Source organism: Stenotrophomonas sp. YJH_SMC_40 (genome assembly GCF_059368615.1).
The window spans coordinates 56,362-114,032 of the sequence record NZ_JCAFRX010000011.1 but is presented as its reverse complement, the minus strand read 5'-3'; the positions used below and the strand labels follow the sequence as shown (position 1 = coordinate 114,032).

Genomic DNA, 57,671 nt, shown 5'->3' with positions numbered 1-57,671 from the left:
GGACAGCGATTCCTTGAACTTCAGCTTGCCGCCGAGGGTCATCATCGAGATGTCGGCCATCAGCGCCAGGTTGGCCGAGTAACGGTCCAGCTTGCGGAAGTAGCGGCGGGTGTAGGCGTCACCCGGGGCGGCACCGAAGCGTGCCCCGGTCAGGCCGAACCAGAACGAGCGCACGGCATTGGAGATGCCGAAGCGGATGTGGCCGAACAGGCTGCGGTCGAAGTCCTGCAGGCCGGCACGGGTATCCGGATCCTGCGCGGCCTTCATTTCCTTCAGTACCCACGGGTGGCAGAGGATCGCACCCTGGCCGAAGATCAGCAGGCTGCGGGTCATGATGTTGGCGCCTTCCACGGTGATCGCGATTGGCGCGGCCTGCCAGCTGCGGCCGGCGAAGTTGCGCGGCCCCAGGATGATGCCCTTGCCGCCGATCACGTCCATCATGTCCGAGATCACTTCGCGGCTCATGGTGGTGCAGTGGTACTTGGCGATCGCCGACGGTACCGACGGCACGTCACCACGGTCGACTGCAGCAGCGGTGGCCTGCGACAGCGCGCTGATCTTGTACGCCTTGCCGCCGATGCGGGCCAGCGCTTCTTCCACGCCTTCGAAGCGGCCGACCGACAGGCCGAACTGCTTGCGGATGCGTGCATAGGCGCCGGTCACGGCGGCACCGGCCTTGGCTCCGCCACTGGCGGTGGACGGCAGGGTGATCGAGCGGCCCACGGCCAGGCACTCGTTGAGCATGTTCCAGCCCTTGCCGGCCATGGCCGCGCCACCGATCAGCTGGGTCAGCGGAATGAACACGTCCTTGCCGCGGATCGGGCCGTTCTGGAACGTCGAGTTCAGCGGGAAGTGGCGACGGCCGATTTCAACGCCGGCGGTGTCGCGCGGCAGCAGGCCCAGGGTGATGCCGATGTCGCGGGTGTCGCCGATCAGGCCATCCGGGTCGTACATGCGGAAGGCCAGGCCGATCAGCGAAGCGACCGGGGCCAGGGTGATGTAACGCTTGTCGAAGGTCAGCTTGACGCCGAGCACCTGCTCGCCGTTCCACTCGCCCCTGCAGACGATGCCGTAGTCCGGAATCGAGGTGGCGTCGGAGCCGGCGAACGGACCGGTCAGGCCGAAGCAGGGCACTTCGCGGCCATCGGCCAGGCGCGGCAGGTACTGGTCCTTCTGTTCTTGGGTGCCGTAATGCACCAGCAGTTCACCCGGGCCCAGCGAGTTGGGCACACCGACGGTGGAGCTGACCACCGAGGACACCGAGGCCAGCTTCTGGATCACCTTGTGGTGGGCCAGCGCAGAGAAGCCCAGGCCGCCATATTCCTTCGGGATGATCATGCCGAAGAACTTGTTCTTCTTGATGAAGGCCCACAGCTCCGGCGGCAGGTCAGCGTGGACGTGGGTGATTTCCCAGTCGTTGACCATCGTGCACAGCTCTTCGACCGGGCCATCGAGGAAGGCCTGTTCTTCGGCGGTCAGCTGCGGCTTGGGGTAATTGAGCAGGATGTTCCAGTCCGGATCACCGGTGAACAGTTCGCCCTCGAAGCCAACCGAGCCGGTTTCCAGCGCGATGCGCTCGGTCTGCGACAGCGGCGGCAGCACCTTGCGGAACACCTTCATCATCGGGCCGGTCAGCAGCGGCTTGCGGATGAACGGCAGCAGCAGCGGCACGGCGATGACGGCCAATACGGCGGCAGCCACGATCGTGGCGGTCTGGTTGACGTAGGGAATGAACCAGCAGGCGACCAGCAGGGCCACGCTGATCAGCGTCCAGGTAACCAGCCGCATGCGGTGGTAGGCGACGAACGCGCCTGCCAGCAGCAGGGCGAGGAAGGGAAGAACGATGCTCATGAGCGTGCTCCGGTGACGTGCTCGTTTGTGGCGGACGAAGCTGCAGCATCCGCTGCGGGCAACACGTCCAGATAGTCCAACACAGTAGCGGTAAAGGCGTCGTTGTCATCGCCGGCGACCATGTGCGTGGCCTGCGGCAGCTGTACATGACGCGCGTGCGGCGCCAACGCCAGGAATTCGGCCACGGTCTGTGGCGTGACCAGGTCGCTTCGGCCGCCGCTGACCAGCAGCAGCGGGCACTTCACCTGGCGTGCGGCCTCGGCCAGCGCATCCTGGTGCTGCTCGCTGTCGCGCGCCAGTTCAGCCACCAGGCGCGGGTCCCAGTGCCAACGCCAGCGGCCGTGGCCGTCCTCGCGCAGCAGTGCGCGCAGCGACTGCTCGGATTTGCGCGGACGGTGCGGCATGTAGGCCGAGATCACGTCGGCGGCCTGGGTGAGCGAGGCAAAGCCGTCGGGATGGGCGGTCATGAAGGCCAGGATGCGTTCAACACCGGCGGTATCCCAACGCGGGGTGATGTCCACCAGCACCATCGCCGAGAACAGGCCCGGCCAGCGCGATTCGGCCAGCAGGCCGAACAGGCCGCCCATCGAGGCTGCGACCAGCACCGGCGGGCGTGGCTGTTCCCCGGCCAGCACGATCAGGTCATCAGCGAACTGCTCGCCGTGATAGGGCAGTTCGGCAGAATTCCAGTCCGAATCGCCGTGGCCACGGGCGTCGTAGGCCAGCGTCTGCAGCCCCGCCGCAGACAGGGCCCGCGCGGTGGCGTTCCATGCGTGCCGGGTCTGGCCGAAGCCATGCGCGAACAACACGCGGCCACGGCGGCCGTGGTCGCTGGCGGTTGCGGCCAGGCGTGTGCCATGGGCGGCCTCCAGGCGAAGATCATGGAACGCAGCGGGAGTAGGGGACGTAACCATACTTTCTAGTATGGATCGCTTGCGAGGGAAGTCAATACTGCACGGTATGGTGCGCTGCGGCAGGTGCCCAGGCGGGCGTCGCGACGGTTTCGGCCGCAACCGCGTACTGCAACGAACCCCGGCGTATGGTTAAATCAGCCCATGAATCAACCTGACGCTTCCGCCGGCGAACCGCGCGCCGGCCGCAACAGCCGCCTGAGTGCCGAAGACTGGGCCCAGGCCGCTCTCGATCTGATTGCTGAACAAGGTGTGGGTGCCGTCGCGGTGGAACCGTTGGCGCGGCGCCTGGGTGTGACCAAGGGCAGTTTCTACTGGCACTTCCCCTCGCGTGATGCACTGCTGCAGGCGGCGCTGGAACGCTGGGAACTGTTCGAACAGGAACAGGTGTTTGGCAGCCTGGAGGACGTGCCGGATCCGCGCGTGCGCCTGCGCCAGCTGTTCCAGATGGTCGCGCACGAAGTGCAGCCGCACATCATCTACAGCGAACTGCTGAAGGCGCTGGACCACCCGATGGTGCGCCCGGTGATCGACCGCGTTTCGCAGCGCCGGCTCGACTACCTGGTTGCTTCGTTCCGCCAGGCCGGGCTCAGCTCCACCGATGCACGGCATCGCGCGCGCCTGGCCTATGCCGCCTACGTCGGCTTCCTGCAGCTGTCGCTGCAGCTGCAGCAACCCAAGCAGGCCCGCGAGGATTTCGAGGCCTATGTCGAGCATCTGATCGAGACGCTCATTCCCAGCTGAATGGGAGAATGGCGCCCTGCAAGTGCCGAATGCGCCTTGCAGGCGACCTCAATGCGCCAACGTATGTCGTGGTGAGGCTGGTTTCACGCGATTTGGGCATTTTCTTAACGACTCTTTAATTCCAGATCAAGTGTGGCTACTATCGGGTCACCAGCCGTTTTTTGTGCCTCCCTTTTGGGGCACGTCGGTTGGACTCAGCACACAACCCAAGATCCATGGAGAGAGAGCCCATGAAGTTGAACAGCAACAAGCTGCGCGATGCAGTGTGCGTTGCGCTGGCCGCCAGCGCCGCATCCGTTGCCGGTACCGGGGTGGCGTCTGCCCAGACCGCCACCAACCTGGACCGCATCGAAGTCACCGGTTCGCGCATCCGTACCGTCGACGTCGAAACCGCCCAGCCGGTCCTGACCCTCAACCGCGCTGACATCGAGAAGCAGGGCTTCTCGTCGGTCGCTGACATCCTGCAGAACATCAGCGCCGTGGGTACGCCGCCGATCAGCCGTGCCCAGCCGCTGTCCTCGGGCGAAGCCGTCGGCGGCACCTACATCAGCCTGCGTGACCTGGGCGCCACCCGCACCCTGGTGCTGCTCAACGGCAAGCGCCTGGGCATCACCACCGGTGGCCTGCAGGACATCTCGACCGTGCCGGTCTCGGCCATCGAGCGCATCGAAGTGCTGAAGGACGGCGCTTCGTCGATCTACGGTTCCGATGCCATCGCCGGCGTCATCAACATCATCACCCGTACCAACTTCGAAGGCGCCACCGGCAGCGTCTACTACGGCCAGTACAGTGAAGGCGACGGTGCCACCCGCACCATGGACTTCACCATGGGCGTGAAGGGTGAGCGCGGTTCGCTGACCATCGGTGCCGAGTACGCCAAGGAAGACAAGGTGCGGGCGGCCGATCGTCCGTACGGTGCGTTCCCGCGCAGCTCCAACCACCCGGACTTCGGTTGGACCACCGTGGGTGAGTTCGGCGGTTTCGTCAGCCGTCCGGCCGATGGCCTGCCGGGCGTCACCTATCCGGCCGCCAGCGCATCCAACCCGAACCGCGAAGTGCGCGTGATCCTGCGTGAGGGTGGCAACGCGAACAACAAGGCCGACTACGTCGCGCAGAACGTCAACAGCTTCTCCACCAAGGACAAGACCAACACCAACCTGCAGACCGACCTGCGTACCCCGCAGGAACGCCGTGCAGTGTTCGTCGATGGCATCTACGACCTGACCGACAACGTGCGCCTGCGCACCAACATGCTGTACAGCTTCCGCGATTCGAACCGCCAGATCGCCGGCTACCCGTACGGCGCACTGGCCTTCGGTTCGCCGATTTCGGCCAGCAGTGTGTTCAATCCGCTGGGTGCTGACATCGCCAACTGGTGGCGTCGTACTTCGGAAGTGCCGCGCAACACCCGCGCCGAGCTGACCACCTTCCGCTTCAGCGGCGGCCTGGAAGGCAGCTTCGAGTTCTCCGACCGCCTGTTCGACTGGGATGTCGGCTACCTGTACAACAACAACAAGCTGGTCCAGACCAGCACCGGCGACCTCAACCTGACCGCGCTGCGTGCGGCGGTGGGTCCGTCCTTCATCAACAGCAGCGGCGTGGCGCAGTGCGGTACCGTGGCCAACCCGATCGGGCTGAACCAGTGCGTGCCGTACAACCCGTTCCTGCACGCCGGCATCCAGAGCAACGGTGCCAACGGCGCATTGACCGGCAACACCGCCCTGCAGAACCTGCTGTTCCCGTCCGCGCACTCCACCGCCGAGACCACCACCAAGGTCATCACCGCCAACCTGGCCGGCAGCCTGTTCACCCTGCCTGCCGGCGACCTGGGCTTCGCCGTGGGTGTCGAGCACCGCAAGGAAACCGGCAGCTTCAGCCCGGACGCGCTGGTGCAGTCGGGCAACACCTCCGGCCTGGCCAACTTCCCCACCGGTGGTGGCTACAAGGTTGACGAAGTCTATGCCGAGTTCAACGTGCCGATCCTGGCCGACCTGCCGGGCGCCCGCGAGCTGAGCCTCAACGCGGCCACCCGCCATTCGGACTACGACACCTTCGGCACCACGCTGAACAGCAAGTTCGGCTTCAAGTGGAAGCCGATCGACTCGCTGCTCATCCGCGGTACCTGGGCGGAAGGCTTCCGTGCCCCGACCATCGCCGACCTGTACAGCGGCGGTTCGCAGTCGTTCGACTTCTTCACCGATCCGTGCGATTCGGTCTACGGTGCGGCGCGCACCAATCCTGCGGTGCGTGCCCGTTGCGCCGCCGCACTGCCGGCCGGCGTAAATGCAGCCAACTTCCGCCAGCAGCAGCAGGGCTTCACCCCGACCACCGCTGCATCGTCGCAGACCCCGCTGGCCTTCGTCTCCGGCTCCAACGACCAGCTGACCCCGGAAACCTCGACGTCCAAGACCCTGGGCTTCGTCTGGAGCCCGGGTTTCATCCAGAACTTCAACATGTCGCTGGACTGGTGGGAAATCCGCGTCGAGAACACCATCATCTCGGACACGGCCAACCTGATCCTCAACGACTGCTACATCAACGACATCGCGGCACGCTGCTCGGCGTTCACGCGTGACCCGGTGACCGGCATCGTCAACAACCTCAAGCGCACCGGCATCAACGCCGGTTACCGCGAGGTGGAAGGCTTCGACCTGGATGTCAGCTACCGCCTGCCGACCGATCGTTTCGGCAACTTCAGCGCGCAGTGGACCAGCACCTACACCTCGCGTGATGACCTGGTCACCACCAAGAACCCGGTCACCCACCCGAATCCCCGCACCGGCGTGGGCTGGGCGGGCGGCGCCTTCCGCGTGCGTTCGAACCTGAACCTGGGTTGGGAAATGGGTGACTTCGGCGCCAGCTGGACCGTCCGTTACTTCTCCGGCATGAAGGAATCGTGCCTGAGCGCCGTGACGTTCCCGGAAGAGTGCAACCTGCCGAACTACGCTTCGCCGAACAACCAGGGCGTGGCGGTGGGCAGCGCGACCAACCAGCGTGGCGCGACCGTGTTCAACGACGTCCAGCTGCGCTGGAACGCACCGTGGAATGCGACCGTGGCCGTGGGTGCCAACAACGTGTTCGGCCGCGTGGGCCCGACCATGTACAGCCAGCCGAGCGCGAACGTCTCCTACTACGGTGGCTTCGACATCGGTCGCTTCCTGTACATGAAGTACACCCAGCGCTTCTGATCGCGGCGTAATATGTACGTGTGACATGGCCACGCCCCGAAAGGGGCGTGGCTTTTTTCATGGGGCAGCCAGGCTTGATGGCGCAGGCCTTTGCGCAGCCGTGCTGGACCAGGCCGCGCACAGGCGCTTGCGCATCGCCGCGTGGTGGCGGCGAGGTGTCATTACGGGGATGGGCGAAGGGAGCGCGCGCGGAAACGTCGCGGTGAGGCAGCAGGGAGCTTACAGGTCCTGCTCGTAGCGCACGTACGGCACGGTGCCGTCGTCGTTGCTTTCGTTGCGTGGCGAGAACGGATTCTTACCGCGGCTGATCACGTTCTCGGCGCCCACGGTGAGCTGGCCGGACCATGGCGTGCGCCAGGTCAGGCCGATACCCAGGCCTTCCCACTTGCCGGGCTTGCCGGGCACGTCGATGACGCGGCCGATGATGCTGCCGGTGAAATTGCCGTAGCCGGCGCCGATGCTCAGGCTCTTGCTGTCCCAGCGGTCGGCAATGGCCGGCGAGGCGTCGGCCAGCGGTACCAGGCGGGCCTTGGCGTAGGTGCCGGCGATGGACACGAAGCCTTCGCGGCCGATGTTCTTCTGCGCGAACACGGTCAGGTCATTCTGCTCGGCGCGCAGCGAAGGGGTCTTGTTCGGGCCTGCCAGCCATGCCGGCAGGGTTTCACGGCCGGTGCCGGCGGTGATGCCGAGGCGGCTGCTGCCACGGTTCAATGCGGCGGTGCCGGTGAAACGCCGGCTGTTGAGGTCGTCCTCGTCGCCGAGGCTGGCCAGCATGCAGTGGCTGGCCAGACCGCTCATGCTGGTCCCGCTGCTGCTGCAGAGCAGGCCCAGCGAATCGCCGGAGGACAGGCCAAAGGCCGCATCCAGCGAGTTGCGGCCGAAATGCCAACGCGCCCCGGCCGCCTGCTCACCGGTCGGCTCCAGGTACAGCAGGGCCTCGACCTTGCCGCTGCCCTTGTTCCATACCGGCAGCACGGTGCGGGTGTCCTTGCTCTGCGCATGCACGCCCGTGATCGCGCCAAGGGCGATCATCATGGCCAGCGGTAGACGCAGGAAGGTACGCATCGGACCAGTTCAGACAGGGACGGACAACGGAAGTTCCCGTGGGGACGGGAACTTGATCCTAGGGTGTTTATGAATTCTTAACAAGCCTTGATCCTCCCCAGGTACAAGACTGCCGTTCATTGAAGCCGTTCAGGCGCCGGTACAGCCCCCTGGGCGCCGTGGAACAGTATGCCGAACTCCGTCAATGGAAAGTGATACTCACGCCCGCAGAATTCGCAACGGACCTCGACGGCGCCGGTGTCTGCAGCCGCTGCACAGGCCTCTTCCTCACCCAGCGACTGCAGCATCGCCGCCACCCGCTCGCGGGAACAGGAGCAGGCAAAGGACAGCGGCTTTTCGCCCATCAACGCCGGCTTCTCTTCGTGGAACAGGCGGTGCAGCAGCTGCTCGGCCGGGGTGGCCAGCAGTTCGGCCTTGCCCAGGGTCTCGAACAGGGCGCTGGCGCGCGCCCAGCCGTCCTCGTCGCCCTCGTCGCCCGGCAGCTTCTGCAGCAGCAGGCCGGCGGCACCATTGCGGTCGGCCGCCAGCAGCAGGCGGGTCGGCAGCTGCTCGGACTGGCGGAAGTAGTCCTCGAAGGCCTCGTCCAGTTCCGGTGCGGTCAGTCCGACCAGGCTCTGGTAGCGCTGGGGTTCACGCGGGTCCAGGCCGGGGTTCTCGATGGTGATGGCGAGGATCGCGTCATCGCCCAGGCTGGACAGGTCGCGCGGCGCGTCGCCGCCTTCGCTGAGCTGGGCGATGCCGCGCAGGGTGCCGGCGGCGGTGCATTCGGCGAACAGGGTGCGCAGGGCAGTGCTGCTGCGCAGCTGGATCGACAGGCGTCCATCGATCTTGGTATGGCCGGTGAACAGCGCCGAGGCCACGCAGGCCTCGCCGAGCAGTTCGGCGGCGGTATCCGGGTACTCGGCGTGGGACAGGATTTCCTGCCAGGTGGCCTGCAGGTGCACGTGGACGCCGCGGACGCCGGCGTCGGGGAGCAGGAAGCGGATCAGGGAATCGGAGTTGGCGGTCATCGGCTCACATCGCGCGTAAACGGGGGCAGTTGCCGGATAATGCGCCGACAACCAGATATAAGAAGGATGCACCAGTAATGGGGGCAGGGGGAGAGCAGCACAAGGTGGAAGCTGTCGTAGAAGGCCCACGCCGCAGGCGCTGGCGCTGGAAACGGCTGCTGTGGCTGCCGGTGCTGCTGGCTGCTTTCAGCTGCCTGCAGGTCCTGGTGCTGCGGTTCATCGACCCGCCCGTGTCCATGGTGATGCTGTGGCGCTATGGCGAGGCGCTGGGCGAGGCCGATTGGTCCTATCGCCTGCATTACCAGTGGCGCGACCTTGACCAGATGGCGCCGAGCCTGCCGATTTCGCTGGTGGCCGCCGAGGACCAGCGTTTCCCCGACCACAACGGCTTCGACCTGCAGGCCATCGAGAAGGCCCGCGACCACAATGCCAAGGGCGGGCGACTGCGTGGCGCCAGCACGATCAGCCAGCAGGTGGCCAAGAACCTGTTCCTCTGGCAGGGCCGCAGCTGGATCCGCAAGGGGCTGGAGGTCTGGTACACCGTGCTGATCGAAGCGCTGTGGCCAAAGGAGCGCATCCTGGAGATGTACGCCAACATCGCCGAGTTCGGTGATGGCGTGTACGGAGCTCAGGCGGCGGCGCAGAAGTTCTGGGGCAAGGACGCGGCCAGGTTGAGCCCGGCCGATAGCGCGCGGTTGGCGGCGGTGCTGCCGGCACCGCGGCGCTACAACGCCGCAAAGCCAGGGCCGTACGTGCAGCGGCGCGCCGCCTGGATCCAGCGCCAGGCACGGCAGCTGGGCGGGGCCGCGTACCTTTCGGAAGAGTGAGCGCGCGCCGCCTGATCTACGGCCGGCGGCAACGTACAATCCGGGCATGACCCGCGAACGGCTCACTTTCGTCATCGCCGCCTACAACGAGGCCCTGGCACTGCCGTTGCTGCATCCGCGGTTGTGCGCGGTGCTCGACGCGCTGCCCGACATCGACGGCCACATTCTGTACGTGGACGACGGCAGCCATGACGGGACCTGGGAGGTGATCGCCCGCCTGGCCCAATCCGACGCGCGGGTCTCCGCGCTGAAGCTGTCGCGCAATTTCGGCAAGGAAGCCGCACTGACCGCTGGCCTGGATCTGGTGCGCGAAGGGGCGGCGATGATCCTGGATGCCGATGGCCAGGACCCGCCGGAGCTTGTGCCGCAGTTCGTCGCGCGCTGGCGCGAGGGCCATGACAACGTCTATGGCACGCGCCTGGCGCGCGATGGCGAGGCCTGGATCAAGCGTGCCACGGCGGCGATCTTCTACCGCGTGATGGGGCGCCTTTCGCGTACGCCGATCCCGGCCGACACCGGGGATTTCCGCCTGCTGTCACCACGCGCGCTGAGTGCGCTGCGCGAGATGCGTGAGCGCCATCGTTTCATGAAGGGGCTTTTCAGCTGGGTGGGTTTCAAGCGCGTGGCGGTGCCCTACCACCGCCACGCACGCGTGGCCGGCACCAGCAAGTTCAGCCTGTGGCGGCTGTGGAACTTCGCCCTGGAAGGCATCACCGGGTTCTCGACCGTGCCCCTGCGCGCGGCGACCTACTTGGGGCTGGCAACCGCGGCGGTGGCCTTCGTGTTCGGCATGTGGGTGATCGTCAAGGCCGCGCTGTACGGCGACCGGGTGGCGGGCTGGCCGACGATGATGGCGGTGATCCTGTTCCTGGGCGGGGTGCAGTTGATTGCGCTGGGCCTGATCGGTGAGTACCTGGGGCGCCTGTACGAAGAGTCCAAGCAGCGGCCGTTGTACCTGGTTGACGCGTGGCTAGCATCCGCCGTGGCAGACTCGGCCCTGCAACCCACCCTCGGAGGGCAGGCAGATGACCACGGTACGGCAACTGTTGGACGGCAAGTCTCCTGAAGTACATGCGGTCGCGCCGGATGCGGCGGTGATCGATGCGATCCGGTTGATGGCGGAAAAGGGCATTGGCGCGGTCCTGGTGATGGACGGGCCGCGGTTGGTCGGGATCCTTTCGGAGCGCGATTACGCGCGCAAGATCGTGTTGCGTGATCGTTCTTCGCGCGATACGGCGGTGGCCGAGATCATGACGACGCAGGTGGTGACGGTGTCGCCGGGCGAACAGGTGGAGCATTGCCTGCAGCTGGTGACCGACTACCGCATCCGCCACCTGCCGGTGGTGGAGGGCGTGCAGGTGCTGGGGGTGATTTCCATTGGCGACCTGGTGAAGTCGGTGATCGATGCGCAGCGGCGCGAGCTGGATCAGCTGCAGCAGTACATCGTCGCCGGGTGAGGGTGTCGCTGGCGGGCCTGCGGCCCGCCGGCCCGCTTTTCGAAGCTCAAAGCCAAAGCCAAAGCAGCGCCTTCCTGATACGTTGGGAGGCGGAGGGTGCGGCTGGGCAGGGCCCTCAGCCTCTGGACACGTTCCCGCGAGCGCGGTGCGTTTCAGTGCCGGTCCCCCGCTCCTGGTAGATGCCAACCTTGGTTGGCATTGGCTTTTGATTCCGCTCCTTCTTTTGACTTTGAACTTCGCTCTCGTTCTGCGCGCGCAGGAAACTGTCGGGAGCCGGAGCAAGGCGGCAGGCAGGACCGTGATGCGCATGGATGCGCCGACCAAGCCTACAGGAACGTATTTACGGCGTGTCCAGCCTGTCGCCTTGCTCCGGCTTTACGCGCGGAAAAAGAGGCGCCGCGAACAACGCTGTAATCCTACTTCGCATACTGCCCACCGCAGTTGGCATCCTTGCCCGGCCCCAGTTCAATCGTAGCCAGCAGCGCTGCCGGCGGGGCAATGCTGCCCAGTGCCAGGGCCACCGCGCCACGAATACCCAACGCCTTGAAGTCAGGGCGGAACGACGGGTCCTTGAACGTGCCGCTGATATGCAACGGTGACCGCAGTACCAGGATGCTCTTGTCCTTCGGGCGCGGTTTCAGCAGCAGGTCCAGGGTCTCGTCGCGCAGGCTGACCGTGCCTTCGCCGATGAGGATGGTATCAGTGGTGTCCACCGCCAGTGCCTGGCTGGTCATCAGACCGTCCTGCACACCGAAGTCGGCGAAGGCGCAGCGCAGCGGAATCTGCTTGTCACCGGTCACCAGGAACTTCAGTGATTCGGTGATATCCAGCCCGGCCAGTTCCATCACCAGGTTGCCGACATGGCCACGGCCCATCGCCAGCCCGACCTTGCCGCTGCTGCTGCCGAGCATGGCGGCGATCGAGTTGCCGCGCCCGCTCAGGTCCACTTCGCCGCCGATGCCGCCCTTGGCCTGCTCGGCCAGCTTCGCATCCGGGAAAAGCTGGCCCAGCTGCACGCCGCGTACGCTGGCCCTCAACGCAGTGCGAATCTGCGCCTGGCGTGCATCCATGCGGATCGTGCTGCGGATATCGCCGCCGGCCACGCCGAAGTTCAGCGGGTCCAGCCGCAGCACGCCGTCATCCAGCAGCAGGTGCGCGTCCATGTCGTCCAGTGGCAACGAGGGCGCGTTGATACGGTGGGCCTTCCAGCGCACGTCGGCATCCATCGCACGCAGTTTGCCCAGATTGTAGGGCGTGTCGGGCAATACCCGGCTGCTGGCGGCGATGCGGGCGGCCTGTGCCTTTTGTTCCGCATTCGCGGTTTCGCCGCCGCCGGTCTTCGGTGGCGCTCCCACGAAGCCGGCCAGGTCATCGAAGTCCAGGCGCCTGGATTCCAGTGTCGCGGTCAGCCGTGGACGGTCGCGTCCCACCTCGAACTGCAGGTTGCCAGCGAGGTCGCTGTCACCGACCTTTCCGGTGAAGCTGTCGTAGCGCCAGACGTTGTGGTCGCGCTTCAGCCGTCCGTCCAAGGCGTAGGGCGGTGAGGGCGGGATGGCAATGCCGAGCAGCGGGTACAGGTCCGACAGGTCCTGCCCGCTGAGTGCGAACTGCAGGTCGAACACCCGCAGCTGGAACGGATTGGTCAGCGTGCCACTGGCCACCGCGTGGGTAGCGCCGGCGCGACCGTCGAGGTGGATGCGGAACGGGTGGTCGCTGTCGGTCAGTTCCAGCGGAGATTCGGTGCCACCGCGCAGGGTGAACGGGTTGCCCTGCCAGTGGCCTTTGCCCTGCACCAGCAGCGGCGGCGAGGCATCGGCCTGTTTCGGCTGACCGCTGCGCACGCCCACGCGGATGTCGGTGCGGCCCAGTGCATCGATGAACTGCAGCCGACCATCGTCGATGCGCAGGCGTTTGAGCTGCGGGCTTGTGCCGCCGGCGCTGTCACCGAGGAAGTCCCAGTTGCCCGGCTCGCCCTTGCGCGGGGCGGTTTCCAGCAGCACGTCCGGCCGGGTCAGGCGCACCTCGGGCAGCTGCACGCTGCCGCGCAGCAGGGGCCAGACCCGCACGTCGATCTCGACGCGGTCTGCGCTGGCCATCTCAGGTTGTTTCGCCCAGCTGGCATTGGCGAAGGTGATCGCATCGGCGCGGATCGTGCTGGTGCGGCCGAGGTCGACATCAAGGTTCCCGATGCGCAGCACTCGGCCGGTGCGTGCCTGTACCGCGCGCTCCACCGGTCCCTTGAACCAGTTCCAGTCCCACAACGCGAGCAGTATCAGGATCGCCGCCAGCAGGAAGACCAGGATCGTGAGCCAGCGCCGGCCTCGTGGGCCGGGGCGGCGGAGGCGCCAACGGGACGTGCGCTTTGCGGCAGGGGAGGCGGCAGCATTCACGCTGCCATGGTTGCCCCCTGTTCGTGGACAGGGCGCGAAGCGACCATGTGCATGGCGTGCACACGCCGCCGTCGAGCGGCCGTTTACAGCACCTGCATGGTGACCGCGACGAAGTGGCAGACGCTGCCGCCGATCACGAACAGGTGCCAGATGGCATGCGAGTACGGGATCGATTCACGGTGGTAGAAGTAGGTCCCCAGCGTATACGACAGGCCGCCGGCGAACAGCCAGGTGAGGGTGCCGCCATCGATCGAGGCCCACATCGGCTTGATCGCCACGACCACCAGCCAGCCCATGGCGATGTAGATCACCGTTGAGAGCACCTTGAAACGGCCGGTGTAGAACAGCTTGAACACCACGCCGCCCAGCGCCAGCGCCCAGATCGCGGTGAACAGGCCCCAGCCCCACGGACCGCGCAGGCCGATCAGCGTGAACGGGGTATAGGTGCCCGCGATCAGCACATAGATCGCGCAGTGGTCGAATACCTTCAACCGGCCCTTGGCGACCGGATGCTGGATGGCGTGGTACAGCGTGGAGGCGGTGTACAGCAGCAACAGCGCGATGCCGAACACGATCGCGCTGGCCAGCTGCCAGCCGTCGCCGTAGATCGCAGCCAGGGTGATCAACACCGCGCTGGCGGCCAGGGCGAATACCGCGCCCAGGCCATGGGTCAGGGCGCTGGCGATTTCTTCACGGATCGAAGCAATGGACGTCGTGGACATGGCGTAGGCATTGTTCGCGGGGAGGGGGACCCGCACCCCCTTATCATCGCCGCGATGGGCGATACGTGCACGCCTGTCACCGTATGGTGGGTGAATGCCTGCCTTGCGTTGGCTGGGGTCAGAGCCCTTTCCTGCCGGAAAGGGATCCGACCCCGTGGCATCAGCCCACCGAAACGGTATGCGCCGCTTCGCGGGTGGCCGAGAAACGCACGTCCGGCGAGCGTTCCTGCGCCAGCTGCAGGTTGACCCGGGTCGGTGCCAGGTAGACCAGGTGGCCGGCTGCATCCAGTGCCAGGTTCAGCGCATTCTTCTCGCGGAACTCTTCCAGCTTCTTCTCGTTGCTGCAGTGGACCCAACGCGCGGTGGTCACGCTGACCGGCTCGAAGGTGGCTTCCACGCCGTACTCGTCCTTCAGGCGATAGGCCGCCACGTCGAACTGCAGCACACCCACCGCACCCAGGATCAGGTCGTTGCTGGTGAGAGGGCGGAAGAACTGGGTCGCGCCTTCTTCGGACAGCTGGGCCAGTCCCTTCTGCAGCTGCTTGAGCTTGAGCGGATCGCGCAGGCGCGCGCGGCGGAACAGTTCCGGGGCGAAGTTGGGGATGCCGGTGAAGGTGACCGCTTCGCCTTCGGTAAAGGTATCGCCGATGGAAATGGTGCCGTGGTTGTGGATGCCGATCACATCGCCCGGCCAGGCTTCGGCGGCGATCTCACGGTCGCTGGCCATGAAGGTCAGTGCGTTGGCCAGCTTCATTTCCTTGCCGGTGCGCACGTGGAAGGTCTTCATGCCAGCGCTGAAGCGGCCCGAGCAGACGCGCATGAACGCGACGCGGTCGCGGTGCTGCGGGTCCATGTTGGCCTGGATCTTGAACACGAAGCCGGTCAGCTTGTTCTCTTCCGGGGCGATCTCGCGGCCGGTGGTGGACCGTGCCTGCGGCGACGGCGCATGCTCGACGAAGAAGTCCAGCAGCGGCTGCACGCCGAAGTTGTTCACGCCCGAGCCGAAGAACACCGGGGTCTGCTTGCCGGCGCGGTAGGCCTCCAGGTCGAACGGGTGGCTGGCACCCTGCACCAGTTCCAGTTCGTCGCGCAGGTCGGCCAGCATCTGTGCACCGATCTTCTCGGCCAGGCCGGGGGCATCGATGGACGGGAAGATGGTCGAATCCTGGCGGGTGAAGTTGCGGCCCGGCTCGTACAGGTGCACTTCGCCGGTGAGCAGGTGGACCACGCCCTTCAGGCGCTGGCCCATGCCGATCGGCCAGGTGACCGGCGCGCACTGGATGCCCAGCACGGTTTCCACTTCATCCAGCAGCTCGATCGGGTCCTTGCCCTCGCGGTCGAGCTTGTTGATGAAGGTCATGATCGGGGTATCGCGCAGGCGGCACACTTCCATCAGCTTGATGGTGCGCTCTTCCACGCCCTTGGCCACGTCGATCACCATCAGCGCCGAGTCCACCGCAGTCAGCACGCGGTAGGTGTCCTCGCCGAAGTCGGCGTGGCCGGGGGTGTCGAGCAGGTTGACGATCTTGTCTTCATACGGGAACTGCATCACCGAAGAGGTGACGGAGATGCCGCGTTCCTTTTCCAATGCCATCCAGTCGGAGGTGGCGTGGCGGGCGGCCTTGCGGCCCTTGACCGAACCGGCCATCTGGATCGCGCCTCCGAACAGCAGCAGCTTTTCGGTCAGCGTGGTCTTGCCGGCGTCAGGGTGGGAAATGATGGCGAAGGTGCGGCGACGCGACGCTTCGTTGGCGACTTCGGACATGGCATTGGCGCCCGCCCGGGGCGCTTTTCAAAGAGATAAGCGCCCGATTATACCGGCCGGGGCCGTTCAGCGCCCGATGCCGCCCTCGGCCTCGCCCTGGCGGGCGAACTGCAGCTGGCCCTGCTCGGCGAAGATGCGTGCCGGCACCGAACGCAGGCCCATGCCGCGGTTGACCTGCACCACGAAGTGCAGGTGCGGTGCGCTGCTGAAGCCGCTGTTGCCGGACAGGCCGATGGGCTGCCCGGCGCCCACCGCCTGGCCGCGACGCACGCGCATGCCGCCGGCCTGCAGGTGGCCGTACAGGGCCATGCTGCCGTCGCTGTGCAGCACGCGGATGAAGTTGGCGCGGGCACCATCACGTTCGCGGTCCTGGCCGTTGCCTCGGAAGCCATCCTGGATCTGCATCACCGTGCCCTCGCGCGCGGCCAGCACCAGTGTGCCCTCCGGCAGTGCGAAGTCGACCGCGTCGCGGTTTTCCTCGTCGTCGTGGCTGAACCGGCCCTGCGGCGCCTGGTCCACGCGCGGGCGTGCATCATCGAAGGGCAGGCGGTAGGCCACATCCTCGGCCTGTGCGGCGGGGTTGCCTGGTACCGACTGCAGGCGCAGGTCCAGCATCCGGCCGTTGACCGGCGCGGGGAGGTGGCCGACGACCAGGCTGCTGTCGCCCTGTATCAGTGACTGCACCGGCAAGCCGTCGACCGGGTGTCCAGGGGCGGCGCGCAGTTCGATCTGCAACGGCCCGGCCAGGGTGTTGTCGATCCGGGCCTGCCACTGTTCGCCGATCGACTGCAGGCGCAGCTGGGCCATCGGAAGGGGGGGCCTTTGCGTCGGCGCTGGCGGGGGCAGGCGCCTTCGGCAGCATCCCCCAGCCCTGGCGCCAGTCGCTGGCGCCGGCAGAGGCGCTGGCCAGCAGCGGCAGGAGCAGGCAGGTCAAGGGCAGGCGTGGCATCAGCGGATTCAGGAAAACGGACCGTCCGGACTGTACCCGATCCTGAACGGAGCGACCGCGACGCCCCTCGCATACCTGTCGCGAGAATATTCATCGCTTTATCCGCATGAAGGGATTGACAGCGCCCGGAAGCGCTGGCATCGTGGCCTCACCATCGAGACCGGCAGAGGGACAGGCCCTTTGAAGCCGGGGCAGCCCGCGGATGCGAAAGCGTTCGCGTAGGTGCCAAATCCTGCGGGGACCGTGGCGTCCACCGAAAGATGGTTCGATCCATGCACCGCACGTGCATCTCGAACGCGAGCCCCGCGAAGGCTCGATGGCCGATTCCCCAACCGGATCCCGCCATGAGCTTCGCTGCCAGTACCGCCGTTCGCCCCGAACCCTTTGTCCCCGTCAGCGTGCCGGTCGAAGACCGCGTGCATGCCGAGCGCGGTGAGTTCGCTGCGGTGCTGTCGATGCGTCACGCTGGCCCCAGCCCGGTGCGCCTGCGCTATGAGTGGGTCGGCCCGGCCAATGCGCCGGCGGTGGTGCTGGCCGGCGGCATTTCCGCCCATCGCCATGTGGCGTCCAACGCACAGTTCAGCGAGAAGGGCTGGGCCGAAGACCTGGTCGGCAGTGGTCGCACGCTGGATCCGCAGCAGTTGCGCGTACTGGCGTTCGACTTCATCGGGGCCGACGGTGCGTTGGACGTGCCGATCGATACCGCTGACCAGGCCGATGCGCTGGCACTGCTGCTGGATCATCTGGGTATCCGCACGCTGAAGGCCTTCGTCGGCTACTCGTATGGCGCGCTGGTCGGCCAGCAGTTCGCAATCCGTCATCGAGCCCGGGTGCGCCAGCTGGTGCTGGCCAGCGGCGCGCATCGTCCGCACCCGTATGCCGCGGCCTGGCGCGCACTGCAGCGCCGCGCCGTCGCCCTCGGCCAACTGCAGTGCGGCGAAGACCACGGCCTGGCGCTGGCCCGGCAGTTCGCCATGCTCAGCTACCGCACCCCGGAAGAGTTCGGCGAGCGCTTCGACGCCGCGCCGGAAGTGATCAACGGCCGCGTGCGGGTCGCCGCCGAGGACTATCTGGACGCCGCCGGCGCGCAGTACGTCGCGCGCACGCCGGTGACCGCCTACCTGCGCCTGTCCGAATCGATCGACCTGCACCGCGTGGACCCCGCCGCCATCCTGCCGCCGACCGTGGTGGTCGCGGTGGAGGGTGACCGCCTGGTGCCGCTGGCCGACCTGGTCGGCCTGGTCGAGGGGCTGGGGCCGCGCGGAAGCCTGCGCGTGCTGCGCTCGCCCTATGGCCACGACGCCTTCCTCAAAGAAACCGATCGCATCGACGCGATCCTCGCCACCGCCTTCCGCACCTCTGGAGAGTCCGCATGAGCCTGCACGCCAACGAGCCGTCCTGTAGCCGCACCACTGCCGCCGTCCGTGCCGGCATCGATCGGGACACCGCGCATGGCGCGGTCACGCCGCCGATCGTGCTGTCGTCGAACTTCAGTTTTGAAGGCTTCGGCAACAAGCGCCAGTACGACTACACGCGCAGTGGCAACCCGACCCGCGACCTGTTGGGTGAAGCGCTGGCCGAGCTGGAAGGCGGTGCGGGCGGCGTGATCACCGCCACCGGCATGGGCGCGATCAACCTGGTGCTGAACGCGCTGCTTCAGCCGGGCGATACCCTGGTCGTGCCGCACGACGCGTACGGTGGCAGCTGGCGTCTGTTCAATGCGCTGGCGAAGAAGGGCCATTTCGAACTGGTCACCGCCGACCTGACCGATCCGCGCGCGCTGTCGCAGGCGCTGGCCACCCAGCCGAAGCTGGTGCTGGTGGAAACGCCGTCCAATCCGCTGCTGCGCATCACCGACCTGCGCTTCGTCATCGATGCCGCGCACAAGGCAGGTGCTCTGGTTGTGGTCGACAACACCTTCCTGTCGCCGGCCCTGCAGCAACCACTGTCATTCGGCGCGGATCTGGTGCTGCATTCCACCACCAAGTACATCAACGGCCACAGCGACGTGGTGGGCGGTGCGGTCGTCGCGCGCGATCCGGCACTGCATGAGCAGCTGGTGTGGTGGGGCAACGCGCTGGGCCTGACGGGTTCGCCGTTCGATGCCTTCCTGACCCTGCGCGGCCTGCGCACGCTGGATGCGCGCCTGCGCGTGCATCAGGAGAACACCACGTCGATCGTTGCGCTGCTGGACCAGCATCCGGCGGTCGGCCGCGTCTATTATCCGGGTCTGGCTGATCACCCGGGCCACTCCATCGCTGCTCGCCAGCAGAGTGGCTTCGGCGCGATGCTGTCGTTCGAACTGGCGCACTGCGCGGGTGATGATCCGCACGCGGCGGTGCGCGCGTTCGTCGATGGCCTGCGCTGTTTCACGCTGGCCGAATCGCTGGGCGGCGTCGAAAGCCTGATCGCGCATCCCGCCACCATGACCCATGCGGCGATGACCGCCGAAGCGCGTGCCGCGGCCGGCATCAGCGAAGGCCTGCTGCGCCTGTCGGTTGGCATCGAGGCCGAGCGTGACCTGTTGGCCGATCTCGGCGCCGCGCTGCAGCGTGCCGAAGCGGTGATTGATGCGGCTGCGCGCCGCAAACAGGTGGTGGATGCATGAGCGCGCTCGCCGCAGAAATTCCTGCTCTGGGCGTGGGACGCCTGGCGCTGCTGGGCACCGGCACGGTCGGCTCGGCCTTCGTACAGCGTTACCAGGCATTGCGGGCGCGTGGGCTGGAACTGCCCAGCGTGCAGTGGCTGGCCAATTCACGCACTGCGCTGGAGATCGATCGTGACCTGGCCTTGCCGCTGGAACTGGCACGGCGTGCACCGCGCGATGGCCAGAGTTCGCCACCGTGGGCGAGTGCCGAAGGACTGGAGCGTGGCGACGTGGTGGTCGACGCCACCGCCAGTGAAGACGTGGCCGCGCGCCACGTGCAGTGGCTGGCGCGGGGCGTGCATGTGGTGACCGCCAACAAGCTGGGGCGTGGTGCGCAGCTGGCCCGCGCGCAGGCCATTGCGGAAAGCTGTGCCGACAGTGGCGCACGCTATGGCGACAGCGCGACGGTGGGCGCGGGCCTGCCGCTGTTGAGCAGCCTGCGTGCACTGGTAGCCGGTGGCGATCACATCCATGCCATCGAAGGCGTGCTGTCCGGTTCGCTGGCGTGGCTGTTCCATCGTTATGACGGCCAGTCGCCGTTCTCGGTGGCGGTGCGCGAGGCGCTGGCTGCCGGCTACACCGAGCCGGATCCGCGCCTGGACCTTTCCGGTGAAGACGTGCGTCGCAAGCTGCTGATTCTGGCCCGCAGCAGCGGGTTGGCGCTGGATGCGTCGCAGGTAGAGGTGGATTCACTGGTGCCTGAAGCGCTGGCAGCGCTGCCGCTGGAGGATGCGGTGGCGGCGCTCGAGCAGCTGGATGCGCCGTTGCAGGCGCGCTGGCAGCAGGCGCATGACAATGGCCGCGTGCTGCGTTTCGTTGGCCGTGTCGATGGCGAGGGTGCGCAGGTGGGCCTGCGTGAGTTGCCTGCCGATCACCCGTTGGCGCAGGGCGCGGGCACCGACAACCGCGTGGCCATCCACAGCGATCGCTATCACCGCCAGCCGTTGTTGATCCAGGGCCCGGGCGCGGGCGCGGAAGTCACTGCCGCCGCGTTGCTGGATGACGTGCTGCGGATCGTCGGCTGATCGCACTGCTTCTGTAGAGCCGAGCCCATGCTCGGCTGCTACTGGCGAGATCCCTCTTGCTGGATAAGCCGAGCATGGCTCGACTCTACAGGGGAGGGCTGCCGTTCAATGCGCCTTCAATGCCTTCAGCAACGCCGCGTTGAACTGCTTCGGGTCCTGCACCTGCGGCGAATGGCCCAGTTCGGCGAACTCGATCAGCGTCGCGCCGGGAATCGCCGCGGCTGCCGCCTTCCCGAGCACCGGATAGTTGCCCAGCGTCGCCTTCACCGCTGGTGGCGCCAGGTCGCGACCGATCGCGGTGCGGTCCTTCTGGCCGATGAACAGCGTGGTCGGCACCTGAACATTCTTGAGTTCGTAGACCACCGGCTGGTTGAACACCATGTCCGAGGCCAGTGCCTGGCTCCATGCAACGGCCTGCTTGCCGGGCCCTTCGTACATGCCCGACTGCATCCGTGCCCACGGTTCATACGCCGGCTTCCATTTGCCGTCGTAGTACACATCCAGCTGGTAGCGGCGGATGCTGTCATAGCTGATGTTCATTTCGCCGGCGTACCACGTGTCCACGCTGCGCCAGGGAACACCCAGCGCCTTCCAGTCTTCCAGCCCGATCGGGTTGACCAGTGACAGGCTGCGCAGGTCCTGCGGGAACATCAGCGCATAGCGCACCGCCAGCATGCCGCCCATCGAATGACCGACCAGGTGTACCGGGACATCACCCAGTTGCAGCTGTTGCAGCAGGGCATGGGTGTTGGCGGCCAGCTGCGCGAACGAATACTGGTACCGCTCGGGCTTGCTGGATTTGCAGAAGCCCACCTGGTCCGGGGCGATCACCCGGTAGCCGGCGGCAACCAGTGGCTTGATCGATTCCTTCCAGGTGGCGGCACAGAAGTTCTTGCCGTGCAGCAGCACCACCACGCCGATGGGTGCCTTCTTCGGCGCGATGTCGAGGTAGGCCATTTCCAGCGGCTGCCGCTGCGATTCCAGCGCGAAGGTCTTCACCGGATAGCCGTAGTCGAAACCCTCCAGCCGCGGCCCGTAAGTGGGCGCGGCCAGCGCAGGCAGTGGAAGGCAGGCAAGCAGGGCGGCAGCGATCACGCGCATGGGGCGGTCCTGGATAGGGGAGCCCCGAGCCTAACCGGAACGTAGTGACGGTGTCGTCCGACCCGGCAAGGGCGACGAGGTAGAGTCGACTGGGTAGAGTCGACTGTTAGTCGACTACCTTCACCACAACGAGCGAAAATCCCGCGCTGCGCGCGATAGTCGACCAACGGTCGACTCTACCTGTGGCCCGGCGCCATCGCGCCGGGACCGGTCGACCTCAACACTCGATGACGTTCACCGCCAGGCCGCCACGGCTGGTTTCCTTGTACTTGTCCTGCATGTCGCGGCCGGTATCGCGCATGGTCTTGATCACCTTGTCCAGCGACACCTTGTGCTTGCCGTCGCCGCGCATCGCCATGCGCGAGGCATTGATCGCCTTCACCGCGCCCATCGCATTGCGCTCGATGCAGGGGATCTGCACCAGCCCGCCGATCGGATCACAGGTCAGGCCGAGGTTGTGTTCCATGCCGATTTCCGCGGCATTCTCGATCTGGCTCGGGTTGCCACCCAGCGCTGCGACCAGGCCACCGGCCGCCATCGAGCAGGCCACGCCCACTTCGCCCTGGCAGCCCACTTCGGCGCCGGAGATCGAGGCGTTTTCCTTGTACAGGATGCCGATCGCTGCCGAGGTCAGCAGGAAGTCGAATACGCGCTGTTCGTTGGCGCCGGGGCAGAAACGGTCGAAGTAATGCAGCACCGCCGGCAGCACGCCGGCAGCGCCGTTGGTGGGCGCAGTCACCACACGACCACCGGCGGCGTTCTCTTCGTTCACCGCCAGCGCGTACAGGTTGACCCAGTCCAGCGTGGTCAGCGGATCGCGCATCGCTGCTTCCGGCTTCGACGACAGCTCGCGGTACAGCGCCGGTGCACGACGGCCGACCTTCAGGCCACCCGGCAGCACGCCTTCCTCGCGGATGCCGCGCGCCACGCACGACTGCATCGCACTCCAGATCTCGCGCAGGTTGGCGCGGATCTCGTCTTCGCTGCGCCAGCACTTCTCGTTCTCGAACATCAGCTGGGCAATGCTCAGGCCGCTGCGCGCGGTCTGCGCCAGCAGCTCGTCGCCGCTCTTGAACGGGTAGGGCAGCGGGGTCTCGTCGGGCACGATGCGGTCATCGGCCGCATCATCCTGGTTGACCACGAAGCCGCCACCGACCGAGTAATAGTCGCGGGTGGCGATCACCTCGTCCTCCGCGTTGTACGCGGTGAAGCGCATGCCGTTGGTGTGGTACGGCAGCTTCTGGCGCTTGTTCATGCCGAGGTCGCGCTTCTCGTCGAAGGCGATCTCGTGCTGGCCCATCAGCTGGATGCGCTTGCTGCTGCGGATGCGCTCCAGGGTGGCCGGAATGATGTCCGGATCGATCAGGTTCGGCCGCTGGCCTTCCAGGCCCAGCAGGATCGCCTTGTCGGTGCCATGGCCGCGGCCGGTCAGCGCCAGCGAGCCATAGACATCGGCGCGGATGCGCGCGACCTCGTGCAGGCGGCCCGGGTCAAGCAGCCAGCGATGGATGAATCGCTCGGCGGCCTTCATCGGCCCGACGGTGTGCGAGGAGCTCGGGCCAATGCCGATCTTGAAAACGTCGAACGTGCTGACAGCCATGGTTGCCGTACTGCGGGTGCCGGAGGAGACCGCTATTCTAGCGGTTCATGCCGCACTTCCATGGCTGCGGCGCAGCATTTCGGCAGAGGGAGCAAAACCGGTGTTGACCCTGTTCCAGCGCGATGACTGCCACCTGTGCGACATGGCCCTGGCCGAGCTGGCCAAGGCGCGGGCACCGGAGTTCGAATCGGTGTTCCTGGATGACCAGCCTGCGCTGGAAGCGCGCTACGGCGCGCGGGTGCCGGTGCTGCGTGACGAGACTGGCGGTCGTGAGCTGGACTGGCCGTTCGACGCGGCCACGGTCCAGGCCTGGCTGGCCGACGTTCGGTAGTGCCGGCCGCTGGCCGGCAACCCCGCGATGCCCGGTGATGCCGGCCAGCTGCCGGCACTACCAGACGCGGTTTATTTCGCGTCGAACTTCACGATCGTGCTGATCGCGGTTTCGTCCGGGATGGTCTTGGTGTCGGCCCAGTCGCCGCCGCCGACGCCGAAGTCCAGGCGCTTGACCGTGGCCTTGCCGGTCAGCACCGGCTGGGTGCCCGGCTTCCAGGTGAAGGTGAGGGTGACCGGCTTGCTGACGCCTCGCAGCTCCAGTGTGCCATCGGCGGCGAACTGGTCATTGCCCACCGCGCGGAAGCCCTTGGCGGTGTAGCGTGCGGTTGCGAACTTGCCAACATTGAAGAAGTCGGCGGTCTGCAGGGTCGAGTCACGGTCGCTGTTGCCGCTCTTGGCGCCGGCCAGCGGGATCACCACGTCCAGCGAACCGGCGGCCGGATTGGCCGGGTCGAAACTGAGCTTGGTGGCAAAGCCCGGGAAGCTGCCGGTGAACACTTCGCCGTCGTACTTGGTGGCGAACACCAGGATCGAGCCGGCGCCGGGCGCCTGTGCGTAGTCGGCGGCGAACACCGGGGTGGTGGCCAGCATGCCGGCCAGGGCGGCGGCCACGGCGGCCGGAGTGGTCAGTTTCAGGTTCATCGGTCAGTCCTTCTGAGGGGAGGCGAGCCAGCCGCGCGGCAACATGCGGGACAAGGTCGCATCGCGCTGGAACAGGTGGTGGTAGAAGGCAGCGCCGGCATGGGCCAGCACCACCGCGATCAACAGCCAGAAGCCGTACTCGTGGATGGCATGCGATACCGCGACCACCTGCGGGTCGGGACCGCTCAGCTTGGGCACGTCGACCAGGCCGAACCAGCGGAACGGGCGCAGGCCGCTGGCCGAGTCGTACAGCCAGCCCGACAGCGGGATGGCGAACATCAGCACATACAGCAGCACGTGGGTGGCACTGGCGATGCGTTCCTGCCAGCTGGGCACGCCCGGCACCGGCTTGGGGGCACCGGCATACAGGCGCCAGCCGAGGCGGAAGAGCACGAGCGCCAGCACGGTGATGCCGATCGACTTGTGCGCGGTATAGACCCAGAAATACTTGGGGGTCTTGGGCAGTTCGCCCATGGTCAGGCCGACCACGCCCAGGGCGAGGATCAGCAATGCGATCAACCAATGCAGGATCTGGCTGACACTCCCCCAGGCGGCGGGGGTGTTCTTGGCGGTCATGAAGGGTCCTCTAGGGGGCCGTCTTGGGGTCGGAGTGTGGAACGGGAGCGGGAGTTCCCGGGGCGTCGCTGCGGTCGAGGGTGGCTTCAGCCTCGATCCTCAGCTGTACTGCATCACCGATGACGCCCGGCCAGGCGGTGATGCCGAACGCGCGCCGGCTCAGCGTGGTGCTGGCGGAAAAACCGGCGGTGCGTCGGAACGGGGGGAGGGGGTAGCGCTTGATGGCGTTGAGGGTCACGTCCAGCGTGATCTCCTGGCTGACCCCGCGCAGGGTCAGGGTGCCGATCACGCGGGCGCGCCTGGCATCGATCGGTTCGACCCGGCTGGAGACGAAATGTGCCTTCGGGAAACGCTCGCCATCCAGAAGGCTGCGGGCCAGCGTGGCCTGGTTCCATTTGGCATCGCCAAGGTCCAATCGCGACACGGGGACCTCGACATCCAGTGTGGCCTCGCGCCAGTTGTCGGGATCGAACTGCAGGCGGCCCTCACTGCCGGAGACCGTGCCCATCGCCTGCGAGTAGCCCGCGTGGTCGATGCTGAACAGCACACGCGTGTGCACCGGATCGAGGCGATAGGTATCTGCATCCGCCCAGGCGGGAGCGGTGGCGAGCAGCATCGGCAGCAGGGCCAGGCAGGGACGCATCGATGGCGGGCTCCGGAAGGGGGACGCTGTGATCATACGCACAGGCCCCTGCCAAGGATGCGTGCATGGCTGCAACAGTTCGTGGTGGTCCTGCCCCGGCAACAGGCTGTTGCAGCCATGACCCCGGCCCTGTGTGACAATCGGGACAGGACAGGGGGTTCAGGATGACGAGCAGCTGGCGCCTGTGGTGCCTGGGCATCGCGGCAACGGGGCTGCTGCTGTTGGCGTCTGCCACGGCGGCTGCAGCCCTGGACATGGCAGAAACACCACGCCTGCGGCGCTTCGGTGCCGCCGAAGGCATGCCTTCACGCATGGTGCTGGCGCTGGCCGAGGACCGCCAGGGCCATGTCTGGGCCGCAACCGATGGCGGTCTGGTGCGCTACGACGGCAGCTCGCTGCGGGTCTGGGAACATGACCCGGAACAGCCCGGCTCGTTGCCCGGCAACGAGATCGAGACCCTGCTGGTCGATCCGCTGGACCGTGTGTGGGTGGGCATCAATGGCAAGGGCGTGGCCCGCCTGGATGCCGACCGCGAGCGGTTCAAGACCTTCGATGCGGTCAATGGTCCGTGCCTGGGCCAGTTCTGGACGCTGGCCTATGCCGGGGATGCGTTGTGGATCGGCACCAGCAGCCAGGGTATCTGCCGGTTCGGGGAGGACGGCAGCCTGCGCTTCTTCAAGCACGACCCGGCCCGTGCCGACGGCCTGCCCAGCAACACCATCTACAGCAGTCTGGTCGATGCGCGCGGGCGCCTGTGGATCGGTACCGAGGCCGGCGTCGCACGCTGGAATGGCCGTGACTTCGAGCCCGTGGCACCGCACGCGCTGGGCGCATTGAGCGTGCTGCGGATGAGCCGCGATCCGGATGGCTCGATCTGGGTCGGCAGCCAGAACGATGGCCTGTACCGCATCGATGCGCAGGACCGGGTCAGTCGTCCGCGCTGGAGCGACAGCGCCGGCCTGCGCTCGGCGCTGGTGCTGGCCGATCGCCAGGGCGGCTACTGGGCGGGCACGTCCGATGGCCTGCTGCGTGGCGACGCAAGTGCGCTATGGCGGCTCGACGGCGACCGCGGCAGTGGGTTCCTCACTGCACAGAGCGGTGTGCTCGATCTGCTGCAGGACCATGAGGGCGGATTGTGGGTCGCCCTGCTGACCCAGGGACTGGCCTACCTCCCGCCGGACTGGCGCCGCTTCTCGATCTGGAACCAGCTCGATGGCAAGCCGCTGGACAGCCAGTACCTGCTGGGCGCGGCCAGTGATGGCCAGAACTACTACGTGGGTTCGGCGCACGGCGTGTATCAGCTGGACGCGCATGGCACGTTGCGCCTGCTGGCCAGCGACCGCGAGATCGGCAGCGGTGCGGTGTGGTCGGTACTGCCGCGGTCGGACGGGCGCCTGTGGCTGGGGCGTGCCGGCCGCATCAGCGTGTATGACCCGGCCACCCGCGCGCTGCACGACTGGCACATCGGTGGAGGCGCCGATCTGCGCCAGCGCATCGACCTGATGCGGCAGGCACCCGATGGCACGGTCTGGCTTTCGGTGATGAACCTGGGCCTGCAGCAGCGCAGTGCGGAGGGCCGGGTGCTGCGCAGCTATCCTCTCGACGATTTCCGCAAGGCGGCCGACTCACCCATCGAGCAGATCCGCTTCGATGCCCATGGCAAGGCGTGGGTGATGGGCGACATGGGCATCTGGCGTGAGCAGGCTGGTCGCTTCGAAGCAGTGCCGGGAGTCTCGCGCGGGCTGATCTACGACCTGGTGTGGGTTGATCCGCAGCAGTTGTGGCTGGCCCGCCAGGGCGCGCTGGAGCGCTACCAGTGGGATGGCATGAGCCTGCGCCTGATCCAGCGCATTGATGGAAGCGCCGGTGTGCCGCCGGTCAGCATGGGGGGCCTGGCATTGGCCGACAATGGCCGGGTGTGGGCGACCACGCCGCGCGGCCTGCTGCGCTGGGACCCGAAAGCACGACGCCTGCAGTTGTTCAATGAACGCGATGGCCTGTCCGATGCCGAGTTCACCAGCCGGCCGCCAGCGGTGAATGCCGATGGTCGCGTTCTGGCCGTTGCCCAGACCGGCCTGGTTGCATTCGACGTGAATGCCGACGACGTGGTGCTGCCCGGGTCGTCGCTGGTGATTGCCGAGGTGCGCGTGCGCCGCGACGATGCACGCGGCTGGCAGCCGCTGCCGAATACCGGCACCCTGCTGCTGGGACCGGATGATCGCGACCTGCAGATCGATGCACGGTTGTTGTCGTATGCCAATCCCCAGGGCAACCGCTACCGCTTCCGGGTACGCGGGTATGACCAGAACTGGGTGGAGCAGGGCGGCGACGGCCAGCGCACGCTGTCGCGACTGCCGACCGGCAGCTACGTCATCGAAGTGCAGGCGGCCACCGCCAATGGTGCATGGACGCCTTCGCAGCAGCTGCAGGTGAAGGTGCTGCCACCCTGGTGGCGCAGCGGCATGGCGATCTTCGGCTACATCCTGATCGGTTCGCTGCTGCTGCTCGTCCTGGTCTGGTCGATCCGTGCGCGCCTGCGCCGTCGCCAGCAATGGCAGCTGACCGTGCACAAGCAGGAGCTGGCCGAACAGGCCTCGCAGGCCAAGAGCCGGTTCCTGGCCACGCTGGGGCATGAAGTGCGCACGCCGATGACCGGCGTGCTTGGCATGAGCGAGTTGCTGCTGGCCACACCGCTGGACCCGGTGCAGCGCAGCTATGCCGGCTCCATCCAGCAGGCCGGCAGCCATCTGCTGCGGTTGGTCAACGATGCGCTGGACCTCGCGCGCATCGAAGCCGGTCGACTGGAGCTGGATCTGCGTCCGTTCGACCTGGCCGGACTGCTCGACCAGGTGCAGGCGCTGATGCAGCCCATGGCGAAACAGCGCAAGCTGGATTTCCAGCGTGGCGACGATCCGCCCGGCCCGATCAGCGTCAGTGGCGACGAGATGCGCGTGCGGCAGATCCTGCTCAACCTGCTGGGCAATGCCATCAAGTTCACCGAGCGCGGTCATGTCGGCCTGGCCGTGCACCTGGAAGAGAACGGCGGCGGTCTCTGCTTCGAAGTGCACGACAGTGGTCCGGGTATCAATGCCGAGCAGCAGGAGCGGCTGTTCCACCGATTCGAACAGGCGGAGGGGCCGCGCACGGCCTCGCGCTATGGTGGAAGCGGGCTGGGCCTGGCGATCTGCCAGGAGCTGGCCGTGGCGATGGGCGGGCGCATCGAAGTGGACAGCCAGCCAGGCAAGGGCGCGCGTTTCCGGGTGCGGTTGCCGCTGCCCTGGACCCGGCAGGCAGCCGCCACGGGCGAAGCGCCGGCACTGCCGATGCTGGCGCCACTGCGCATCCTGCTGGTGGAGGACGATGCCACCGTGGCCGAGGTCATCGCCGGCCTGCTGCGCAGCCGCGGCCATGAGGTGGTGCATGTGCTGCATGGCCTGGGGGCTTTGTCGGAGATCGCTACCGACGGCTTCGATGTCGGCCTGCTCGATCTCGACCTGCCTGCGCTGGACGGCACTGCGATCGCCCGCCAGCTGCGCACCCTGGGCTACGAACTGCCACTGGTGGCGGTGACCGCCCGCTCCGATGCGTATGCCGAATCGCAGGTGCTCGCTGCCGGTTTCGATGGTTTCCTGCGCAAGCCGGTGACCGGCGACATGCTGGTGGCAGCGATCATCCAGGCTCGCGCCAAACGACAGACCACAACTTGAAAACGTCGACGCGGGGCGTGAACGGCGCGACTTTCGGTTTACCATGCCGACGCCCGCGGCGCGGGAATCATCAGGCAGCGTGAGGAGGCAATCGGTGGTGTATCTGCGGGCGGCAATGCTGCTGCTGATCCTCCTGTGCGGCCTGTCACCCGCTGCCGCGCAGCCGGTGCCACCGAGCCCGCGCCAGGTGACGGTATTCGACGGCCTGCCGTCCAATACCGTCAACCGCATGGCCGAAGACCGCTATGGCTACCTGTGGATCGCCACCAACGACGGCCTGGCCCGTTACGACGGGCGCAACTACCGGATCTGGCGTTCTGAGGATGGCCTGCGCGACAACCGCATCTGGACGGTCCTGGTCGATGCGCGCAACCAGCTCTGGATCGGGACCGAGAACGCGGGCCTGGTACGGATGTCGGCCGACCGCCGCCAGCTGCATTTCTACGACCGCAGCAGCCAGCCGTTGATGGGGACCAACACGGTCTGGAGCCTGGCGACCACGCCGGACGGTGCGATCTGGTTCGGGACCCACGAAGGTGGGCTGTACCGGCTGGACAGCCAGGACCGCCTGCAGCGTTTCCTGCCCGAGGCCAACAATCCGCGCAGCCTGCCTGCCGCCTCGGTGCCGTACCTGGCTACGCTGGCCGATGGCAGCCTGTGGGTCGGCACCAAGCATGGCGTGGCGCGCTGGACCGGCACCGACTTCGAGCGGGTCGGCACCGACGTCATTCCCAGCCTGCTGATCAATGGGTTGACCAGCGAACCCGATGGCAGCCTGTGGATCAGTACGATGGCCGGCGCCACGGTGCGTCGCCCCGACGGGCGTTTTGAATCGCCGCCCTGGAAACTGCCGCCGGGCGAGCAGGTGCTCGGCATGATGCTGCGCGATGAACAGGGCGGGCATTGGTTGGATACCCGTACCGGGCTTGGTCGGGCCGTGGATGGGCAGTACCAGACCGTTCCGCTGTACAGCGCCGTTGCGCGCGGGCCGGTGCGGCCGAACTGGACGGGCGCTTACGAGGACCGCGAAGGCGGCATCTGGTTGGCCAGTACCAATGCCGGCCTGTGGCATCTGCTGCCGCGCTGGTGGCAGTTCTCGGTGCTGTCGCGATTGGAGGACGACACCGGTTCGCTGCGCAATGCCTTCGTGCTCGGCACCAGCCCTTCCAGCAATGGCGGCATCTGGACGGTCGGCAGCCACGGCGCGCTGGACCGGTTCGATCCCAGGACCGGCAAGATCGAGCAGCACCGCACCTGGGTCAATGGCATGTACTGGCTGTCCTCGGTACGCGAGGATCGCCGTGGCCAGGTCTGGATCGGCTCGACCGATGCGTTGCTGCGCTATGACCCGAAGCGACGTGAGCTACGTCGCTGGGGCCGTGATGCCGGGGCCGACGCGACCATGGAAGGGGTCATCGAGTCGATGATGACCTGTGACGGCGACAGCCTGTGGTTGATGTTGCCTGCAGGCCTGCAGCAGCGTGACCTCGACGGTCGCCTGCGCCGCCAGTTGGAAAACGGCCAGCGCGGCCTGCAGCAGGGCCAGCTCAACCTGGATGTGGAATGCGGGCCGCAGGACCACATCTGGCTGGCCAGTAGCCGTGGCCTGCTGCAGTGGCTGCCGGAAAGCGAGCGCTTCCAGCCGGTGCCGGGCGCGCCGGCGACCGCGATCCATGCGTTGCACGTGGGCCGCGATGGCCAGGTCTGGCTGTCGGAGGATGGCCGCCTGTCGCGCTACCGCTGGAGCCAGGGCCGGCTTGAACGGCAGGCCGTTGTCGGCGCGGAGCAGGGCTACCCGGCAATCTCCGCCTCCGGGCTGGTGGTCGATGCACAGGGCGTGGCCTGGGCCACCAGTGCGCGCGGCCTGGTCCGGGTTGGCGCCGACGGGCAGAGCGTGCGCCTGTACGGCGTGCACGACGGCCTGCCCAGCCAGGAGTTCCGCGAGCACACGTTGACGATGTCCGGCGATGGCCATCTGGTGGCCGGTACCCCGGCCGGCGTGGTGGTGTTCGACCCGGAACAGGTGCGGCCGTCGGTGCGGCGGGCGCCGTTGGTGATCGAACGGGTCGAAGTCCGCCGCAACGAGCAGGTACTCGACCTGACCCACGACACGCCCTTGCAGATTGCCGATGGTGACCGTGACCTGCGCATCGTCGCGCGACTGTTGTCATTCGCCGATTCGGCCTCCAACAGCTACCGCTACCGCCTGGCCGGCTACGACCCCGATTGGGTGGAAGTGGGGCCGGCCGGTGAGCGCCTGTTCTCGCGCCTGCCGCCGGGCAGCTACCGCCTGGAGGTACAGGCGCGCTCGGCCGACCATGTCTGGTCCCGGGTGCAGAGCCTGGAATTCCGTGTACAGCCACCGTGGTGGCGCAGCCTGTCCGGGCTGCTGGTGCTGGCCTCGATCGCGCTTCTGCTGACCAGTTGGTTTGCCTGGTTGTATCGCCGTCGCCTGCAGCGGCGCCATGCCTATCAGCTGGCACTGCATAAACAGGAACTGGCCGAACAGGCCTCGGCGGCCAAGACCCGCTTCCTGGCCAATCTCGGCCACGAAATCCGCACGCCGATGACCGGTGTGCTCGGCATGAGCGAACTGCTGCTGGCCTCGCCGCTGGACCCGCAGCAGCGCGGTTACACGCAGTCGATCCGGCACGCCGGCGAACACCTGCTTCACCTGGTCAACGATGCACTGGACCTGGCACGGATCGAATCCGGACGGCTGGAGCTGCAGTCCAAGCCGTTCGCGCTGAGCTGCCTGCTGCAGGACCTGGCCGCGCTGATGGGACCGCTGGCAGCGCAGAAGGGCCTGCGCTTCACCCTCGACAACCAGTTGCCGCCGGGCCTGCAGGCGACCGGCGATGCGATGCGGGTAAGGCAGATCCTGCTCAACCTGCTCTCCAACGCGGTCAAGTTCACCAGCCGCGGAACCATCACCCTGCATGCGCGCAGCGACGGCGAGCTGCGCGCGTTGCATTTCGAAGTGCGCGACACCGGGCCAGGCATCAGCCAGGAACAGCAGCAGCGCCTGTTCCGCCGCTTCGAGCAGGCCGATGGCGCCCGCACCGCGGCGCAGTACGGCGGCAGCGGCCTGGGCCTGGCGATCTGCCGCGAACTGGCGCAGGCGATGCAGGGGCGTATCCAGGTCGAGAGCCAGCTCGGCCGCGGCACGTGTTTTGGCGTGACCCTGCCGTTGCCGCTGGTGGTCGATGCCAATGCAGAGTCCGAGGGCGAAGTGCACCGCGAGGATGCGGCCAACATGCCGCCATTGCGCGTGCTGCTGGTCGAGGATGATGCAACCGTGGCTGATGTGGTGCGCGGGCTGTTGAGTGCGCGCGGCCATGAAGTGGTGCATGCGGGCCATGCGCTGGCGGCACTGCGCGAGATCAGCGCAGGGGATTTCGACGTCGGCCTGCTGGATCTGGACCTGCCGGGCCTGAGCGGCTTCGAGCTGGCCCAGCACCTGCGCAACCAGGGCTACATGCTGCCACTGCTCGCCGTGACGGCACGGACCGATCCAGACCTTCAGCAGCAGGTGGAAGCGGCCGGCATCGGTGGTTTCCTGCGCAAGCCGGTGACCGGTGAGCTGCTGGTGGAAGCGATCGCCAAGGCGATGGGCAGGTAGGGTTTGTTGCAGGGCTTGCAGCCCTGCACCTGCAGAGGCTTCAAGCCAAGGCAACAGCAACGGCAAAAGCAGGCATTCCGTGGGTGGTGGGGCGGTGTGGGCTTGCAGGACACGCCGTAAACCCGTCCATGGGGGCTCGATGGCGCCATCCATGGCGCCAACGGTCCTGCAAGCCCACACCGCCCCACCTCTGACAGATTTTCGCGATCGGGTAGATCCACGCCATGCGTGGATGCTTTTCGATCTCAATTCGACATATTCGATCTCGATAGAGATTCATCCACGCATGGCGTGGATCTACTGCAGATCGCAGAATTCTGTCGAAGGCGGGGTGGGTCCGGTTGCGGGCGTGTCCGCGGCATGGATGCCGCGGCCAAGCCCCCAGGGATGGGTTTACGGCGTCTCCCGCAAACGGATCCACCCCGCCATCCCGCAGGACGCCAGCTTTTGCTTCGGCTGTTGCCTTGGCTTGAAGCCTCTGCAGGTGCAGGGCCGCAGGCCCTGCCGAACCACCCTCACTCCGCAACGTGTTCGACCTGCCGTGGCTCCGGCTTGGTATCGGGCAGCTGCCAGAAGATCATCGTCGAGGTCAGGGTGATCGCGCCCACGCACAGGAACGTGGCATGCAGCGCGGCGGTGGCGCTGTTGCTGTCCAGGTGGTTGCCGAACGCGGCCAGCAGGCTGCCGGCCGCAGCAGCACCAAAGCCGGCGGCGAGCATCATCACCATCGACAGCAGGCTGTTGCCGGAACTGGCGAACTCACGGTCCAGATCGCGCAGGGTCACGGTGTTCATCACGGTGAACTGCAGCGAATTGACCGCGCCGAAGAACGCCAGCTGCAGCAGGCGCCAGGCCAGGTGCTGGCCAGGTGTCATCAGGATGAAGCTGGCCATCGCCAGGCCCACCAGCACGGTGTTGACCATCAGCACGCGGCGGTAGCCGTAGCGCTCCACCAGCTTCACCGCCAGCTTCTTTGAGACCATGCCGGCGGCTGCCACCGGCACCATCATCAGGCCGGCGTTCATCGGGCCCAGGCCCAGGCCGACCTGCAGCAGCAACGGGATCAGCATCGGCATGGCGCTGCTGCCGATGCGCGAGAAAAGATTGCCGAGAATGCCGATGCGGTAGCTGGGTACGCGGAACAGCGCCAGCGAGAACAACGGCGCCGTCGAATTGGCAGCGTGCAGCCAGTAACCCACCAGCGCCGCCAGCCCTGCAACGGTCATCAGCATCACCAGCGCGTGTGGCGTGCCCAGTCCGGAGATGCCGTCCAGCGCCAGTGACAGCACCACCATCGCGAAGGCCAGCATGATGTAGCCACGCAGGTCGAAACGGGTGCGATGGCTGGCGTAGTGGTCGGGCATGATCTTCATCGCGGCGATGAATCCGATCACGCCGATCGGCAGGTTGATCAGGAACACCCAGTGCCACGAGGCGATCTCCACCAGCCAGCCGCCCAGCGTGGGGCCGATCAGCGGGCCGACCAGGGCCGGGATGGCGATGAAGCTCATCGCGCGCAGGAAATCCTCGCGCGGCACTGATCGCATCACTGCCAGCCGGCCGACCGGCAACAGCATTGCGCCGCCGATGCCCTGCAGCACGCGCGCACCGACCAGCTGGTGCAGGTGCTGGGCCAGCGCGCAGGCCAGCGAGCCGAGGGTGAACAGAATGATCGCCACCAGGAAGGTGCGACGGGTGCCGTAGCGGTCAGCGATCCAGCCCGAGGCGGGAATGAAGGTGGCCACCGCCAGCGCGTAGCTGAACACCACCGACTGCATCTGCAGCGGGCTTTCGCCCAGGCTGGCCGCCATCGCCGGCAATGCCGTGTTGACGATGGTCGAGTCCAGCATCTGCATGAAGATCGCCAAGGACACCAGCCACAGCAGGGGGCGCTGGCGGTTGTAGGTCGATGGCGATGTGGACATGGGGTGCGGCCGGTGCAGCGTGGGGGATGCCATGATCGCGCACTGTGGGTCACGGCGCGATCAACATCGCGCCGCAACCGTATGCCGAATGCTCAGCGCTGGCTGTGCGCGTGCACCGCGTCGACCAGCACCTGCACGTGGGCCGGGTCCATGTCCGGCGACATGCCGTGGCCGAGGTTGAACACGTGGCCCTCGCGCGAACCGCCATTGCCGGCGGCGTAGGTGTCGAGCACCCGCGCTGCGGCTGCGGCGATCGCATCCGGCGAGGCGTACAGCGTGGTCGGGTCGAGGTTGCCCTGCAGCGCGACGCGGCCACCGGTGCGGCGCATCGCCTCGTCCAGGTCCAGCGTCCAGTCCAGGCCCAGTGCATCGGCGCCGGTCTGCGACAGCGCTTCCAGGTGCAGGCCGGTACCCTTGCCGAACAGGATCAGCGGCGTGCGCTCGCTGCCTTCGCCGCGCTCCAGGTCCTCGGCGATGCGCTGCAGGTAGCGCAGCGAGAACTCGCGGTACATGGCCGGCGACAGCACGCCGCCCCAGGTGTCGAACACCTGCAGCGCCTGCGCACCGGCCGCGCGCTGCGCGCCCAGGTACGCAATCACCGCGTCGGTGGTGACCTCCAGCAGGCGGTGCAGGGCCTGCGGATGGTTCAGCGCCATTGCCTTGATGCGCGCGAAATCCTTGCTGCCGCCGCCTTCCACCATGTAGCAGGCCAGTGTCCAGGGGCTGCCGGAGAAGCCGATCAACGGTACCTGGCCGTCCAGCTCCCGACGGATCAGGCGCACTGCGTCCATCACATAGCCCAGGTCCTGCTCCATGTCCGGTACCGCCAGCCGGGCGATGGCCGCTTCGTCACGCACCGGATGACGGAACTTCGGGCCTTCGCCTTCAACAAAGTAGAGCTCCAGGCCCATCGCATCGGGAATGGTGAGGATGTCCGAGAACAGGATGGCTGCGTCCAGCGGGAATCGGCGCAGCGGCTGCAGCGTGACTTCGCAGGCGATCTCCGGGTTCTTGGCCATGGCCAGGAAGCTGCCGGCCTTGGCCCGGGTTGCGCGGTACTCCGGCAGGTAACGGCCGGCCTGGCGCATCAGCCAGACGGGGGTGCAGTCCACCGGTTCGCGGCGCAGGGCGCGCAGCAGGCGATCGTTGCGGAGAGGGCTGGTCACGATGGGCATTCCTTGGACGAAAGTTGGCAGCGGCGTCAGTCGCCGTGCGAGAGGATCTGGAAGCCGCGATGCAGTTCGGCATCGCGGGCCTTCTCGAAGGCATGACGGGCTTCGTCAGCCTGCAGGAACAGCTCGCGCCGCAGCTGCGAGCGGTTGCCGACGCGGCCGCTCTCGCGCAGCAGCTCCCAGCCGCCGAACAGGTCCGGCTGCAGGCTCAGGCGCAGGAAGCGCGGTGCCTGCGCACCGGCGTCGGGATGTTGCAGGTAGACGTGCATGGGCCGATTGTAGCGGGGCCAGGGTGACCCCGGCCGCAACGCGGTCGTGCCGGCCGCTGGCCGGCAATCCTGCCGCGCAGCCCGGTAGTGCCGGCTGCTGGCCGGCTTCCTCGTTGATGACGTTGCCGGCCAGCGGCCGGCACTACCGGGCCGACAGCACCTTCAGCACCGCCGCTTCATCCACGTCCGGCACCACTTCGGCGCGGCCCATGCCGCGCCACAGCACCAGGCGCAGGCGGCCGGCCACATTCTTCTTGTCCAGCCGCATGCGGCCGAGCAGGGCCTGCGGGTCCAGCCCGGCCGGGATCGACACCGGCAGGCCGAGCCGTTCCAGCAGCGCCTGCAGGCGTGCGCGATCGGCATCGTCGGCCAGGCCCAGGTGAGTGGACAGCTTCGCGGCCAGTACCATGCCCACCGCGACCGCTTCGCCGTGGTTCAGTGCATCGCGGCCCGGGGCCGAGTAGCCCTGCTCGGTCTCGATGGCATGGCCGAAGGTATGGCCGAGGTTGAGCAGGGCGCGCTCGCCCTTCTCGAACGGATCACGCTCGACGATGGCAGCCTTGTGCCGGCAGCTGCGCGCGATGGCTTCGGCCAGTACCGCATCCTCGCCGGCCAGCAGCGCATCGGCATGCTGCTGCAGCCATTCGAAGAACACGGCATCACCCAGCGCGCCGTACTTCACCACTTCGGCCAGGCCGGCACGCAGCTCGCGCGGCGGCAGGGTGGCCAGCACACGGGTATCGGCGATCACCGCGCGCGGCGGATGGAACGCGCCGACCAGGTTCTTGCCGGCCGGGATGTCGACCGCAGTCTTGCCGCCCACCGACGAATCGACCATCGCCAACAGGGTGGTCGGCAGCTGCACGCAGTCCACGCCGCGCATCCAGCAGGCCGCGGCGAAGCCGGCGAGATCACCGACCACGCCGCCGCCGAGGGCGAACACGCAGGCGTCGCGGGTGGCGCCAAGCGCGGCCAGCGCTTCGATGGCACGGCCGAATTCGGCCAGCGTCTTGGAGGCTTCGCCCGCGGCCAGCACATGCTCGCCGACGATCAGGTCGGGGCGTGCGGTCAGAAGGGTCTGCTTCACGGCATCCAGATAGCGCGGGGCCACTTCGCTGTCGCTGAGCAAAAGCACGTGGCGGCCACGCACATGCGAGGCCAGCGCGATGCCGTCTGCCTGCGCACCGGCGCCGATGGTGATGGAGTAAGGGCGGTCGCCGCCGACGGCGACCTGCAGCAGGGCGGGGGAAGTCATGGGGTCAGGTCCTGGCGCTGCCATTGCGTGGCCAGCTTGACCACCAGGTGGGCGGTCGCGTCGGCAGCGGTGTACGGGTCGGTATCAAGGGTGATGTCGGCCAGTTCGCGGTACAGCGGGTCGCGGTGCGCGGCCAGATCGTGCAGCACCTGCTCACGGTCCGGGCGCTGCAGCAGCGGCCTGCCTTTGTCGCGGGCCAGGCGTTCCAGCTGCGCGTTCACGCTGACCCGCAGGTAGACCACGAAGCCGCGCTGGGCGATCAACGCACGGTTGCCAGGATCCAGCACCGCGCCGCCGCCGGTGGAGACCAGCTGGCCGCGACCTTCCAGCACGCGGGCAAGCGCCTCGCGTTCATGGCTGCGGAAGCCGGCTTCGCCGGAGTGCTCGAAAATGGTCGGGATGCTGGCGCCGGCGGCATCGACGATGGCCTGGTCGACATCGACGAAGTCCAGCGTGAAGCGCTCGGCCAGGCGGCGGCCGATGCAGGTTTTGCCGGCGCCCATCGGGCCGATCAGGATCAGGTTCGGAGCAGGATTCATGCCCTGTGATGCTAACACCTCCGTGCCCTGGCCTTTACGTCCTTCACGTCAGGGTAGGCGTTCCTGCGGGGTTTCCCGCGCCAACCGGAGTACAGGCCATGACGGTCGCGAAGGTCATCGAAATCACCGCCTCCTCGCCGAAGAGCGTGGAGGACGCCGTGCGCAGCGGTCTGAAGAAGGTCTCCGAGACGGTCAAGGGCATCCAGGGCGCCTGGGTGAACGAGACCAAGGTGGTGACCAATGGCAGCGGCGAAATCACCGAATGGCGGGTCAACCTGCGGGTGACCTTCCTGGTGGAATAGGCGCGCTCAGCGCACGTCCTGCACCTGTCGCTGGCCGTCCAGCACCACCACGTGGTCGGCCAGGGCGGGCAGGGCATGCAGCGCCTGGCGGCTGACCCGCTCGTAGTACTGCACGAAGCGCTCCAGCTGTGGCCGGCTCATGCCGTGCCGGCCCGGCTGCGCGGCCTGCAGGTTCTGCTCCTGCTGCCAGCGCCAGCGCGGTACCACCGAGAAATCCGGCGGCTGCAGGAACCACAGGCGGTCGCAGCGCTGCCACAGCGCCGGGTAGTCGCGGGCCAGCGCCTGGTTGCACCAGCGCCGCCAGCGACCATCGGCGTCGGCTTCGCGCTCCAGTGCGTTCAACGGGCTGTCCAGCGCGCCGTCATCCTGCGCGGGGGTGCCCAGGAACCAGCCTTCGAAGACCAGCAGGTCCAGCGGTTGCTGCAGGCGCGGCCAGTGCGCTTCGGGCAGGCGTTCATCGGCCAGCTTGTCGAAGCGCGGCATCGCGAAGGGCTGGCGTGTGGCCACGGCGTCCAGCACTGCATGGGCCAACGGCAGGTCATGGGTGCCCGGCGGGCCTCGGGTGATCAGCAGCGGGTGCACCTGGCGGGCCAGCCGCTGCCGCTGTGCGCGGGTCAGGTAGACGTCATCGATGGACAGCGTGGCGGCGTTCAGGCCGCGCGACTGGGCGCGCGCCACCACCTGCGCGGCCAGCGTCGATTTGCCGCTCCCCTGCAGGCCGCTGATCGCCAATACTGGAACCGCTGCACCGCTGCCCAGTGCATCGTCCAGCACCTGTTCGGCCAATGTTTCGGGGAATCCTTTCACCTGGGGCATATACGCAGCAGCGGCCATGCAGCCACAATAGCCCAATCCGTGTGAGAAGAACGCAATCATGAGCGACCTGTACGCCGAAGCCCTGTCCACGTTTGCCGGCCTGTTCGAAGAGGCCAAACAGAGCCGCGAGGTCGAGCCGAACGCGATGACCGTGGCCACTGCCGATACGCACGGCCGTCCCTCGGCACGTACCGTGCTGCTGAAGGCGTTCGATGAGCGTGGTTTCGTGTTCTACACCCACCTGGACAGCCACAAGGGCCAGGAGCTGCAGGCCAATCCGCAGGCCGCGCTGTTGTTCCTGTGGCGCAGCCTGCGCGAGGCCGGTATCCAGGTGCGCATTGAAGGCCGTGTCGAGCAGGTCGCCGACGCCGAAGCCGATGCCTATTTCGCCAGCCGCCCGCGCATGAGCCAGATCGGCGCGTGGGCCTCGCAGCAGTCGAAGACGCTGGCAACGCGCGAGGAATTCGATGCGCGCGTGGCCGAGGTCGAAGCCCGCTTCGAGGGCAAGGACGTGCCGCGCCCGGAGGGCTGGAGCGGCCTGCGCGTGGTGCCCGACCGCATCGAGTTCTGGTACGGCGCGCAGTTCCGCCTGCACGAACGCTGGTGCTATGAAGCCGGCGCCGAAGGGCGCTGGAGCAAGCGCCTGCTGTACCCGTGATCGCCAGCGCGCCCACGATCCGCCAGGCCACGCCGGCCGATGCGGCCGCATGGGCGCAGTTGCGTCTCGGCCTGTGGCCTGATGCCGATGATCCGCTGGAGGAACTGACGCAGTCGCTGGCAGATGCCGAAGGTGCTGTGTTCTTGGCCTGTGCGGCGGATGGCGAGGCGGTTGGTTTCGCTGAAGTGCGCCTGCGCCATGACTACGTGAACGGCACCGAGTCTTCTCCGGTGGGGTTCCTGGAGGGCTGGTACGTGCAGCCGCAGTGGCAAGGCCGCGGCGTCGGCCGCGCCCTGCTGGCGGCAGTGCAGGCGTGGACGCGCGATGCGGGCTGCCGCGAACTGGCTTCGGACAGTCGCGTGGAAGACGTGCAGGCTCACGCCGCGCATCGGGCCTGCGGCTTCGAAGAGACCGAACGGGTCGTCTATTTCCGCATGCCGCTGGAGCCATCGGCGTGAATCGCGTGGCGCTGTACCGCATGGTGGTGTTCGTGCCGTCGGCAGCACTGGGCGCAGTGAAGCAGGGCATCCTGGCGGTGGATGCGCTGGCGGCCGGCGACTACGAGCACGGCATGTGGTGGTCGGCGCCGGGCTTTGAACAGTTCCGCCCGCGCGTGGGTGCGTCGCCCGTACAGGGTGAGGTGGGGCGCACCGAAGTGGTCGACAGCGTACGCCTGGAATTCTGCCTGCCGCGCGATCCGCAGCGGCTGCAGCGCATTTTCGAACAGGGCATCGTGCCGCATCATCCGTGGCAGGTGCCGGTGGTGCAGGTGGAGGAGATCGAGCTTCTGCTGGCCGACGCACGCCTTTTGTAGAGTCGAGCCCTGCTCGGCTGCTGCTCCGACGCATGAGGCAGTCGAGCAGGGCTCGACTCCACAAGAGCAGGCTGTCGCAAATGGACCGGCTTGCTTCATCTGCGAGCAGGCCCATAACCGGCACACTCCGATGGATGATCTCGACTTCCGGAGTTGCCATGCCCTCCTGGCGTTGCCTGTTTGCGGTGCCGCCGCCGCGTCACGGCGTGGAAGCGTTCCTGCTGTTGATCGCCCGCATCGTCGCCGGGGTGATGTTCTGCGTGTCCGGCTGGAACAAGGTGTTCACCGATGCGGGCCGCGAACGCATGGTGCATACGCTGGTTGATGCGGGGATCCCGTTCCCGGTGTTCAGTGCGCCGGTGCTCGGCGGCATTGAATGGATTGCGGGCGGCCTGCTGGTGCTGGGCCTGCTCAGCCGGCCTTCGGCCCTGCTGCTGGCGGGGATCTGTGCGGTGGCAGCGCTGACCGATGGCATCGCGCGCATTCCTGCGGGACTGAGCGTGCCGGATTGGTTGAGCTGGTTCTTCTACCTGAGCGAGGTGCCGCTGGGTGTGTTGCTGTTGTGGATTGCCGCAGTGGGGAGTGGACGGTTCGCCATCGAAGCGCGTTGGGCACGCTGATTGCACTATATTCGGCGCCCGGCCGACGAGCGTGCTGTAGCGCCTGGACGCTCCAGTAGATCCACGCCATGCGTGGATGGGGTGATTGGGAAAAGCGGTGCGAACCAAGGTTCGCACCCGCCGGGCAACGAGTGGTTACAATCCCGCCGCGCGCAGCCAGCGCCAGAGTGTGGTGCGTGAGACGCCCAGCGCCTGCGCCATCCCCTCGCGGTCATTGCGGTGTTCCTGCAACAGCGTTTCCAACTGCGCACGCGGCGGCCGCTTGCCGTTGCTTTCCACCGGTAGCGCAGCGGCGCCCTCATTCACCAGTTCGGGTGCCAGCTGCAGCAGTCGCGCGGCATCAATCAGCCCTTCACCGGGTTGCCAATGGATGCGCAGCCGATCCACCAGATTGCGCAGTTCGCGCACGTTTCCCGGCCACCCGGCCGCGCTCAGCACCGCCAGTGCCTCCGCATCCAGTGGCGCGTCGATACCACGCAGCTGGCGGAAGAAATGCTGCGCCAGCAGCGGGATGTCACCGCGCCGGGCACGCAGTGCGGGCAGGGCGATGCGCAGCGCGGCCAGGCGGTAATACAGGTCGCGGCGGAAGCTGCCGGCCGCCACGCGCTGCTCGAGCGACTGCAGGGTCGCGGCCACCACGCGAAGGTCGACCGGGGTCGGTTCGGTGGCGCCGACACGCAGTACCTCGCGTTCTTCCAGCACCCGCAGCAGGCGGGTCTGCAGTGGCAGCGGAAGTTCGCCGATTTCATCCAGGAACAGGGTGCCGCCGTCAGCGGCCTCGACCAGGCCGACGCGGCCGCCACGGCGTGCGCCGGTGAAGGCGCCATCGCTGTAGCCGAACAGCTCCGCCTCCAGCAGCGATTCGCTGATCGCGCCACAGTTCAGTGCCACGAAGCGGCCACGGCGTCCGCTGGCGGCGTGCAGCTGGCGCGCCACCAGTTCCTTGCCGGTGCCGGTTTCGCCGGTGACCAGTACGGTGCTGTCATGCGGGGCGTACAGCGCGATCTGTGCGCGCACCTGTGCCATGGCCTCGCTGTCGCCGAGCAGGTCGTGGGCATCGCTGCGCGGTGCGGCACGGCGGCGCGGCGCGGGCCGGCTGCCGCCGGAGCGGGCCAGGGTCTGGGTCAGTTCCAACGCGTGCTCGAACGCTTGCCGTACCGAATCTGCCGAGTACAGCAGCACGCCGGGCAGTCCGGCCTGTTCGGCGTGGTCGATGGCCATGCCGGTGCCGACGATCACCTCGATGCCGTTGGCGCGCAGGTCGGCGATGCAGTCGCGGGCGTCCTCGCGGGTGACGAAGCGGCGATGCTCGATGTCCAAGCCGAAGCTCTGCTGGAAGTTGCTGAACACCGGCACGTCGCTGGCGTGGGTGACCAGGCCGATACGGCCGGCGATCCGCCGTGCGCGCGCCAAGGCTTCCATCAGGTCGAAGCCGTTGGCCTGGATCGGCACCAGCGGCAGCTCCAGCCGGCTGCGCAGCCAGGCCGCGTTGGAGCCGCCGGCGATGACCACGTCGCAGTGCTCGCGGCGCAGGCGCTGGCCGATCACGTCCACCGCTTCCTCGAAGCCGAGGTTGATCTGCTCGATACGCGCGCGGCGATCGAACTCGGGAATGACGTCGCCGAGAAGACCGGTCAGCCGCGAGACGCTGACGGTCCAGATCACCGGCCGACTGGGGTCGGCATCGGCGTGGCGCAGGGGCGAGCGGGGCAGGTACATGGCGGCGCGCGTTGGACGGGATGTTTCATGATACATCTGTTTCAATGTTTCATATGTTTCGCTGTTGCATGGGCGTCATTCCCGTGAAATCAACGGCTTGCAGCTTGGCATGGTGCTTGCGCTCTCTTTCCCGTACTTCAACCTGGATTGCCGCATGACCGCTTCCACTCCTTTCTCCGCCGGTGCCCGCTTCCGTGAGGCGCTGGCTGCCGAATCGCCGCTGCAGGTGATCGGCGCGATCAACGCCAACCACGCCCTGCTGGCCAAGCGCGCCGGCTTCCGCGCCATCTACCTGTCCGGCGGCGGTGTTGCCGCGGGCTCGCTGGGCCTGCCGGACCTGGGCATCAACACCCTGGAAGACGTGCTGGTGGACGTGCGCCGCATCACCGATGTCTGCGACCTGCCGTTGATGGTCGACATCGACACCGGCTTCGGCCCGAGCGCGTTCAACATCGCGCGCACCGTGAAGTCGCTGATCAAGGCCGGCGCGGCCGCCTGCCACATCGAAGACCAGGTCGGCGCCAAGCGCTGCGGTCACCGCCCGGGCAAGGAAATCGTCTCGCAGGGTGAAATGGTCGACCGCGTGAAGGCGGCTGCCGATGCCAAGACCGATCCGGACTTCTTCCTGATCGCGCGTACCGACGCCATCCAGGTGGACGGCGTGGACAAGGCCATCGAGCGCGCCATCGCCTGTGTCGAGGCCGGTGCCGACGGCATCTTCGCCGAGGCGGCCTACGACCTGGACACCTATCGCCGCTTCGTCGACGCGGTGAAGGTGCCGGTGCTGGCCAACATCACCGAGTTCGGCGCCACCCCGCTGTTCAGCCGCGATGAACTGGCTTCTGCCGGCGTTGCGATCCAGCTGTTCCCGCTGTCGGCCTTCCGCGCCGCCAACAAGGCCGCCGAGAACGTCTACCAGGCGGTGCGCCGCGATGGCCACCAGCGCAATGTGGTGGAGACCATGCAGACCCGCGAAGAACTCTACGACCGCATCGGCTACCACGCCTTCGAGCAGCAGCTCGATGCACTGTTCGCCGCCAAGAAATAAGCAGTACCCTGCACCATCAAGTTTTCGGAGGGAAACATGAACGATACGACCGCAACCCCGACCTTCAAGCCGAAGAAGTCCGTCGCCCTGTCCGGCACCGCCGCCGGCAACACCGCGCTGTGCAGCGTGGGCCGCAGCGGCAACGACCTGCACTACCGCGGCTACGACATCCTGGACCTGGCCAACACCAGCGAGTTCGAGGAAATCGCCTACCTGCTGGTGCACGGCAAGCTGCCGACCCGCGCCGAGCTGGTTTCGTACAAGGCCAAACTGAAGTCGCTGCGTGGCATTCCTGCTGCGGTGAAGGCGGCGCTGGAAGAGCTTCCGCCGTCGGCACACCCGATGGACGTGATGCGTACCGGCGTGTCCGTGCTCGGCTGCGTGGCGCCGGAGAAGGACGACCACAACCATCCGGGCGCGCGTGACATCGCCGACAAGCTGATGGCCTGCCTCGGTTCGATGCTGCTGTACTGGTACCACTGGAGCCACAACGGCCGTGCCATCGACGTGGAAACCGACGATGACTCGATCGGCGGCCACTTCCTGCACCTGCTGCACGGCGAGAAGCCGCAGGAATCGTGGGTGAAGGCGATGCACACCTCGCTGATCCTGTACGCGGAGCACGAGTTCAACGCCTCGACGTTCACCTGCCGCGTCATCGCCGGCACCGGCAGCGACATGTACAGCGCGATCTGCGGTGGCATCGGCGCGCTGCGCGGTCCGAAGCACGGCGGCGCCAACGAAGTGGCGTTCGAAGTGCAGAAGCGCTACGACAGTCCCGATGAGGCCGAGGAAGACATCAAGGCCCGCGTCGAGCGCAAGGAAGTGGTGATCGGTTTCGGCCACCCGGTCTACACCGTCTCTGATCCGCGCAACAAGGTGATCAAGGACGTGGCCCGCGAGCTGTCCGAAGAGCAGTCGAGCATGAAGATGTACAACATCGCCGAGCGCCTGGAATCGGTGATGTGGGACATCAAGAAGATGTTCCCGAACCTGGACTGGTTCAGCGCTGTCAGCTACCACATGATGGGCGTGCCGACCGCGATGTTCACTCCCCTGTTCGTGATCGCCCGCACCGCCGGCTGGAGCGCGCACATCGTCGAGCAGCGTATCGACGGCAAGATCATCCGCCCGAGCGCCAACTACATCGGTCCGGAAGACCGCGACTTCGTCGCCATCGACAAGCGCGTCTGATCCACCTGCCGTACCCATCCGGCCGGCCGCGTGCCGGCCGGGTGCTTTCGCCGCCGCACCGCCGGCACCCGGCCCGCCCCAAGTACTCCGCCAGCCCATGAATACCGATTACCGCAAGAACCTCCCCGGCAGCGCGCTGGATTATTTCGACGCGCGTGCCGCTGTCGATGCGATCCAGCCCGGCGCCTACGCCACCCTGCCGTACACCTCGCGCGTGCTGGCCGAGAACCTGGTGCGTCGCTGCGATCCGGCCACGCTCGGCGATTCGCTGAAGCAGCTGATCGAGCGCCGTCGCGACCTCGATTTCCCGTGGTTCCCGGCGCGCGTGGTCTGCCACGACATCCTCGGCCAGACCGCGCTGGTCGACCTGGCCGGCCTGCGTGATGCGATCGCCGACAAGGGTGGCGACCCGGCCAAGGTCAACCCGGTTGTGCCGGTGCAGCTGATCGTCGATCACTCGCTGGCGGTGGAGTGCGGTGGTTTCGATCCGCAGGCGTTCGAGAAGAACCGCGCGATCGAAGATCGTCGCAATGAAGACCGTTTCCACTTCATCGACTGGACCAAGCAGGCATTCCAGAACGTGGATGTGATTCCGCCGGGCAACGGCATCATGCACCAGATCAACCTGGAGAAGATGTCTCCGGTGATCTACGTGCAGGACGGCGTGGCCTTCCCGGATACCTGCGTGGGCACCGACAGCCACACCCCGCACGTGGATGCGCTGGGTGTGATCGCCATTGGTGTGGGTGGTCTGGAAGCGGAGAACGTGATGCTGGGCCGCGCGTCGTGGATGCGCCTGCCCGACACCGTCGGTGTCGAACTGACTGGCCGCCCGCAGCCGGGCATCACCGCCACCGACGTGGTGCTGGCGCTGACCGAGTTCCTGCGCAAGGAACGCGTGGTCGGCGCGTGGCTTGAATTCTTCGGCGAGGGTGCCGCGGCACTGACCATCGGTGACCGTGCCACCATCTCCAACATGTGCCCCGAATACGGGGCCACCGCCGCGATGTTCTACATCGACGCGCAGACCACCGATTACCTGCGCCTGACCGGGCGCGAGGAGTCGCAGGTAGCGCTGGTGGAAAACTACGCACGTACCACCGGTCTGTGGGCCGACGATCTGGCGACCGCGCAGTACGAGCGCGTGCTGCGCTTCGACCTGTCCAGCGTGGTGCGCAACATGGCTGGCCCGTCCAACCCGCACAAGCGCGTGGCCACTGCCGAGCTGGCCGAGCGCGGCATCGCCGACGAGGCCAAGCTGGAAGCGGGCAAGGCCGAGCAGGCGCAGGGTCTGATGCCCGATGGCGCGGTGATCATCGCGGCCATCACCAGCTGCACCAACACATCCAATCCGCGCAACGTGATCGCCGCAGCTCTGCTGGCGCGCAACGCCAACGCGCGTGGCCTGCAGCGCAAGCCGTGGGTGAAGTCGTCGCTGGCGCCGGGTTCCAAGGCCGTCCAGCTGTACCTGGAAGAATCCGGCCTGCTGCCGGACCTGGAGCAGCTCGGCTTCGGCATCGTCGCCTTCGCCTGCACTACCTGCAATGGCATGAGTGGTGCGCTGGATCCGAAGATCCAGCAGGAAATCATCGACCGTGACCTGTATTCCACGGCCGTGCTGTCGGGTAACCGCAACTTCGATGGCCGCATCCATCCGTACGCCAAGCAGGCCTTCCTGGCCTCGCCGCCGCTGGTGATCGCCTATGCCATCGCCGGCACCGTCCGCTTCGATATCGAGAAGGACGTGCTGGGCGTGGACGCCGACGGCAACGAAGTGCGCCTGAAGGACATCTGGCCCAGCGATGCCGAGATCGACGCGGTGGTGAAGGCCTCGGTGAAGCCCGAGCAGTTCCGCAAGGTCTACAACCCGATGTTCAACGTGCGCGTGGAGCACGGCACCGCGGTCAGCCCGCTGTACGACTGGCGCCCGCAGAGCACCTACATCCGCCGTCCTCCGTACTGGGAGGGCGCACTGGCCGGCGAGCGCACGCTGGCAGGCATGCGCGCGCTGGCGGTGCTGCCGGACAACATCACCACCGACCACCTGTCGCCGTCCAACGCGATCCTGGCGTCCAGTGCCGCCGGCGAATACCTGGCGAAGATGGGCCTGCCGGAAGAGGACTTCAATTCCTACGCCACGCATCGCGGCGACCACCTGACCGCGCAGCGCGCCACCTTCGCCAATCCGAAGCTGTTCAACGAAATGGTGCGCAATGACGACGGCAGCGTGAAGCAGGGTTCGCTGGCGCGCGTGGAGCCGGAAGGCAAGGTGATGCGCATGTGGGAAGCGATCGAGACCTACATGGAGCGCAAGCAGCCGCTGATCATCATCGCCGGTGCCGACTACGGCCAGGGCAGCTCGCGTGACTGGGCCGCCAAGGGCGTGCGCCTGGCCGGCGTGGAGGCGATCGTGGCCGAGGGCTTCGAGCGCATCCACCGCACCAACCTGATCGGCATGGGCGTGCTGCCGCTGGAGTTCAAGCCGGGCACCACCCGGCTGACCCTGGGGATCGATGGCACCGAGACCTTTGACGTGATCGGCGAGCGTACCCCGCGTGCCGAGCTGACCCTGGTCATCCACCGCCGTGACGGCCAGGACGTGGTGGTGCCGGTCACCTGCCGCCTGGACAGCGACGAGGAAGTGGCGATCTACGAGTCCGGCGGCGTGCTGCAGCGCTTCGCCCAGGACTTCCTGGAAGGTGCCAAGGTGGCGTGATAGCCGGCTGAATGCCCGCCCCCGGAGGCCGGGGGCGGGCTTGTCCGACCCCAGGGCAGGGCGCACACTGGCTTGGCAAAAACTGCCAAAGGAGAGTTTCATGGCCACCATGAACATTTCGCTGACCGATCCGCTCAAGCAGTTCGTGGACGAAGAAGTGCGCGAAGGCGGCTACTCCAGTACGTCGGACTATGTGCGTGACCTGATCCGCCAGCGCCAGCGCAGCAAGGCTGAAGAGCTGCTCAAGCAGCTGATTGCCGAGGGGCTGGCGTCGGGACCTTCGGCGCCTCTGGCGCCGGATCACTTTGACAAGCTGCGTGAGCGTGCACGGAACCGCAAGTGAAGCCCTCGCACTGGTCCCCCGCAGCGGTTCGAGATCTTGACCAGGCAGCAGGCTGGTATGCAGATCAGGGCGGAGAAGTGCTGGAAATCGGCTTCATCGATGCGGTGGAATCCGTTGTAAAGCTGATCGAGGCCCACCCGGGTGCTGGTTCCGCACTGCATGCGGGTCTATTGCCCTCGCTGCCAGCGCCGTTGCGTTTTCATCCGGTTCGTCGCTTCAACGGCTACCTGATCTACTACGTGGAGCTACCTGCGCACGTTTCCATCGTGCGCATTTGGAATGCTTCGCGGGGCATGGAAGCACTGTTCGAAGACGAGAAGCTCAACCCCGATATTGGTTCGTCGCATCCAGGATACTGATCCATGACCTTCCTCCCGCAACTCCGTATTCCCGCCACCTACATGCGCGGTGGCACCAGCAAGGGCGTGTTCTTCCGCCTGCAGGACCTGCCCGAGGCCGCGCAGGTGCCGGGCGCCGCACGCGATGCGCTGCTGATGCGCGTGATCGGCTCGCCCGATCCGTATGGCAAGCAGACCGATGGCATGGGCGGTGCAACGTCCAGCACCAGCAAATGCGTGATCATCTCCACCGCTTCGGTGCCGGACCACGATGTGGACTACCTGTACGGCCAGGTCTCGATCGATACCGCCTTCGTCGACTGGAGCGGCAATTGCGGCAACCTCAGCACCGCGGTGGGTCCGTTCGCGATCGCCCATGGGCTGATCGATCCGGCCCGGGTGCCGCGCGATGGCCTGTGCACCGTGCGCATCTGGCAGGCCAACATCGGCAAGACCATCATCGCCCACGTGCCGATGCGCGATGGCGAAGTGCAGGAGACCGGCGATTTCGAGCTGGATGGCGTGACCTTCCCGGCGGCCGAGATCCAGCTGGAATTCATCGATCCGTCCGATGACGGTGATGCGGGCGCGATGTTCCCGACCGGCAATCTGGTCGATACATTGGACGTGCCCGGCGTGGGCAGCTTCGAGGTGACCATGATCACCGCCGGCATCCCGACCATCTTCCTCAACGCCGCCGACCTCGGCTACACCGGTATCGAGCTGCAACCGGCGATCAACGAGGACAAGGGAGCGCTGGAGCGCTTCGAGAAGATCCGCGCCTACGGCGCCTTGCGCATGGGTCTGATCAAGAACCTGGAGGACGCGGCGACGCGCCAGCACACGCCGAAGGTGGCGTTCGTTGCACCGGCTCAGGACTATGTGTCGTCCAGTGGCAAGGCCATCCCGGCCTCGGCGATCGACCTGCATGCGCGCGCGTTGTCGATGGGCAAGCTGCACCACGCGATGATGGGTACCGCCGCCGTAGCGATCGGTACCGCCGCGGCGATTCCGGGCACGCTGGTCAATCGCGCCGCCGGTGGCGGCGAACGCGAAGCGGTGACGTTCGGCCATCCCTCCGGCACGTTGCGCGTGGGTGCGCAGGCCGGTCTCGTTGACGGCCAGTGGACGGTGACCAAGGCCATCATGAGCCGCAGCGCCCGCGTGCTGATGGAAGGCAAGGTGCGGGTACCGGCCGAGTGATGCGTTGGTAAACGCCAACCAAGGTTGGCGACTACCGGGCCGCAGAGATCGATTGCTTTGGTAGATGCCAACCTTGGTTGGCATGGTGCACGGGCAACCGTGCACCGCAACGAGGAGATCGACGATGTCCGACAGCCACACCCCATCCAACGAGCGTGCAGCGTGGGATGCGCTGCTGGTGGACATCGTCGATTACGTGCGCGACGCACGCACCGACTCACCGCTGGCGTTCCAGACCGCGCACCACTGCCTGCTCGATACGCTTGGGTGCGGACTGGAGGCACTTTCTTTCCCGGCCTGCAGCAAGCTGCTCGGTCCCCTGGTGCCGGGCATCAGCGTGGTCAACGGCGCGCGCGTGCCGGGCACGCACTACGTGCTGGACCCGGTGCAGGCCGCCTTCAATCTCGGCGCAATGGTGCGCTGGCTGGATTTCAACGACACCTGGCTGGCTGCCGAGTGGGGCCATCCTTCCGACAATCTCGGCGGCATCTTGGCTGTTTGCGACTGGCTGGGGCGCAACGCGCAGGCTCTGCGTCGTCCGCCGCCGACCGTGCACGACGTGCTGCTGGCGATGATCAAGGCGCATGAGATCCAGGGCGTGCTGGCGCTGCAGAACTCCTTCAACCGGGTCGGGCTGGACCACGTGGTGCTGGTCAAGGTGGCCACCACTGCCGTGGTCGCCCAACTGCTTGGGCTGGACCGCGAGCGCATGCTCAATGCGCTGTCGCTGGCCTGGGTCGATGGCCAAGCGCTGCGCACCTACCGGCACGCACCCAACACCGGCTCGCGCAAGAGCTGGGCGGCCGGCGATGCGACCAGCCGTGGCGTGCGCCTGGCCTTGATGGCGGCCAGTGGTGAGATGGGCTATCCCAGCGTGCTCAGCGCGCCAACCTGGGGCTTCGAGGCCGTGTCCATGCGCGGTCAGGCACTGACGCTGGGGCGACCGCTGGGCAGCTATGTGATGGAGAACGTGCTGTTCAAGATCAGCTACCGGGCCGAGTTCCACGGCCAGACCGCAGTGGAGGCCGCGGTCATGCTGCACCAGCAGTTGCGTGCGATGGGGCGGCGGGTCGAGGACATCGCGCACATCGCGATCCGGACCCAGGAAGCCTGCATCCGCATCATCGACAAGCAGGGCCCACTGCATAACCCGGCCGACCGCGACCACTGCGTGCAGTACATGGTCGCCATCGCGCTGCTGCACGGGCGGTTGACGGCCGAGGATTACGAGGACGACGTTGCCGCCGACCCGCGCATCGACGCACTGCGCGCGAAGATGGCCTGCCATGAAGACCCGCAGCTCAGCGCCGATTACCTGGACCCGGACAAGCGCAGCATCGCCAACGGCCTGAGCGTGCGCTTCACCGATGGCACCGAGCTGCCCGAGGTACTGGTGGAGTACCCGCTGGGCCACGCGCGCCGTCGCGAGGAAGGCATTCCGCTGCTGATGGACAAGTTCCGCCGGCACCTGGCCCACCGCTTCCCGACCAGCCAGCAGCAGCGCATCCTGGCCGCATCGCTGGACCCGGTGGCGCTGGCGGCAATGCCGGTGACCGACTACGTGGACCTGTACCTGCCGGGCTAGGGCGATCGGTAGTGCCGGCCGCTGGCCGGCAATTCCATCCAACCTGCCATGCCGGTTGCCGGCCAGCGGCCGGCACTACCCACACTTGGGGCAATTGCCGAAATCGCGTCAACACCTTGACGCGGCCTGCCTATAATGGCCGCCTCGATCAAGGAGTGACGACATGAGCGGTCCGGCACGGCGGAAGCGGTGGGGATGGGCGGCGGCGGTACTGGCAGGAGGCCTGTTGCTGGGCCTGGCCGGCTGCCGCAATGACAGCGGGCAGCTGCCCAAGGCCAGCGGTGAAGCCATCACCACCAAGGCCGAGCAGGTGAAGGAATTCACCCTGCTGCGTGCCTACCCGGACCAGAAGAATGACGGCCTGTCGCTGGCGCTGGAGTTCTCGCGCCCGCTGGTCGGTACCCAGGATTTCGACAAGCTGGTGCGCTTCGAAGAGAAGGTCGGCACCGACGACAGCAGCTGGACGCTGTCCGATGACGGCCTGACCCTGCGCTACCCGTTCGTCGAGGCCGGCAAGGAGTTCAGCCTGGTGGTCTCGCCGAACCTGCTGGCCGCCGATGGCAGCCGCCTGGGCAAGGAACTGAAACAGAAGGTGTTCAGCGGCGAGCTGAAACCGGTGGTCGGCTTCGCCTCGCAGGGCAGCGTGCTGCCGGCCAAGGACAGTCGTGGCCTGCCGGTGGTCTCGGTGAACGTGCCGGAGGTCGACGTCGAGTTCCTGCGCGTGCGCGAGAAGGACCTGCCGACCTTCTTCAGCCAGTACCAGCGCGGTGGCCGCCGCGGCAGCTGGGAGCTGAGCAGCGACTACGAGCGCAGCCCGATCAACAAGCTGGCAGAGCCGGTCTACGTCAACCGCTTCATCCTGGGCGGCAAGAAGAACGAGCGGGTGCTGACCTACCTGCCGACCCAGGACATCAAGGAACTGCAGGAGCCGGGCCTGTACTTCGCCCTGCTCAAGCGCACCGGTGACTACGAAGGCGAGTTCGATACCGCGTTCTTCTCGGTCAGCGACATCGGCCTGCATACCCGCGCCTACAAGGACAAGCTGTTCGTCCATACCGCCGGCCTCAAGGACGGCGCGCCGCTGAAGGGCATCGACCTGCGCGTGCTCGATGCCAAGGGCGAGGTGGTGCTGAAGGGCAGCACCGACGGCAATGGCAATGCGCTGCTGAACTACACCCTGGATGCCACCCACGTGCTGGTCGCCAGCACCGGCAAGGACACCAGCTTCCTGCCGTTCAACCAGCCGGCGCTGGATCTGAGCGAATTCGCCGTGGCCGGCCGTGACAATGCCTGGTTCGACGTCTACGCCTGGTCCGGTCGTGACCTGTACCGCCCGGGCGAGACCGTGCGCCTGTCCGCCCTGCTGCGCGACAACGACGGCAAGCCGGTCAAGGCGCAACCGGTATTCCTGCGCCTGAAGCAGCCCGACGGCAAGACTTTCCGCGAGACCCGCCTGCAGCCGGGCGACCAGGGCTACATCAACTTCGAGCAGGTCATTCCCGCCGAGGCGCCGACCGGGCGCTGGCAGGTCGAGTTCCGCACCGACCCGGCCAGCAAGGAAGCGATCCAGGGCATGACCCTGCGCATCGAGGAGTTCCTGCCCGAGCGCATGAAGCTGGACCTGGACAGCGCGCAGAAGACGCTGAAGCCCGGTGAGGACCTGCGCCTGCAGGCCAATGGTGCCTATCTGTATGGCGCGCCGGCCGATGGCAACCGCTTCACCGCGCGCATGGCGGTGGCCGCCGAGCAGAAGCCGGTGGAGGGCCTGCCGGGCTATTTCTTCGGTGACCCGACCCTGCAGCTGCCGCGCGAGGCCAAGGACGTGATCGATACCACGCTGCCGGGCAACGGCCAGCTGCGTGAGGACGTCGCGTTGCCGGAAGAGGCAGCCAAGGCCAAGGCGCCGATTGCCGTAGTGCTGTCCGGCAGCCTGTATGAAACCGGTGGCCGCACGGTCACCCGTACCCTGAAGCGGGTGATGTGGCCGGCCAACGCCCTGGTCGGTGTACGCCCGCTGTTCAACCCGGAGGACGGTGCCGATTCCAACGGCAACGCGCGCTTCGAATTGATGCGCGTGGATGCTGCTGGTACGCCGCAGCCGGCCAAGGGCCTGAAGATCACCCTGGTGCGCGAGCTGCGCGACTACCACTGGACCTTCAACGACAATCGCTGGGACTACGATTTCACCCGCCGTTTCGAGAACAAGGAAACCCGCACCGTCGATGCCGGCAGCAGTGCGGTCGCCTTCGATTTCCCGGTGGAGTGGGGCGAGTACCGGGTGGACGTGTTCGACCCGTCCACCGGCCTGACCAGCCGTTACCCGTTCCGCGCCGGCTGGAGCTGGGGTGATGACAACCGCGGCCTGGACGCGCGCCCGGACAAGATCAAGCTGGGCCTGGACAAGACCGGCTACAAGGCAGGCGACACGCTTGAGGTGACGGTGACCCCGCCGCACGCCGGCAAGGGCATCCTGATGGTCGAGACCGACCGCATGCTCTACGTGCAGGACATCGACGCCAAGCCGGGTTCGACCTTCAAGATTCCGGTCACCGCTGACTGGGAGCGCCACGACGTCTACATCACCGCGCTGGTGTTCCGCGGCGGCAGTGCGCCGAGCAAGATCACCCCGGCCCGTGCGGTGGGCGTGGTGCACGTACCGATGGACCGCAAGGGGCGCACCGTGGCCGTCGGCCTGGCAGCGCCCAAGCAGATGCGACCGGAACAGGATCTGCCGGTGACGGTCAGCGCACCGCAGCTGGCCGGCAAAATGGCGCACGTCACGGTCTCGGCGGTGGACGTGGGCATCCTCAACATCACCCGCTTCCCGGTGCCCGACGCCGGTGCGCACTTCTTCGCCCAGCGTCGTCTCGGCATTGATGCCTACGACATCTACAGCCGGGTGATCGAGAGCTTTGACGGCGGTGCCGGCAAGCTGAAGTTCGGTGGCGACATGGCGCTGCAGGCGTTGCCGCAGGCCAAGCGCCCGACCGCGCGCGTGCAGACCGTGGACCTGTTCTCTGGCCCGGTGCAGCTCGATGCCAAGGGCATCGCCCGCATCCGCCTGAAGGTGCCGGACTTCAACGGCACCCTGCGGGTGTCGGCACTGGTCTACAGCGATGACCAGTACGGCAAGCGCGACGTGGAAACCGTTGTGCGTGCGCCGATCCTCGCCGAAGCCAGCATGCCGCGCGTACTCGCTCCGGGCGACCGCAGCACCGTGACCCTGGATGTGCAGAACTTCACCGGCAAGCCGGGCCAGTTCAACGTGAAGGTGGAAAGCGAGGGCCCGCTGAACCTGGGCGAAGGCAGCCGCAGCGTGCAGTTGAATGCCGACGCCAAGACCACGTTGAGCTTCCCGCTTTCGGCACGCGAGGGCCACAGCGTGGCCAAGGTGCGGGTGCGGGTGGACGGCAACGGCTTCAAGGCCGATCGCCGTTACGACCTGCCGGTGCGTGCGGCGTGGCCGCAGGTGCTGCGTTCGCAGGTGCGCACGCTTGATCCGTTGGCCGCGGTCAGCCTCGACAACAGCCTGACCGATGGCCTGATGGCCGAGTCGGTGAATGCCCGCCTGCTGGTCAGCCCGCTGCCGCCGATCCCGTTCGCCAGTGCGCTGCAGGGTGCATTGAACTACCCGTATGGCTGTGCCGAGCAGACCACCAGCAAGGGCTACGCCGCGCTGATCCTGGACCAGGCCACTTCGTCGATGCTCGGTGCCGACGGGCTGGATGCCAAGACCCGCCGCGAGCGCATGGAAGGTGCGTTTGGCCGCCTGGCGTCGATGCAGGTGGCCAATGGCAACTTCTCGATGTGGGGTGACGACGGCTACGTGAACCCGTGGCTGACCCCGTACATCACCGAGTTCCTGCTCGATGCCAAGGACGCCGGCTTCGCCGTGCCCGACAACGTGCTGCAGAAGGCACTCAACCGCCTCAGCGAGGATCTGCTGTCCGGTGGCAACCAGTTCTATGGCCAGGACGACCGCGAGAAGCTGAAGTTCGCCAACCAGGCGTATTCGGGCTACGTGCTGGCCAGGGTCAACCGTGCGCCGCTGGGTACCCTGCGCACGCTGTACGACAACGAGCGCAGCAAGGCGGTCGGCGGCCTGTCGCTGGTCCACCTGGGCGTGGCGCTGTCGTTGCAGGGCGATGCCAAGCGCGGCCAGGCCGCGCTGGCGGCGGCCTTCGCCAAGTCCAGCAGCGAACGCCCGTCGTACTTCGGCGACTACGGCAGTGCGATCCGTGATGACGCGCTGATGATCGCGCTGACCCACGAAAACAAGCTGGCCAAGCCGGCCTGGGATGCACGTGCGGTTGACCTCGGCCGTGGCCTGGATGCGCGCCGCAATGCCGGCTGGATGTGGCTGAGCACGCAGGAACAGGTAGCGATTGCCCGCCTTGGCAAGGCGCTTGCTACCAACCAGAAGGCGCTGGTGGCCGGTGAACTGGTGATCGGTGGCAACACCGAAGCCATCGGCGAACGCAAGCTGTTCGGCCGCAACTTCAGTGCAAATGAACTCGCCAGCGGCGTGCGCTTCACCCCGCAGGGCCAGCCGCCGATGTTCGCCAGCATCGACGTGGCCGGTATCCCGCGTAGCGCGCCGGCACCGGATAACAGCGTGCTGGGCGTCGAGCGCAGCTACTACGGCACCGATGGCAAGCCGTGGTCGCCGCGGCCGCTGAAGGAAGGCGAAGCCCTGATCGTGCGCGTCACCGTCGCTGCCGACACCACGATGCCCGATGCACTGCTGACCGACCTGCTGCCGGCCGGCCTGGAGATCGAGAACTTCAACCTGGGCGATGCCAAGCAGTGGGCCGACGTGGTGGTCGATGGCATCACCATCAGCGACCGGGGTGAAGCGGCCGATACCAAGCACGAGGAATTCCGCGACGACCGCTACGTGGCCGCGCTGAAGCTCTCGCGTGGCAGCAAGGCCAACGTCTTCTACCTGGTGCGCGCGGTGACCCCGGGTACCTACTCGGTGCCGCCGCCGCTGGTGGAGGACATGTACCGGCCGCAGCTGCGCGGCGTCGGCCGCAGCAACCCGACCACGATCACGGTGGTACAGCCGTGACCGCGCGGACGGGCCGCGACGGTGCGGCCCGTCCAGCTGGCAAGCTCCAATGCGGCACGCTGCAATGACGAACACGATGACGACCCGGCTGGCGGCCCTGCGCCGCCGGCTGCAGCCGCTGTGGCCGTGGCTGCGCTGGGGTACGGCCGCCACGCTGGCACTGCTGCTGGTGCTGGATTTCGCCTTCCCGCCGCCGCTGCCGAAGCAGCGCGATACCAGCACCCTGGTGGTGGCTGCCGATGGCACGCCGCTGCGTGCGTTCGCCGATGCCGAGGGCGTGTGGCGTTATCCGGCATCGACCGACAGCGTCTCGCCGCTGTACCTTCAGGCGCTGCTGACCTACGAAGACCGCTGGTTCTGGCGCCATCCGGGCATCAACCCGCTGGCGATCCTGCGTGCCAGTGGCCAGCTGTTGCGCGGTGGTCGGATCGTGTCCGGTGGCTCGACCCTGACCATGCAGGTCGCACGCATCCTCGATCCGCATACGCGCACGCCCTTGGGCAAGCTCAAGCAGATGCTGCGTGCGGTGCAGCTGGAAGTGCACCTGAGCAAGCAGCAGATCCTGGCCCTGTACCTGGAGCGCGCACCCTACGGCGGCACCATCGAGGGCGTGGAAGCGGCCAGCTGGGCCTACCTGGGCAAGCCGGCGGCGCAGCTGTCGCATGCCGAGGCCGCGTTGCTGGCGGTGCTGCCGCAGGCGCCGAGCCGGCTGCGCCCGGACCGCCATCCGGAAGCGGCTCAGAAGGCGCGCGACAAGGTGCTGTCACGCATGGCCGAGCTGGGCGCGTGGACAGCGGAAGAAGTGGAAGATGCGCGCATCGAGAACGTGGTCGCACGCTCGCTGCGGCCGCCGCTGCATGCCGCGTTGCTGGCGCAGCGCCTGCACTCGGCGCATCCGGGCCAGGCACGCATCCAGAGCAGTATCGACATCGGCCTGCAGCGCACCCTGGAAGAACGCGTGGACAGCTACTTCTCCACGCTGCCCGAGCGCACTTCGGCGGCCCTGCTGGTGGTCGACAACCAGACCCTGCAGGCGCGTGCCTATGTCGGCACGCTGGCGTTCGGTGACCGCCAGCGGCTCGGCCACGTGGACATGGTGCAGGCCTGGCGTTCGCCGGGCTCCACGCTCAAGCCGTTCCTGTATGCAATGGCGCTGGACGATGGCCTGATCCATTCGGAAAGCCTGCTGGTCGATGCGCCGCAGAGTTTCGGCAGCTACCGCCCCGGCAACTTCGACATGGCCTTCAATGGGCCGATCGGCGCCTCCAGCGCGCTGCGGCTGTCACTCAACGTGCCCTCGGTGGACCTG

The 57,671-nt window shown here is 67.0% G+C and carries 44 protein-coding genes, 1 pseudogene and 1 riboswitch (2 of these 46 only partly in view); of the genes and pseudogenes, 25 read left to right on the top strand and 20 right to left on the bottom strand.

The features are described 5' to 3' along the window. Together AC5P6X_RS18890 and AC5P6X_RS18885 are read right to left on the bottom strand one after the other, a co-directional pair. Positions 1-1,851: the 5' portion of an acyl-CoA dehydrogenase gene (locus tag AC5P6X_RS18890; protein WP_005410692.1), read on the bottom strand. The gene continues 627 nt to the left of window position 1, outside the view; the window shows 1,851 of its 2,478 coding nt (coding positions 1-1,851); its start codon is at positions 1,849-1,851; its stop codon lies beyond the left edge, outside the window. Next, positions 1,848-2,765, bottom strand: coding sequence for an alpha/beta fold hydrolase (locus AC5P6X_RS18885; RefSeq protein ID WP_088435943.1), 918 nt, complete (start codon positions 2,763-2,765; stop codon positions 1,848-1,850). Before AC5P6X_RS18885 ends, AC5P6X_RS18890 begins: the two co-directional genes overlap by 4 nt. A gap of 141 nt (positions 2,766-2,906) precedes the next feature. On the opposite strand from AC5P6X_RS18885, the gene AC5P6X_RS18880 reads away from it, so the two are divergent. Together AC5P6X_RS18880 and AC5P6X_RS18875 are read left to right on the top strand one after the other, a co-directional pair. Then, on the top strand, positions 2,907-3,506 hold the full coding sequence (locus tag AC5P6X_RS18880; protein ID WP_005410690.1) for a TetR/AcrR family transcriptional regulator: 600 nt from the start codon (positions 2,907-2,909) through the stop codon (positions 3,504-3,506). 230 nt (positions 3,507-3,736) lie between these two features. Next, positions 3,737-6,694, top strand: a complete 2,958-nt coding sequence (locus AC5P6X_RS18875) for a TonB-dependent receptor domain-containing protein (protein ID WP_005414239.1) — start codon at positions 3,737-3,739, stop codon at positions 6,692-6,694. Between the two features lie 219 nt (positions 6,695-6,913). Here AC5P6X_RS18875 and AC5P6X_RS18870 read toward each other — a convergent pair whose 3' ends face one another. Further along, positions 6,914-7,726: an XOO1806 family protein gene (locus AC5P6X_RS18870; protein ID WP_024956328.1), complete on the bottom strand. Its 813-nt coding sequence runs from the start codon at positions 7,724-7,726 to the stop codon at positions 6,914-6,916. A 149-nt stretch (positions 7,727-7,875) separates the two neighbouring features. Then, positions 7,876-8,769 (bottom strand): Hsp33 family molecular chaperone HslO, encoded by an 894-nt coding sequence (hslO, locus tag AC5P6X_RS18865; protein WP_049451514.1) that lies wholly within the window; start codon positions 8,767-8,769, stop codon positions 7,876-7,878. 77 nt (positions 8,770-8,846) lie between these two features. On the opposite strand from hslO, the gene mtgA reads away from it, so the two are divergent. From mtgA to AC5P6X_RS18850, 3 genes are read left to right on the top strand one after another with little or no spacing between them, the layout of a single operon-like run. Further along, the gene (mtgA, locus tag AC5P6X_RS18860) at positions 8,847-9,596 is read left to right on the top strand and encodes a monofunctional biosynthetic peptidoglycan transglycosylase (protein ID WP_005410686.1); all 750 of its coding nucleotides are present in this window, start codon (positions 8,847-8,849) and stop codon (positions 9,594-9,596) included. 46 nt (positions 9,597-9,642) lie between these two features. Continuing rightward, positions 9,643-10,662 (top strand): glycosyltransferase family 2 protein, encoded by a 1,020-nt coding sequence (locus AC5P6X_RS18855; RefSeq protein WP_005410685.1) that lies wholly within the window; start codon positions 9,643-9,645, stop codon positions 10,660-10,662. After that, a complete protein-coding gene (locus tag AC5P6X_RS18850; RefSeq protein ID WP_033834030.1) occupies positions 10,622-11,053 on the top strand; it encodes a CBS domain-containing protein in 432 nt (143 codons plus the stop codon). Before AC5P6X_RS18855 ends, AC5P6X_RS18850 begins: the two co-directional genes overlap by 41 nt. 416 nt (positions 11,054-11,469) lie before the next feature. On the opposite strand, the gene AC5P6X_RS18845 is transcribed toward AC5P6X_RS18850, so the two are convergent. The 4 genes and pseudogenes from AC5P6X_RS18845 to AC5P6X_RS18830 form a co-directional block, all read right to left on the bottom strand. After that, positions 11,470-13,443, bottom strand: coding sequence for an AsmA family protein (locus tag AC5P6X_RS18845; RefSeq protein WP_049451512.1), 1,974 nt, complete (start codon positions 13,441-13,443; stop codon positions 11,470-11,472). An 83-nt stretch (positions 13,444-13,526) separates the two neighbouring features. Further along, positions 13,527-14,165 carry a PAQR family membrane homeostasis protein TrhA gene (trhA, locus tag AC5P6X_RS18840; RefSeq protein WP_005410682.1) on the bottom strand — a complete coding sequence of 213 codons (639 nt, stop codon included), beginning with the start codon at positions 14,163-14,165 and terminating at the stop codon, positions 13,527-13,529. Positions 14,166-14,325: 160 nt separating this feature from the next. Continuing rightward, positions 14,326-15,930, bottom strand: a complete 1,605-nt coding sequence (locus AC5P6X_RS18835) for a peptide chain release factor 3 (protein WP_005410681.1) — start codon at positions 15,928-15,930, stop codon at positions 14,326-14,328. Positions 15,931-15,996: 66 nt separating this feature from the next. Then, a pseudogene (locus tag AC5P6X_RS18830) lies at positions 15,997-16,879 on the bottom strand (M23 family metallopeptidase). Positions 16,880-17,027: 148 nt separating this feature from the next. Beyond that, a riboswitch (SAM riboswitch) is annotated at positions 17,028-17,146 on the top strand. Positions 17,147-17,223: 77 nt separating this feature from the next. Between AC5P6X_RS18830 and metX the strand changes: the two are divergent. The 3 genes from metX to AC5P6X_RS18815 are packed head-to-tail and all read left to right on the top strand — an operon-like array spanning position 17,224 to position 20,551. Continuing rightward, positions 17,224-18,255: a homoserine O-succinyltransferase MetX gene (metX, locus tag AC5P6X_RS18825; protein WP_108270183.1), complete on the top strand. Its 1,032-nt coding sequence runs from the start codon at positions 17,224-17,226 to the stop codon at positions 18,253-18,255. Then, positions 18,252-19,487, top strand: a complete 1,236-nt coding sequence (locus AC5P6X_RS18820) for an O-succinylhomoserine (thiol)-lyase (protein WP_005410678.1) — start codon at positions 18,252-18,254, stop codon at positions 19,485-19,487. Before metX ends, AC5P6X_RS18820 begins: the two co-directional genes overlap by 4 nt. Beyond that, positions 19,484-20,551, top strand: a complete 1,068-nt coding sequence (locus tag AC5P6X_RS18815; RefSeq protein ID WP_049451506.1) for a homoserine dehydrogenase family protein — start codon at positions 19,484-19,486, stop codon at positions 20,549-20,551. The genes AC5P6X_RS18820 and AC5P6X_RS18815 overlap by 4 nt, the downstream gene beginning before the upstream one ends. A gap of 105 nt (positions 20,552-20,656) precedes the next feature. Here AC5P6X_RS18815 and AC5P6X_RS18810 read toward each other — a convergent pair whose 3' ends face one another. Further along, positions 20,657-21,652 carry an alpha/beta fold hydrolase gene (locus AC5P6X_RS18810; protein WP_108270182.1) on the bottom strand — a complete coding sequence of 332 codons (996 nt, stop codon included), beginning with the start codon at positions 21,650-21,652 and terminating at the stop codon, positions 20,657-20,659. A 217-nt stretch (positions 21,653-21,869) separates the two neighbouring features. Beyond that, on the bottom strand, positions 21,870-23,252 hold the full coding sequence (locus tag AC5P6X_RS18805) for an L-serine ammonia-lyase (protein ID WP_024956918.1): 1,383 nt from the start codon (positions 23,250-23,252) through the stop codon (positions 21,870-21,872). Between the two features lie 100 nt (positions 23,253-23,352). On the opposite strand from AC5P6X_RS18805, the gene AC5P6X_RS18800 reads away from it, so the two are divergent. Then, entirely contained in the window at positions 23,353-23,583 is a 231-nt protein-coding gene (locus AC5P6X_RS18800; protein WP_032966073.1) for a glutaredoxin family protein, read from the top strand. 71 nt (positions 23,584-23,654) lie between these two features. On the opposite strand, the gene AC5P6X_RS18795 is transcribed toward AC5P6X_RS18800, so the two are convergent. The 3 genes from AC5P6X_RS18795 to AC5P6X_RS18785 are packed head-to-tail and all read right to left on the bottom strand — an operon-like array spanning position 23,655 to position 25,446. Further along, positions 23,655-24,227, bottom strand: a complete 573-nt coding sequence (locus AC5P6X_RS18795) for a YceI family protein (RefSeq protein WP_005414145.1) — start codon at positions 24,225-24,227, stop codon at positions 23,655-23,657. 3 nt (positions 24,228-24,230) lie between these two features. Further along, positions 24,231-24,803, bottom strand: coding sequence for a cytochrome b (locus AC5P6X_RS18790; protein WP_005410672.1), 573 nt, complete (start codon positions 24,801-24,803; stop codon positions 24,231-24,233). 10 nt (positions 24,804-24,813) lie between these two features. Then, complete coding sequence (locus AC5P6X_RS18785; protein ID WP_043034508.1) at positions 24,814-25,446, bottom strand: YceI family protein; 633 nt, start codon at positions 25,444-25,446, stop codon at positions 24,814-24,816. 164 nt (positions 25,447-25,610) lie between these two features. Here AC5P6X_RS18785 and AC5P6X_RS18780 point away from each other — a divergent pair, with 164 nt between their 5' ends. Together AC5P6X_RS18780 and AC5P6X_RS18775 are read left to right on the top strand one after the other, a co-directional pair. Further along, a complete protein-coding gene (locus AC5P6X_RS18780) occupies positions 25,611-29,153 on the top strand; it encodes a sensor histidine kinase (protein ID WP_049451505.1) in 3,543 nt (1,180 codons plus the stop codon). Between the two features lie 94 nt (positions 29,154-29,247). After that, positions 29,248-32,775 carry a hybrid sensor histidine kinase/response regulator gene (locus AC5P6X_RS18775; RefSeq protein ID WP_099474504.1) on the top strand — a complete coding sequence of 1,176 codons (3,528 nt, stop codon included), beginning with the start codon at positions 29,248-29,250 and terminating at the stop codon, positions 32,773-32,775. A gap of 515 nt (positions 32,776-33,290) precedes the next feature. Here the strand turns inward: AC5P6X_RS18775 and mdtD are convergent. From mdtD to AC5P6X_RS18750, 5 genes are all read right to left on the bottom strand, one after another. Beyond that, a complete protein-coding gene (gene mdtD / locus AC5P6X_RS18770) occupies positions 33,291-34,700 on the bottom strand; it encodes a multidrug transporter subunit MdtD (RefSeq protein ID WP_010482759.1) in 1,410 nt (469 codons plus the stop codon). Between the two features lie 92 nt (positions 34,701-34,792). After that, positions 34,793-35,875 (bottom strand): uroporphyrinogen decarboxylase, encoded by a 1,083-nt coding sequence (gene hemE, locus AC5P6X_RS18765; protein ID WP_049450984.1) that lies wholly within the window; start codon positions 35,873-35,875, stop codon positions 34,793-34,795. Between the two features lie 26 nt (positions 35,876-35,901). Next, positions 35,902-36,141: a WGR domain-containing protein gene (locus tag AC5P6X_RS18760; RefSeq protein ID WP_005410666.1), complete on the bottom strand. Its 240-nt coding sequence runs from the start codon at positions 36,139-36,141 to the stop codon at positions 35,902-35,904. A 142-nt stretch (positions 36,142-36,283) separates the two neighbouring features. Beyond that, positions 36,284-37,396 carry a 3-dehydroquinate synthase gene (gene aroB / locus AC5P6X_RS18755; RefSeq protein WP_043034513.1) on the bottom strand — a complete coding sequence of 371 codons (1,113 nt, stop codon included), beginning with the start codon at positions 37,394-37,396 and terminating at the stop codon, positions 36,284-36,286. Further along, positions 37,393-37,935 (bottom strand): shikimate kinase, encoded by a 543-nt coding sequence (locus AC5P6X_RS18750; RefSeq protein WP_012481014.1) that lies wholly within the window; start codon positions 37,933-37,935, stop codon positions 37,393-37,395. The genes aroB and AC5P6X_RS18750 overlap by 4 nt, the downstream gene beginning before the upstream one ends. A 98-nt stretch (positions 37,936-38,033) precedes the next feature. Here AC5P6X_RS18750 and AC5P6X_RS18745 point away from each other — a divergent pair, with 98 nt between their 5' ends. Beyond that, positions 38,034-38,237: a dodecin family protein gene (locus AC5P6X_RS18745; RefSeq protein ID WP_005410663.1), complete on the top strand. Its 204-nt coding sequence runs from the start codon at positions 38,034-38,036 to the stop codon at positions 38,235-38,237. A 6-nt stretch (positions 38,238-38,243) separates the two neighbouring features. On the opposite strand, the gene AC5P6X_RS18740 is transcribed toward AC5P6X_RS18745, so the two are convergent. Continuing rightward, positions 38,244-39,071, bottom strand: a complete 828-nt coding sequence (locus tag AC5P6X_RS18740) for a kinase (RefSeq protein ID WP_049450982.1) — start codon at positions 39,069-39,071, stop codon at positions 38,244-38,246. 40 nt (positions 39,072-39,111) lie between these two features. Here AC5P6X_RS18740 and pdxH point away from each other — a divergent pair, with 40 nt between their 5' ends. From pdxH to AC5P6X_RS18720, 4 genes are all read left to right on the top strand, one after another. Continuing rightward, positions 39,112-39,711 (top strand): pyridoxamine 5'-phosphate oxidase, encoded by a 600-nt coding sequence (pdxH, locus tag AC5P6X_RS18735; RefSeq protein WP_005414153.1) that lies wholly within the window; start codon positions 39,112-39,114, stop codon positions 39,709-39,711. After that, a complete protein-coding gene (aac(6')-Iz, locus tag AC5P6X_RS18730) occupies positions 39,708-40,169 on the top strand; it encodes an aminoglycoside N-acetyltransferase AAC(6')-Iz (protein WP_080353122.1) in 462 nt (153 codons plus the stop codon). Before pdxH ends, aac(6')-Iz begins: the two co-directional genes overlap by 4 nt. Then, a complete protein-coding gene (locus tag AC5P6X_RS18725; RefSeq protein ID WP_049450980.1) occupies positions 40,166-40,525 on the top strand; it encodes a YqfO family protein in 360 nt (119 codons plus the stop codon). The genes aac(6')-Iz and AC5P6X_RS18725 overlap by 4 nt, the downstream gene beginning before the upstream one ends. 158 nt (positions 40,526-40,683) lie before the next feature. Next, a complete protein-coding gene (locus AC5P6X_RS18720; RefSeq protein ID WP_049450979.1) occupies positions 40,684-41,145 on the top strand; it encodes a DoxX family protein in 462 nt (153 codons plus the stop codon). A gap of 135 nt (positions 41,146-41,280) precedes the next feature. On the opposite strand, the gene prpR is transcribed toward AC5P6X_RS18720, so the two are convergent. After that, complete coding sequence (prpR, locus tag AC5P6X_RS18715) at positions 41,281-42,864, bottom strand: propionate catabolism operon regulatory protein PrpR (RefSeq protein ID WP_049450977.1); 1,584 nt, start codon at positions 42,862-42,864, stop codon at positions 41,281-41,283. 154 nt (positions 42,865-43,018) lie between these two features. Here prpR and prpB point away from each other — a divergent pair, with 154 nt between their 5' ends. From prpB to pbpC, 9 genes are all read left to right on the top strand, one after another. Continuing rightward, positions 43,019-43,912 carry a methylisocitrate lyase gene (prpB, locus tag AC5P6X_RS18710; RefSeq protein WP_010482769.1) on the top strand — a complete coding sequence of 298 codons (894 nt, stop codon included), beginning with the start codon at positions 43,019-43,021 and terminating at the stop codon, positions 43,910-43,912. Between the two features lie 36 nt (positions 43,913-43,948). Continuing rightward, positions 43,949-45,106 (top strand): bifunctional 2-methylcitrate synthase/citrate synthase, encoded by a 1,158-nt coding sequence (gene prpC, locus AC5P6X_RS18705; RefSeq protein ID WP_005410655.1) that lies wholly within the window; start codon positions 43,949-43,951, stop codon positions 45,104-45,106. 97 nt (positions 45,107-45,203) lie between these two features. Continuing rightward, a complete protein-coding gene (gene acnD / locus AC5P6X_RS18700; RefSeq protein ID WP_329757025.1) occupies positions 45,204-47,822 on the top strand; it encodes a Fe/S-dependent 2-methylisocitrate dehydratase AcnD in 2,619 nt (872 codons plus the stop codon). 100 nt (positions 47,823-47,922) lie between these two features. Next, entirely contained in the window at positions 47,923-48,165 is a 243-nt protein-coding gene (locus tag AC5P6X_RS18695; RefSeq protein WP_005410653.1) for a type II toxin-antitoxin system ParD family antitoxin, read from the top strand. Continuing rightward, positions 48,162-48,524, top strand: coding sequence for a type II toxin-antitoxin system RelE/ParE family toxin (locus tag AC5P6X_RS18690; RefSeq protein WP_005414161.1), 363 nt, complete (start codon positions 48,162-48,164; stop codon positions 48,522-48,524). The genes AC5P6X_RS18695 and AC5P6X_RS18690 overlap by 4 nt, the downstream gene beginning before the upstream one ends. 3 nt (positions 48,525-48,527) lie before the next feature. After that, entirely contained in the window at positions 48,528-49,706 is a 1,179-nt protein-coding gene (gene prpF, locus AC5P6X_RS18685; protein WP_005410651.1) for a 2-methylaconitate cis-trans isomerase PrpF, read from the top strand. A 124-nt stretch (positions 49,707-49,830) separates the two neighbouring features. Continuing rightward, the gene (locus AC5P6X_RS18680; RefSeq protein WP_329757026.1) at positions 49,831-51,291 is read left to right on the top strand and encodes a bifunctional 2-methylcitrate dehydratase/aconitate hydratase; all 1,461 of its coding nucleotides are present in this window, start codon (positions 49,831-49,833) and stop codon (positions 51,289-51,291) included. A 163-nt stretch (positions 51,292-51,454) separates the two neighbouring features. Further along, entirely contained in the window at positions 51,455-56,362 is a 4,908-nt protein-coding gene (locus AC5P6X_RS18675) for an alpha-2-macroglobulin family protein (RefSeq protein WP_329757027.1), read from the top strand. Positions 56,363-56,426: 64 nt separating this feature from the next. After that, on the top strand, positions 56,427-57,671 hold the 5' portion of the coding sequence (gene pbpC, locus AC5P6X_RS18670) for a penicillin-binding protein 1C (protein WP_329757028.1). The gene runs 1,137 nt beyond the window's last position; 1,245 of the gene's 2,382 nt are visible here — the first part of the coding sequence; the start codon lies at positions 56,427-56,429; the stop codon falls past the right edge of the window.

Excerpts from the sequence above, each read along its gene's own strand:
- AC5P6X_RS18805 (WP_024956918.1), bottom strand. The coding sequence starts at position 23,252 with ATGGCTGTCAGCACGTTCGACGTTTTCAAGATCGGCATTGGCCCGAGC.
- AC5P6X_RS18745 (WP_005410663.1), top strand. The coding sequence starts at position 38,034 with ATGACGGTCGCGAAGGTCATCGAAATCACCGCCTCCTCGCCGAAGAGC.
- AC5P6X_RS18795 (WP_005414145.1), bottom strand. The coding sequence starts at position 24,227 with ATGAACCTGAAACTGACCACTCCGGCCGCCGTGGCCGCCGCCCTGGCC.
- AC5P6X_RS18820 (WP_005410678.1), top strand. The coding sequence starts at position 18,252 with ATGAGCCTGCACGCCAACGAGCCGTCCTGTAGCCGCACCACTGCCGCC.
- prpR (WP_049450977.1), bottom strand. The coding sequence starts at position 42,864 with ATGTACCTGCCCCGCTCGCCCCTGCGCCACGCCGATGCCGACCCCAGT.
- pdxH (WP_005414153.1), top strand. The coding sequence starts at position 39,112 with ATGAGCGACCTGTACGCCGAAGCCCTGTCCACGTTTGCCGGCCTGTTC.
- mdtD (WP_010482759.1), bottom strand. The coding sequence starts at position 34,700 with ATGTCCACATCGCCATCGACCTACAACCGCCAGCGCCCCCTGCTGTGG.
- aroB (WP_043034513.1), bottom strand. The coding sequence starts at position 37,396 with ATGACTTCCCCCGCCCTGCTGCAGGTCGCCGTCGGCGGCGACCGCCCT.
- AC5P6X_RS18850 (WP_033834030.1), top strand. The coding sequence starts at position 10,622 with ATGACCACGGTACGGCAACTGTTGGACGGCAAGTCTCCTGAAGTACAT.
- AC5P6X_RS18750 (WP_012481014.1), bottom strand. The coding sequence starts at position 37,935 with ATGAATCCTGCTCCGAACCTGATCCTGATCGGCCCGATGGGCGCCGGC.
- AC5P6X_RS18675 (WP_329757027.1), top strand. The coding sequence starts at position 51,455 with ATGAGCGGTCCGGCACGGCGGAAGCGGTGGGGATGGGCGGCGGCGGTA.
- AC5P6X_RS18695 (WP_005410653.1), top strand. The coding sequence starts at position 47,923 with ATGGCCACCATGAACATTTCGCTGACCGATCCGCTCAAGCAGTTCGTG.
- AC5P6X_RS18780 (WP_049451505.1), top strand. The coding sequence starts at position 25,611 with ATGACGAGCAGCTGGCGCCTGTGGTGCCTGGGCATCGCGGCAACGGGG.
- metX (WP_108270183.1), top strand. The coding sequence starts at position 17,224 with ATGAGCTTCGCTGCCAGTACCGCCGTTCGCCCCGAACCCTTTGTCCCC.
- AC5P6X_RS18880 (WP_005410690.1), top strand. The coding sequence starts at position 2,907 with ATGAATCAACCTGACGCTTCCGCCGGCGAACCGCGCGCCGGCCGCAAC.
- AC5P6X_RS18835 (WP_005410681.1), bottom strand. The coding sequence starts at position 15,930 with ATGTCCGAAGTCGCCAACGAAGCGTCGCGTCGCCGCACCTTCGCCATC.
- AC5P6X_RS18790 (WP_005410672.1), bottom strand. The coding sequence starts at position 24,803 with ATGACCGCCAAGAACACCCCCGCCGCCTGGGGGAGTGTCAGCCAGATC.
- prpF (WP_005410651.1), top strand. The coding sequence starts at position 48,528 with ATGACCTTCCTCCCGCAACTCCGTATTCCCGCCACCTACATGCGCGGT.
- prpB (WP_010482769.1), top strand. The coding sequence starts at position 43,019 with ATGACCGCTTCCACTCCTTTCTCCGCCGGTGCCCGCTTCCGTGAGGCG.
- hemE (WP_049450984.1), bottom strand. The coding sequence starts at position 35,875 with ATGCCCATCGTGACCAGCCCTCTCCGCAACGATCGCCTGCTGCGCGCC.
- AC5P6X_RS18815 (WP_049451506.1), top strand. The coding sequence starts at position 19,484 with ATGAGCGCGCTCGCCGCAGAAATTCCTGCTCTGGGCGTGGGACGCCTG.
- AC5P6X_RS18760 (WP_005410666.1), bottom strand. The coding sequence starts at position 36,141 with ATGCACGTCTACCTGCAACATCCCGACGCCGGTGCGCAGGCACCGCGC.
- AC5P6X_RS18785 (WP_043034508.1), bottom strand. The coding sequence starts at position 25,446 with ATGCGTCCCTGCCTGGCCCTGCTGCCGATGCTGCTCGCCACCGCTCCC.
- AC5P6X_RS18855 (WP_005410685.1), top strand. The coding sequence starts at position 9,643 with ATGACCCGCGAACGGCTCACTTTCGTCATCGCCGCCTACAACGAGGCC.
- AC5P6X_RS18720 (WP_049450979.1), top strand. The coding sequence starts at position 40,684 with ATGCCCTCCTGGCGTTGCCTGTTTGCGGTGCCGCCGCCGCGTCACGGC.
- AC5P6X_RS18875 (WP_005414239.1), top strand. The coding sequence starts at position 3,737 with ATGAAGTTGAACAGCAACAAGCTGCGCGATGCAGTGTGCGTTGCGCTG.
- acnD (WP_329757025.1), top strand. The coding sequence starts at position 45,204 with ATGAATACCGATTACCGCAAGAACCTCCCCGGCAGCGCGCTGGATTAT.
- mtgA (WP_005410686.1), top strand. The coding sequence starts at position 8,847 with ATGGGGGCAGGGGGAGAGCAGCACAAGGTGGAAGCTGTCGTAGAAGGC.
- hslO (WP_049451514.1), bottom strand. The coding sequence starts at position 8,769 with ATGACCGCCAACTCCGATTCCCTGATCCGCTTCCTGCTCCCCGACGCC.
- AC5P6X_RS18810 (WP_108270182.1), bottom strand. The coding sequence starts at position 21,652 with ATGCGCGTGATCGCTGCCGCCCTGCTTGCCTGCCTTCCACTGCCTGCG.
- trhA (WP_005410682.1), bottom strand. The coding sequence starts at position 14,165 with ATGTCCACGACGTCCATTGCTTCGATCCGTGAAGAAATCGCCAGCGCC.
- prpC (WP_005410655.1), top strand. The coding sequence starts at position 43,949 with ATGAACGATACGACCGCAACCCCGACCTTCAAGCCGAAGAAGTCCGTC.
- AC5P6X_RS18740 (WP_049450982.1), bottom strand. The coding sequence starts at position 39,071 with ATGGCCGCTGCTGCGTATATGCCCCAGGTGAAAGGATTCCCCGAAACA.
- AC5P6X_RS18870 (WP_024956328.1), bottom strand. The coding sequence starts at position 7,726 with ATGATCGCCCTTGGCGCGATCACGGGCGTGCATGCGCAGAGCAAGGAC.
- AC5P6X_RS18885 (WP_088435943.1), bottom strand. The coding sequence starts at position 2,765 with ATGGTTACGTCCCCTACTCCCGCTGCGTTCCATGATCTTCGCCTGGAG.
- AC5P6X_RS18680 (WP_329757026.1), top strand. The coding sequence starts at position 49,831 with ATGTCCGACAGCCACACCCCATCCAACGAGCGTGCAGCGTGGGATGCG.